Raw genomic sequence first — 43,213 nt, forward strand, 5'->3', positions numbered from 1 at the left:
GGGAGAGGCAACTGTGGGGCAGCGGTGATCGGGTGACCTCGCGGGAGACATCCTGGTTGACCTTGAATGCAGTCGCGTCGTCGCCCTGATGCCCGACCGCGCGGCGGAGACGCTGGCTGGTTGGCTGAAGCAGCACCATACGGTTGCCGTCATCGTCCGCAATCGGCTTGACGCTGACGGGGCCGGCCGGGGCGCCCCGGAGACTGGGCAGGTGGCCAGCCGCTTGCATCTGCCGAGCAACGGCAGCGACGGGAGGCACGTTGCGCCGAGGCCGTGCGCCTGCGCGATCAGCGCCATTCGCTCCAAGCTACCACCCGCGCGGGTAGCGTCGAGCGCACGGCACTGCGCGGCTGACTGCGTTCCAGGCACCCACCAACTTAGCGGCGCACGGCGGTCTGAGGTGATGTGGTGGAGGGCACTATTTCCCGATTCGTGGTGAAATGCGATGGGCGCACAAGACACCACATCACCGAGAACGCTATGATTCGCTCAATCTTCCGCAAGCCAACGGCGGGGGTAAGCGCTTGTTCGTGCCAGGGCCGTCGCATATCGCCGCTAATGGGACCATATGGGGAACATTTGTAGGGAAAGACCTGGGAAATAACTGGGAAGAAGCCCCTGCCGAATGCCTCCAAATTCACCCTTCGTTCGCCTTCGCTGCCCCGGAAATCTTGAGGTTTCCTGCGGAGTACCAGTCCGTTGACATCGTAGGGGTCACAGGTTCAATCCCTGTCGCGCCCACCATTCTTTCAGTGAAGCATGTCAAGGGCTTGGCCCTGCTTCACCGAGACCGTCGAAGAACATCGCCAGAAGCGCTCTCGCCCTCTCGTCACAGCAAGGCGATGACAGATGGCGGCCAGCGGTTTCAATCCTTGGCAGATCACGTTTCGGGGCGGGCGATCGCCGGCTGATGCCATCCGTTCGGAACCGGCGCCAGCCTGACGCTGTACGCCGACCCGGTCCGCCTCACAGATCCCCGTCCGGCGGGTGACGTTCCTGATCGCATGCCCGGCGCCCGGTTTTCGGCGTGGGCCGGCGGCGCGGGTCGATTGGCGTCCGGAAACACCGCACGGGAACAGGAACATCGGGCCGCCCGCCCTTCGTCTGCTGATGATCGAGGGCAGCCGTCCAACGCCCGGCGCCGACTCGATCCGGGCGGTGTCGTGCGCGGGATAGAGGCCGTAGGCGCGCCGCCCCCCGTCCGATGAACAGTCCCGCGACGGCGCGCCCTCACGAACGCCCGAGCGGGTGCTCCGGCGGCTCTCCGGGTTGCAGCAGGTGCATGCGCAGCCCGGTCTCGCCGCCGCCCAGGCCGTCCTTCAGCACCTGCTGCCCGTCGTAGTGCCCGCCGTTCTGGCGACGGAAGGGAATCGGGTCGGCGGTGAACAGGGTCTCCAGACGGGTGCGATACTGATCCGTGATCGCGTGCCACCGCTCCGGGGTGAGGCTGTCGGCCCGGTAGACGACGAACGGGTCGAGCACCGCCATGCCCGGATAGTAGAGCGTGCCGTGCTGAATGGGCCACAGCACGTCGAACAGCGATCCGTTCACCCCGCCGCGCGTGTACTGGGGTTCGCGCCCGCCGATGGTCGTCGACACCAGGGCGCGCCGGCCCAGCAGCGTGCCCTCGCCGAAGCGGTCGCCCCAGCGTTCGCCACCATGTTCGCCGACACCGTAGGCGAACCCGTAGGCGTACACCCGCTCGAACCAGCCCTTCATGATCGCCGGCATCGAGTACCACCACAGCGGGAATTGCAGGATGACCGCATCCGCCCACAGCAGCTTGTTCTGCTCGGCCGTGATCGCTGCCGGCTGGGTGCCGCCGGTGTAGGCGCTCGCGGATTCCCGCGGATAGTGCAGACGGTCGGGATTCTGCCGGACGGGGAAATCGTCGCCGTCGGCGGTGGCCTTCCAGCCCATGGCGTAGAGGTCCGACACCGCGACGCTGTGGCCGAGATCGGTCAGCGTCGCGACGGCGAAGTCCTTCAGCGAACCGTTCAGGGATTGCGGCTCCGGGTGGGCGTAGAGGATGAAGACGTTCACGGCATGGCCTCCTTCGGCGTGAATCGGGGTTCCCCTGACCCTGAGCCCGCTCCCTGCCATTCTTGAAATCGTAAATTATGCGTGCTGGTATCCATGCCATGGATAGGAATATCGATCTGAACCTGCTGGTGGCGCTGGATGCGGTGCTGGCGGAGCGCAATGTGACACGGGCGGCGCGGCGCCTGAACCTCAGCCAGCCGGCCCTGTCCGCCCAGTTGGCGCGGTTGCGCGACCTGTTCGGCGATCCGCTGCTGATCCCCGCGCAACGGGGAATGATCCCGACGCAGCGGGCCCTCGACCTGCAGGAGCCGCTTCGCCGGGCGCTGGAGGAGGTGCGCGGCGTGATCGCCGCGGGCGCACGGTTCGACCCCGCGGTGGCGGAGCTGACCGTGTCGATCGTGGCCAGCGACTACGTCCAGTACGCGGTCCTGATGCCGCTGTCCTTCACCCTGGCGCGCGAGGCTCCCGGACTGCGCCTGGCGTTCCGCACCATCGACGTGGCCCATCTGACGGCGCAGATGGAACGGGGCGAGGTCGATCTGGCGGTGATCACGCCGCAGGTCGCGCCGGAACGGCTGCGCCTGCGCCCCCTCTACGAGGAACGCTACGTGACGATCGCCCGGCGCGACCACCCGCGGATCGCCGGGACGCTGGACGCGGACACCTTCTGCGCCCTGGAACACGTCATCGTGTCGCCCGGCGGCGGCGGATTCAGCGGGCCGGCCGATGCGGCCCTGGCGGCGCACGGCCGGTCGCGGCGGGTCGCCATGTCGGTCCAGGGCTTCATGATGGTGCCGGAGATCGTCGCGCGGTCGGACATGATCGCGCTGGTGCCGGAGCGTCTCGTCCACGGCCGGGCCGAGCGCCTGCAGGTCTTCGAGCCGCCGGTCCCGGTGCCCGGTTTCACCATCGCCATGGTCTGGCACGACCGCACCACCGGCCACCCGGCGCAGCGCTGGCTGCGCGACCGGGTGATGGCGATCGGCAGAGGTGTCGCGGTCTCCCCCGCTGACGGGCCGGCCGGGATGGTCTAGACTGGCGACCATGCTGTCACAAAAAGCCAAGTACGCCCTGCGCGCCCTGCTCGCCCTCGCCGTCGCCGACGAGGGCGAATCGCTCCAGATCGCCGACATCGCCGAACGGCACCGCATCCCCAAACGCTTCCTCGAACAGATTCTGCTGGACCTGAAGCATCACGGCATCGTCGGCAGCCGGCGGGGCAAGTACGGCGGTTACGTGCTCATCCGGCCGGCGTCGGAGATCACCTTCGCGCAGGTGGTGCGGATCATCGACGGGCCCATCGCCCCCTTGCCCTGCCTCAGCCGCATGGCCTACCGGCGGTGCGACGACTGCGCCGACGAGGGGGCCTGCGCCATCCGGCGTGTCTACGCCGACATCCACGAGGCGACGCTGCGCATCCTGGAAGGGACCAGCCTGGCCGACGCGCTGGCGCCACAGGTCGCCGAGGCGGCCGGACTCCACAGCCGCCGCGCCTGAATAACCAACCGAAAGCGTAAAATCTGAACCGGATTCACGCCAATTCACAGGGCAAGGCAATTTTCCGCTTGCAATCACGACCAAGTTGATCGGGAATGGCGGGTATCGGGCCGGTCCGTCGGCCCCCGTCCGTGGAGTTCAACCATGACCCTGCGCACCCGTTCCCTTGCGGCCCTCCTGCTCGGTGCGGCGCTTGCCTGCGGCGCGCCGGCGGCGGCCCGGGCCGACGTCACCCTGCTGAACGTCTCCTACGATCCGACGCGCGAGCTGTACGTCGCCTTCAACCGCTCCTTCGCCGAGAAGTGGAAGGCCGAAACCGGCGAGACCGTGACGATCCGCCAGTCGCACGGTGGCTCGGGCAAGCAGGCGCGTTCGGTGATCGACGGCATCGACGCCGACGTGGTGACACTGGCCCTGGCCTACGACATCGACGAGATCGCCGCCTCGGGCCGGATGGCGAAGGACTGGCAGGCGGCGCGCCCGCACAACAGCGCCCCCTACACCTCTACCATCGTGTTCCTGGTCCGCAAGGGCAACCCGAAGCGGATCACCGACTGGGGGGATCTGGTGAAGCCGGACGTCCGGGTGATCACGCCCAACCCCAGGACCTCCGGCGGGGCACGCTGGAACTTCCTGGCCGCCTATGGCTACGCCCTCGACAAGGCCGGCGGCGACGAGGCGGCGGCGCGCGACTTCGTCACCCGGCTGTTCCGCAACGTGCCGGTGCTCGACACCGGGGCGCGCGGGTCGACCATCACCTTCGTGCAGCGGGGCATCGGCGACGTGCTGCTGGCCTGGGAGAACGAAGCCTTCCTCGCGGTGGAGGAGCTGGGGCCGGACAAGTTCGACATCGTCGTGCCCTCGGTCAGCATCCTGGCGGAACCGCCCGTCGCCATCGTCGATCAGGTCGTCGACAAGCGCGGCACCCGCCCGGTCGCCGAAGCCTACCTGAACCATCTCTACAGCCCCGAAGGGCAGGAACTGGCGGCCAGGCATTACTACCGGCCGCGGCTGGAGGCGGTGGCGCAGCGCCACGCCGACCGCTTTCCCAAGGTGACCCTGTTCACCATCGACGAGAAGTTCGGCGGCTGGACGAACGCGCAGACCCGCTTCTTCGGCGACGGCGGTGTCTTCGACCAGATCTACGCACCGGGACGGTGAGCCATGGCCGGCCTCCTCCTCCGGGCCGGTTCGTGGCGCAAGCCGAGCGTGCTGCCCGGTTTCGGGCTCGCGCTCGGCTTCACCGTGACGTACCTGTCCCTGATCGTCCTCATCCCCCTGGCGGCGCTGGTGGCCGGTGCGGCCGGGCTGGGGTGGGAGGGGTTCCTGGCGGTGGCGACGGGGCCGCGGGTCGTCGCCGCCTTCAAGGTCAGCTTCGGCACCGCCTTCGTCGCGGCCTGTCTCAACGCCGTGTTCGGGCTGGTCGTCGCCTGGGTCCTCGTGCGCTACGACTTTCCCGGCCGGCGCGTCGTCGACGCCCTGGTGGATCTGCCCTTCGCCCTGCCGACGGCGGTGGCCGGCATCGCCCTGACCGCCCTCTACGCCCCCAACGGCTGGATCGGCGCCCTGCTCGAACCCATGGGCATCACCGTGGCCTTCACGCCGCTGGGCATCATCGTGGCGCTGACCTTCGTCGGCCTGCCCTTCGTCGTGCGCACGGTGGAGCCGGTGTTGCAGGACCTGGAGGCGGAGCAGGAGGAGGCCGCGGCCGTGCTCGGCGCCGGCCGTACGCGGACCTTCCTCAGGGTGATCCTGCCGGCGATCCTGCCGGCCCTGCTGACCGGCTTCGCGCTGGCCTTCGCCCGGGCGGTGGGGGAGTACGGGTCGGTCATCTTCATCGCCGGCAACCTGCCGATGGTGTCGGAGATCGTGCCGCTGCTGATCGTCATCCGGCTGGAACAGTACGACTACGCCGGCGCCACGGCCATCGCCGCGCTGATGCTGGCGGCGTCGTTCGCCCTGCTTCTGGTCATCAACCTGCTGCAATCGTGGATGAGGTCCCGCCATGGCCATTGACGCGTTCGCGCCGGACACCGCTGCCGCGGCTCCCCGGGTGGCCCTGTCCGAGCCGCGGGTGGTCCGCCTGGTCCTGATCGCGGTGGCGCTGGGCTTCCTGGTGCTGTTCCTGGTGGTGCCGCTGGTGGTGGTCTTCTCCGAGGCGCTGGCCGGCGGCGTCGCCACCTATCTGGCGTCCCTGACCGAGCCGGACGCCCTGGCGGCCATCCGCCTGACCCTGCTCACCGCCGCGATCGCCGTGCCGCTCAACCTCGTCTTCGGGGTGGCGGCGGCGTGGTGCATCGCGCGCTTCGAGTTCGTCGGCAAGAGCGTCCTCACCACGCTGATCGACCTGCCGTTCTCGGTGTCGCCGGTGATCTCCGGCCTGGTGTACGTGCTGCTGTTCGGGCTGCACGGCTGGCTGGGGCCGTGGCTGCAGGCCCACGACGTGAAGATCATCTTCGCCGTTCCCGGCATCGTGCTGGCCACCATCTTCGTCACCTTCCCCTTCGTCGCCCGCGAACTGATCCCCCTGATGCAGGAGCAGGGCAGCGAGGAGGAGGAGGCGGCCATCGTCCTGGGCGCCTCGGGCTGGCAGACCTTCCGGCGGGTGACCCTGCCAAAGATCAAATGGGGCCTGCTGTACGGCGTCCTGCTGTGCAACGCCCGCGCCATGGGGGAGTTCGGTGCGGTGTCCGTGGTGTCCGGCCACATCCGGGGCGAGACGAACACCATGCCGCTGCACGTCGAGATTCTCTACAACGAGTACAACATGGTGGCCGCCTTCGCGGTCGCCTCGCTGCTGGCCCTTCTCGCCCTCGTCACCCTGGTCGCCAAGGCCCTGCTCGAATGGCGCTACGCCGACGAGCTGGCGGCGACGCGCCGTCACTGAAACCGGCGGCATCTGAAGGATGCCGCCGGTATCACCCTCTCGATCAATGCCAAGGCATTGATCTGCCGGGCTTTACGGTCGGCAACCGATGGAAGTGATCACTTGCCGACCGTATGATACCGCCGTACCGGAGACTCGCCATGCGCATCGACATCCACGCGATCACCAAACGGTTCGGGACCTACACCGCGCTCGACGGCGTCGACCTGCAGATCGGGGAGGGGGAGCTGGTCGCCCTCCTGGGCCCCTCCGGGTCGGGCAAGACGACCCTGCTGCGCATCATCGCCGGGCTGGAGACGGCCGATGCCGGCCGCATCCTGTTCGCCGGCGAGGACGCCCTGCGCCGCCACCCCCGCGACCGGCAGGTCGGCTTCGTGTTCCAGCACTACGCCCTGTTCCGCCACATGACGGTGTTCGACAACGTGGCGTTCGGGCTTCAGGTCCGGCCGCGGTCGCAGCGTCCGCCGAAGGCCGACATCGCCCGGCGGGTGCACGAGCTGCTGCGTCTGGTCCAGCTCGACTGGACCGCCGACCGCTATCCGTCGCAGCTTTCCGGCGGCCAGCGCCAGCGCATCGCGCTGGCCCGCGCGCTGGCCATCGAGCCGCGGGTGCTGCTGCTGGACGAGCCGTTCGGCGCCCTCGACGCCAGGGTGCGCAAGGACCTGCGGCGCTGGCTGCGCGATCTGCACGATTCCATGGGGATCACCAGCGTCTTCGTGACCCACGACCAGGAGGAGGCGCTGGAGCTGGCCGACCGGGTCGTGGTGATGAACCACGGCCGCATCGAACAGGTGGGCACGCCGGGCGCCGTGTACCGCGAGCCCGCCTCCGCCTTCGTCTACGACTTCCTGGGCGACGCCAACCGCATCGAGTGCCTGATCGACGGCGGGCAGGCTCGGCTGGCCGGGGGCGGGACGCCGCTGGGCGGGGTAACGGGCCACGCCGGTCCGGCGACGGTGTACGTGCGCCCCCACGACATCGACCTGCTGCCGGGCGGCGGCGAGGGGACGGCCGGCACCGTCCGGCGGGTCTACGAGGTCGGGCCGCTGGTGCGCGCCGAGGTGGACTGGAACGGCACCACCCTGGAGGTGGCGCTGCCCCCCGAGCGGCAGGAGACGCCGTTGCGGGCGGGGGACGCCGTGCGCGTCGTCGTCCACCGCGGCCTGGTCTTCCCGAAGGAGCGGCCGGCCGGGGCGGAGCCGCTGCACCTCGTCCCGTTCCGCGGCGGTGCCGTGGCCGGCGTCGGCCGCCGCGCCTGAGGGCGCGGGCGGGTGCGCGGCGATCCCGCTTGCCAGCGCCCGCCGTCCGTGCACCATCGGCACGGGGAAGGACCGGGAACGGGCGGGCGATGGGGTTCGATCAGGCGGTGCTGACCGCCATCCTCGCGGCGATGCTGGCGGCGTTCGCCGCGGGGCGGTGGCGCTACGACGTGGTGGCGGTGGCCGGGCTGATGGCCGCGGTCCTCGCCGGGCCGGTGCCGGCGGCGGTCGCCTTCAGCGGCTTTGCCAACCCCGCGGTGATCACCGTGGCGGCGGTCCTCGTCCTGTCGCGGGCGGCGACGCGCTCGGGCGCGTTCGACCGGCTGGCCGGCGGGCTGCTCGCCGGCACCCGGACGGTGCCGGTCCAGCTTGCCATTCTCTGCGGTCTCGGTGCCGTGGCGTCGGCGTTCATGAACAACATCGGCGCCATCTCCCTGTTCATCCCGGTGGCGCTCGGGCTGGCCCGCCGCCACGGCCGGTCACCGGGGCTGTATCTGATGCCCCTGTCCTACGCCACGCTGCTGGGCGGCATGATCTCGCTGATCGGCACGCCGGCCAACCTGCTGGTGTCGCAGGTCCGCGCCGACGCCACGGGCGCGCCCTTCGGCCTTCTCTCCTTCGCGGCGGTGGGGGTGCCGCTGGCGGCGCTGGGGGTCGCCTACCTCGCCCTGGTCGGCTGGCGCTGCCTGCCCGCGGCGCGCGACGGCGGGGGCGAGGAGGCGGCGGCGGTGATCGGCCCCTTCGACACCGAACTGGTCGTCACGCCCGCATCCCGACACGCCGGGCGGACGGTGGCCGACCTGGAGCGCGACGCCGGGGTGGAGGTCCACGCCATCGTGCGGGACGGGCGCCGGGTGTTCGCCCGTCTCGACCGCGAGGCGGTTCGGGAGGGCGACGTGCTGGCGGTGCGGGCGGCTGCGGACGCGCTGCGCCGCCTCGCCCGCGCGCCGGGGCTGGCCATCGCCGCCGGGCCCGGCAGCGGCGGCGCCCTGACGGAGGTGGTGGTGGCGCCGGATTCGCTCATGCAGGGGAGCTGCGCCCTGACCCTCGACCTGGAGGACCGCTGGGGTGTGACCCTGGTGGCCGCCGCCCGCCGGGGCCGGCGCAACGAGGGGCGGCTGGCCGAGGCGACCCTGTCGACCGGCGACGTCCTGCTGCTGCGCGGCGATCCCGCGGCGGCCGGCCGCGCCGCCGCCGACCTCGGCGGGCTGGTCCTGGCCGAGCGGGATCTGGCGCTGCCGCAGCCGCGTTCGGGCGTCGCCGCCGCCATCTTCGGCACCGCGGTCCTGGCGGCGGCCCTGGGGTTCGGGCGGCCGGAGATCGTGTTCATGGCCGGTGTCCTGGCGCTGGTGCTGATCGGCGGCGAGCGCCCGTCCGAGGTCTATCGCGGGGTCGAGTGGCCGGTGATCGTGCTGCTGGCGGCGATGATCCCCCTGGGCGAGGCGTTGCAGACCACCGGCACGGCCGGGCTGGCGGCCGGCAGCGTGCTGGCGGTGGCGGGCGGTGCCGGGCCGGCCGTCCTGCTGGTGCTGGTGCTCGCGGCCACCATGCTGCTGACGCCGGTGCTCAACAACCCGGCCACGGTCGCGGTGATGGCGCCGGTGGCCCTGGATCTGGCCGGCCGGCTCGGCGTGTCGGCGGACCCCTTCCTGGTCGCGGTCGCCATCGGCGCCTCGTGCGACTTCCTCACCCCCTTCGGGCACCACAACAACGCCCTGGTGATGGGCCCCGGCGGCTACCGGTTCGGCGACTTCGCCCGCGTCGGCGCGGGCCTGGAGGTGCTGGTCCTCGTCGCCGCCCCCGTCCTCATCCTCCTGGCCTGGCCGTGGTAGGGGAAGGGGGCCGGCGGCATCCCCGATCCGCTGACGCGGGCGCATCGGATGGAAATGGACGGACCAATGGCGGGGAGGCAGCACCGACGCTTCCCCCTTGCGGGTCAGGCCCGCCGTGATCCCGATGGACGCCGACGTCCGGCACGGCGCCGGCCCGGGCAGGGAAATCCCGCCGTCGGGCCGGGTTGACTTGGCGGCGGCTCCCCATACTATCGGCCGCCGGTGCGCAAATACGCGGGGGCGGGGCTGTGACGCACGGTGTCCAGGGGAACGCGGGGCGTTGCCGCCCCGCGGTGTGCCGGTGAGTGCGCACGCCGCCGCGCCGGAGCGCGCCGTCCGCGGCAGCGCCCGGGAGGTCTTCCGGGTGTTCCTCGGGCTGGGGCTGACGTCGTTCGGCGGACCGGTCGCCCATCTCGGCTACTTTCGCGACATGTTCGTGGTGCGCCGCCGCTGGCTGGGGGAGCACGCCTACGCCGATCTGGTGGCTCTGTGCCAGTTCCTGCCGGGGCCGGCTTCCAGCCAGGTGGGCATGGCCATCGGCCTGCAACGGGCGGGCTACGCCGGCCTGCTCGCCGCCTGGGTGGCCTTCACGCTGCCGTCGGCCCTGCTCCTGGTGGCCTTTGCCTACGGCGCCGGCGCGCTGGGGGCCGACGCCGGCACCGGCTGGATCCAGGGGCTGAAGGCCGCCGCCGTGGCCGTGGTGGCCCACGCGGTGCTGGGCATGGCCCGCACCCTGGCGGCGGACCGCGAGCGCGCCTCCATTGCCGTTCTCGGCATGATCGGAGCCATGCTGGTTCCCGGCGCGGCGGGGCAGGTGGGCGTCATCGTCCTGGGCGGCCTGGCCGGCCTGGCGGCGGTGCGACCGGCGGCCGTGGTCGGCGCGGCGGTCGGCGAGGCGGGGGAGGGCGGTGGTCTGTCGGTCCCCGTCCGGCGCCGCACCGGGCTGGTCTTCCTGGCGCTGTTCGCGGCGCTGCTGGCGGGGCTGCCCCTGCTCGCCGCGGCGACGGGCGACCCGGCTCTGTTGCTGGCCGACAGCTTCTACCGCGCGGGGGCGCTGGTGTTCGGCGGCGGGCATGTGGTGCTGCCGCTGCTCCAGGCGGAGGTGGTCGACACCGGGCTGGTCGGGCGGGAGGCGTTCCTGGCCGGCTACGGCGCAGCGCAGGCGGTGCCGGGACCCCTGTTCACCTTCGCCGCCTATCTCGGCGCGGTCACGCAGGCACCGCCCACCGGCATCGCCGGCGCCGTCATCGCGCTGGTGGCGATCTTCGTGCCCTCGGCCCTGCTGGTCATCGGAGGCGTGCCGTTCTGGAGCCGCCTGCGCACCGACCCGGCGGCCCGGCGCGCGCTGGCCGGGGTCAACGCCGCGGTGGTCGGGCTGCTGGCGGCGGCGCTGTATGACCCGGTGTTCACCGAAGGCATCACCTCGCACACCGCCATGGCCATCGCCGCGGCGGCCTTCGTGCTGCTGACGGCCTGGCGGACGCCGGCGTGGGCGGTGGTCATCGGCGCCGGCGCGGTCGGTTTCGCCTTCCTGTGACCGCCGGGCCCGGCGCTTTCTTCTTGTGTGCGGGCGCGAAAGGTTCTAAGGATCGTGGGACCTTTCGCCGCACCGGCGGCTTCTCGCTGCACGAGTCCAATGTAAAGATTTCCGCATCAGAATGTTGGCAGGGCTGAACTCCCTGTCCTGATCGTCGGATGCTTTTGACATTGCCGGCCGGTATTCGGCCGCAGCCGAGCGATTCGATTCCATTCCATGTCGTATACAGGCGCCGTCGCGGAACGCATTCGATCCGTTCCGACGCGATGAGATCCGTCGCCCCGGCGCAAGCACAGGATTCCCACACGCATGCGTCTGTCCGAACTCCGCAGGGAGTGGTTTCCCGACATTCCGCGCGATCTCCTGGCCGGAATGGTCGTGGCACTGGCGCTGATTCCCGAGGCCATCGCCTTTTCCATCATTGCCGGCGTCGACCCCAAGGTCGGGCTCTACGCCTCTTTCTGCATCGCGGTCGTCATCGCCTTCGCCGGCGGGCGGCCGGGCATGATCTCCGCCGCCACGGGGGCCATGGCACTGGTCATGGTCGATCTGGTGCGCGACCACGGCCTGCAATACCTGCTGGTGGCGACGCTGCTGACCGGCGTCTTCCAGATCGCGGCGGGTGTGCTGCGGCTGGGCGCCGTGATGACGTTCGTCTCGCGGTCCGTCATGACGGGGTTCGTCAACGCCCTGGCCATCCTGATCTTCATGGCCCAGTTGCCGGAGTTCGTCGGGGCGGGGTGGCAGATGTACGCCATGGTGGCGGCCGGGCTGGCGATCATCTACCTGCTGCCGCGGGTCACCACGGCGGTGCCGTCGCCGCTGGTGTGCATCGTGGTGCTGACGGCGGTGTCGATCGGGCTGGGGCTGGATCTGCGGACGGTCGGCGACATGGGGGAGCTGCCATCGACGCTGCCCGTGTTCCTGTTGCCCGATGTGCCGCTGACCCTGGACACGCTGTGGATCGTGTTGCCGACGTCCCTGACGCTGGCGGTGGTCGGGCTTCTGGAATCCCTGATGACGGCGCAGATCGTCGACGATCTCACCGACACCGACAGCGACAAGAACCGCGAATGCGCCGGCCAGGGGGTGGCCAACATCGTGTCCGGCCTGTTCGGCGGGATGGCCGGCTGCGCCATGATCGGCCAGTCGGTGATCAACGTGAAGTCGGGCGGCCGCGGCCGTCTTTCGACGCTGTTCGCCGGGTCGTTCCTCCTGTTCCTCATTCTGGTGCTGGACGCCTGGGTGAGCCGCATCCCCATGGCGGCCCTGGTCGCCGTGATGATCATGGTGTCCATCGGGACCTTTAGTTGGGCCTCGCTGCGCAATCTGCGCGACCATCCGAAAAGCTCCAGCATCGTCATGCTGGGCACGGTGGCCGTCGTCGTCGTCACCCATGATCTGGCGCAGGGCGTGCTGGTCGGCGTGCTGCTCAGCGCCCTGTTCTTCGCCCGCAAGGTGGCGCAGATCGTGCGCATCACCTCGCAGGCGTCGGCCGACGGGGCACAGCGGACCTACCGGGTGGCCGGACAGATCTTCTTCGCGTCCGCCGGCACCTTCGTCTCCGCCTTCGATTTCAGGGAGGCGCCGGACCGGGTGGAGATCGATCTGACGCGCGCCCACTTCTGGGACATCTCGGCCGTGGCGGCCCTGGACAAGGTGGTGCTGAAGTTCCGCCGCGAAGGCACCCGGGTCGACCTGATCGGGCTGAGCGAGGCCAACGCCACGCTGGTCGACAAGCTCGCCATCCATGACAAGCCGGGCGCCCTGGAGCGCCTGATGGGCCACTGAGGAAACCGTCACCATGGCCAAAGTTCTCGCCTGCACCGACGGCTCCGTCTACGCGGCCTCCGTCTACGATCACGCCGCCTGGGCCGCCGTCCGCCTATCGGCGGGTGTCCGGGTCCTGCACGCGCTGGACCATGCCCGCGACCGCGCCGCGGCCGCCGATCTGAGCGGCAGCATCGGCATTGACGCCCGGGAAGACCTGCTGGAGGAACTCACCCGCCTGGACGAGGCGCGGGGGCGGCTGGCCCGGCGTACGTCGAAGCTGATCCTTCAGGATGCCGGCAGCCGCCTGCTGTCGGCCGGTGTCACCGACGTCACCCTGACCCAGCGGCACGGCTCCCTCGTTGAAACGCTCGACGCCTTCGAGGATGGTGCCGAACTGATCGTGATCGGCAAGCGCGGCGAGGCGGCCGACTTCGCCACCCTGCACCTGGGCGCCAACATCGAACGGGTGATCCGTGCCAGCCGCCGGCCGGTGCTGGTGGCGTCGCGCGCCTTCCGCCCCGTCGAACGCTTTCTCATCGCCTTCGATGGCGGCCCCAGCGCCCGCAAGGCGGTGGAGTACGCGTCCCGCAAGCCGCTGCTGAAAGGGCTGGAGTGTCACCTGGTGATGGCCGGCCGGCCGGTTGCCGGCCATGAGGAGGTGCTGGCCGGGGCATGCGACACGCTGGAACGCAGCGGCCTGACGGTCTGCCCGGCCCTGCTGCCCGGGGAACCGGAGGAGGTCATCGCCGCGCAGGTGGCCGAACGCGACATCGGCCTGCTGGTGATGGGAGCGTACGGCCACTCCCGCATCCGCCAGCTCATCGTCGGCAGCACCACCACGACGATGATCCGCACCTGCCAGGTGCCCGTTCTGATGTTCCGCTAGATCGGATCGCGTTAAATCGGAACCGATTTGACGCGTGAATCCGATCGCTTACCAAAATGCCGGAGCAACATGCGTTTCACATAAAACGCATGTTGCTCCAGGCGGTTCACGCCCGGTGGTACGGGTGTCCCGCCAGGATCTGCTGGGCGCGGTAGAGCTGTTCGGCCAGCATGCCGCGCACCAGCATGTGCGGCCAGGTCATGGGGCCGAAGGACAGCAGCAGGTCGGCGCGGCGGCGCACCGCCTCGCCATGGCCGTCGGCGCCGCCGATCAGGAAGGCCACGTCACCCGCCGACCCGTCGCGCCAGCCGCCCAGGCGGCGGGCGAAAGCGGCGCTGTCCAGGGCGGCGCCGCGCTCATCCAGCGCCACCACGGTTGCCGTGGCGGGGATCGCGGCGAGCAACAGATCGGCCTCCCGCTGCTTCAGCTCGTCGGGGGGAAGGCGCTTCTTCACCTCCACCTCCTTCAGCGTCAGCGGCCAGCTCAGGCGGCCGGTGTACTCGGCGTACAGGTCACGCGCCGGTCCGCCCCGTGACCGCCCGACCGCGGCAAGCCACAGGCGCATGCAGCCGTCCTTCCCTGTCCCGTCTCGTCCTCAGGCCGCGCGGCGGCGGGCGGTCACGCCCACAGCCGCTGGGGCTCGACGGCCGGAGCCTCCAGGCCCCACATCTTCTCGATGTTGTAGAAGCTGCGGACCTCGGGGCGGAACAGGTGGACGATGACGTCGCCGGCGTCGATCAGCACCCAGTCGCACTGGGGCATCCCTTCGATCTCGACGTGGCGGATGCCGATGTCCCGGACCTTCTCGCGCAGGCGGTCGGCCATCGCGGCGATGTGGCGGGCGTTGCGGCCGGACGCCACGATCATGTAGTCGGCGATGCTGGTCTTGCCGGCGAGGTCGATGACCACGATGTGGTCGGCCTGGTCGTCGTCCAGGGACTTCTCGATCAGCGCCTTGAGTTCCTGCGGAACGGGCGCGGGCGGCACCGGAGCGGTGACCGTGTGAAGATGCGTGTTGATGGTTCTCACCTCTGTTACCGGGGTTCCGATCCGCGGGCCCGCGCCCGCCGGATCGCCGTCGCCGAGGCCGGGTGCAGCGGGTTTCTCAGGAACGCCCATGCTGGCGGCGCCAGGGCGGCCAGTTCCCGAACCCGATGTTCGGACACCCGACGACGGGCATAACGCCGGGCGGCCATACCCCCCAACGCACCAAGAGAATAAGTTGGTCGGCTGAAGACCGCAATGGGGACCATACGGAAGATTTTCGTCCAGCGCTGCCAGCGCGGAATCTGCCGCAGGTTGTCGGCGCCCATCAGCCAGACGAAGCGGGTGCGGGGGAACCGCCGCGTCAGCGCCGCCAGGGTATCGGCGGTGTAGCGGGTGCCCAGTTCGCCTTCCAGCAGCGTCGGCACGATGCGGGGATGGCGGGCGGCGGTGCTGGCTTCGGCCAGCCGCTGCGCCGCCGGGGCCATGCCGTCGGCGGGCTTCAGCGGGTTCTGCGGGCTGACCAGCCACCACACCCGGTCGAGCCGCAGCGCCTTCAGGGCGTAGACGCTGATGTGGCGGTGCCCGGCGTGGGCGGGGTTGAAGGACCCGCCCAGCAGGCCGATGCGCAGGCCGGCGTGCCGCGGCCCCGACCAACGGTTCACCGGCCGGTGGCGGGGCGCCGCCTCAGGGCCGGGTCTGCCCATCGCCGCGGACGACGTACTTGTAGCTGGTGAGCTGCTCCGCACCCACCGGGCCGCGGGCGTGGAACTTGTCGGTGGAGATGCCGATCTCCGCCCCCATGCCGAACTCGCCGCCGTCGGCGAACTGGGTGGAGGCGTTCCACAGCACGATGCCGCTGTCCACCCGTTGCAGGAAGCGCTCCGCCTCCGCCGCGTCCTCGGTGACGATGGCGTCGGTGTGGTGGGACCCGTGGCGGTTGACGTGGTCGATGGCGGCGTCCACCCCATCCACCACGCCGCAGGCGATGACGGCGTCGAGATACTCGGTGTCCCAGTCCTCCGGCGTCACGGGGGTGACGCGGGGATCGGCGGCCCGGGCGTCGGCGTCGCCGCGCACCGCGCAGCCCGCGTCCAGCAGATCCTTCACCAGGACCGGCAGAAGGGTGGCGGCGACGGCGCGGTCCACCAGCAGCGTTTCCGCCGCGCCGCAGATGGAGGTGCGGCGCATCTTGGCGTTCAGCACCACCTTGCGCGCCTTGTCCGGGTCGGCGCCGGCGGCGACGTAGACGTGGCAATTGCCGTCCAGGTGCTTGATGACGGGGATGCGGCTCTCGTCGGCGATGCGTTGGATCAGCGACTTGCCGCCGCGCGGCACGATGACGTCGATGTGCTCGCGCATGGTCAGCATGTGGCCCACCGCGGCGCGGTCGGTGGTGGGGACGAGCTGGACGCACGCCTCCGGCAGGCCGGCGGTGCGCAGCCCCTCGGCCAGGCATCCGGCGATGGCGCGCGAGGAATGGAAGCTCTCCGACCCGCCGCGCAGCACCGCGGCGTTGCCCGACTTCAGGCAGAGCCCGCCGGCGTCGGCGGTGACGTTGGGCCGGCTCTCGTAGATGATGCCGATGACCCCCAGGGGCACCCGCACCCGCTGGATGCGCAGCCCGTTGGGCCGCGTCCACTCCGCGATCACCGTGCCCACGGGGTCGGGCAGGTCGGCGATGTCCTCCAGCCCCCTGGCCATCGCCTCGATGCGGGCGGGGGTGAGGGTCAGGCGTTCCACCAGCGGCTCGGCCAGGCCGCGCCCGCGGGCGGCCGCGACGTCCCGGTCGTTGGCCGCCTGGATGTCGCCGGCGCGGGCGCGCAGGGCGGCGGCGGCGGCGCGCAGGGCCGCCACCTTCGCCGGTGCCGGCGTGTTGGCCAGCACCGCGGCGGCGGCGCGCGCGTTGCGGCCGATGGCCAGCATCTGATCGGCAAGGGCGGGGGCGGAGTCCTGAAGCGCAGACACGGGGGATCGTTCCTTGTTCACCGGCGGCGGAAAGGACGGACTGTAGCGAATTCCCCCCGGCAGGCAAAGCGCGCGTGTCCCGCGCGACCCGCGCCCCGGCCGCATGACCGAGTTCGGTCGTCGGATTTGTCGTTGGCGTACGGTCGATTGCTTCTCCAGTGTCTGTCCCGAACACCCGGAAAACGTGGGGAGAGGGAGAGATGAGCACGAAAAAGCGGCACCGTGCCTTCGTAGCGACGGCCTGTCTGGTTCTGGCCGGCTTTGCCGGAGGGGTCGGGGCCGGCGGGGCGGCGGCGGAGACCCCGCTGGAGCGGGGGAGGGTGCTGATGAACGGCATCGTCGCCTGCGGCAACTGCCACACGCCGCAGGGGCCGGGCGGCCCGGTGGCGGGCATGGAGCTGGCCGGGGGCGGCCCGGTGGAGACCGAGGTCTTCACCGCCTACGCCCCCAACCTGACGCCGGACCCGGACACCGGGCTCGGCCGCTGGAGCGACGCGGAGATCATCGCGGCGATCCGCGAGGGGCGGCGGCCCGACGGCTCGCTGATCGGCCCGCCCATGCCGATCCATTACTACCGCGGCATCTCCGACGAGGACGCGGCGGCCCTCGTCGCCTATCTGCGCGCCCTGGCACCCGTCCGGAACGCGGTGCCGAAGTCGGAGTACCGCATGCCCCTGCCGGCCTCGTGGGGGCCGCCGGTCGGCTCGGTGCCGCCGGTGCCGCGCACCGATCCCGTGGCCTACGGCGCCTACATGGCCGGCCCGCTCGGCCACTGTCTGGAGTGTCACACGCCCATGAAGCCCGGCGGCGTGCCCGACACCGACCGTATCGGCGCCGGCGGCATGGCCTTTCCCGGCCCGTGGGGCGTCTCGGTGGCGGCCAACATCACGCCGCACCCCAAGCACGGCATCGGGGCGTGGACCGACCGGCAGATCAAGGACGCCATCACCGGGGGCGTGCGCCCGGACGGCCGGCGCCTGCACCCGCCCATGGCCTACGCCTGGTACGCCACCATTCCGGAGCCCGACCTGGACGCCCTGGTCGCCTATCTGCGCACCCTGAAGCCGCTGGAGTGACGCCGCCGGAGTGATACGGCCGGAGTAAGCTCGGGCATCGGGAGCGGACTCCCCCGGGAGGCCGTGGCATGCTAGAACATACCGGGAACACACCCCCTGTCCCCGGAGGTTCGCCCATGCCCGGTCCGCTCCCGCCATCCGCTTCCGTGCCCGTGCCCACCCCCGCCCCGAAGGCGGCGGTGCTCGCCGGGTTGCGGGCGCGCATCCGGCGGCTGGAGGGGATCGGCGGGGCGGCGGACGGGCGGGTGCTGCCGTTCGGGGTGGCGGGGATCGACGACGCCCTGCCGGAGGGCGGCCTGCCCCCCGGCTGCCTGCACGAACTGATGGCCGGCGACGATCCCGGCGCCGGCACCGCCTTCGCGGCGGCCCTGCTGGCCCGCCTGGCGCGGGCCGGCAGCGGGCCGGCGGTGTGGATCGTGCGCGGGCGCGATCTGCACGCCCCCGGCCTGGCCGCCTACGGGCTGGGGCCGGAGCGGCTGATCGCCGTGCGGGTCCGCCGCGACGCCGAGGCCCTATGGGCCATGGAGGAGGCGTTGCGCTGCCGGGCCGTGTCGGCGGTGCTGGGCGAAGTCGGCCGCACCGACCTGACCGCCGGCCGGCGCCTGCAACTGGCGGCCGAGGCCGGCGGAGTGACCGGATTGCTGCTGCCCCGGGAGGAGCCGCGGGGGGCCGGGGCGGCGGTGACCCGCTGGCGCATCGCCGCCGTCCCCGGCGTTCCGCCCGCCGGCGAACCGGGGGTGGGGCCGGCGCGCTGGCGGGTGGAACTGCTGCGCTGCCGCGGCGGCCGGCCCGGCGCCTGGGTGGTGGAATGGCGCGACGGCGCCTTCGAAGCGGTGGATCCGGTGATCGGGGCGGAGCGGCCGCCGCAAGCCCTTGCCCGCAGCGCGTGAGCGTATCAACCGGGATAATCGGTCTGCCGGATGTCACGTTTGACACAGGATCTTCGCGTTACCTCCCTTGGCGGATGCCGAGTCTCTCGGGTATTCTCCCCACCCGTTCGGGACCCCCAGCCGATCGGATGCGCCGGGGCCGATGCGACCACCGACCGATTCGACGGAGTGCCTTGATGCGCCGCTTTCTATCCGCCCTGCTCGTGGTGCTGCTGGCCTGCGGGCCGGTTCTGCTGCACGCCGCCCCTGCGCACGCCCAGACGGTGACCGAGCCGGCGCCGCCGGCCGTCGCTCCGATGGTGCCGGAGACGGCGGCGGTGCCCCCTTCGGCCGATTACCTGCCGCTCGTCGTCGGGCTCGGCGCCATCGCCGGCGTGGTCGGCTTCAACCTCGTGGCGCTGGGCGTCGGGTCCATTCCGGGCGGGGCCGCCTATGCCGCGGGGATGATGGTGCCGGCCGAGATGTCGGTGGCCATGAGCCGCGTCTACGCCGTCAGCAGCGCCGTCGCCGGCGCCTGGATCGCCCACTATCTCTACAGCGCCGAGTGAGGACGACCACCATGCGCCGCACCCTTGCCCTGGCACTCGCCGCCTCGCTCGCCCTGGCGCCCGCCGCCGTCCACGCGCAGGACGCGGCACCGGCCGCCCCGGTGGCACCGCAGGCCGCCCCCGCCGTTCCCGACACCGTTCCCGAGGCTGCCGAGGCCGCGGCCGCCGGCTGGCCGGTCGACCGCCATCTCATGGCGCTCGGCGCCGGCGCCATCGTCGGCATCGTCGCCTTCAACGTGCTGACCGGCCCGCTCGGCACCGTGCCGCTGGCGGGCGGCGCCCTCGCCGCGGTGCCCTACGACGTGGCGCTCGGCAGCCGCATCCTCGCCACCCTGTCGGCCGGCGCCGGCGCGCTGGGCGCCACCTACGCCTACGACCAGTGGACCGGCCACGAGACCGATTACCGGTACTGGCTGACCCTGGGCGCCGGCGCCCTGGCCGGCGTCGCTGCCGGCAACCTGATGACCGCCGGCACCCTCGGCGCCCTGCCGTACTACGCCGGTGCCGGCGCCGCCTCGGCCGGCGGCGCCGTCGCCTCCTCCGCCACCCAGGCGTTCAGCCGCATCGCCGTCATCACCACGGGCGTCATGGGCGCCTGGGCCGCCGACTGGCTGTACGGTACGGAGTAGGGAGCCGGGTCCCGGTGCCGGGGGCGGAAGGACCGGGCATCGACCGGAACTGCAGCATTGCGTGTCACATCAACCGCTCTTGCCGGGCTTGATAAACGGTTCGGACACCGGGGCGAAAGCCCAGGCTGCGGGCAAGGGAACTGTCCACGTGCAGGTACCAGGGGTTTGAAAGAGGCTCGGCGCTCGATTTCATCCGGGCGCCGAGCATGCCTGAGAGTTCATAGATGGACACCGGCGCTTCGTCCGCGACGTTCACGATGCGCCGATCGAACGCACCGTCCAGCGCCAGCTTGACCGCCGTAGCGACGTCACGATGGTGAATCGTGCTCATTCGTTGCGCCGGATGCCAGGTGCTGACGTGCTTGGGAAGCGATTCGAGATGTCCGTCGCCGTCACCATATACAAACGGGAACCGGATGATGGACCAGTTCAAACCGCTTTCGCGCAGTTCCTTTTCTGCGGCCACCTTGCTCGCCGGATAGGCATGCCGGGGATCGACCGGGTCATCTTCGCGGCCCGGATGTGGATTGTCGTTGTTGTAGACATGGCTGGTGCTCGACATGATGAACCGCGCGTCGGGAGCATGAGCACTCGCGGCGGCAATCAGGTTGCGTGTCCCATCGCGGTTGCTCTTCCAGATGAGATCGGTGTCCTGCGTGCGAAACACCGCGGCCAGATGCACGATGGCTGAAACGCCGCGGACGGCGTTCGGGAGGGTCGAAGGGTCGAGAATGTCGCCGGTCGCTGCCTCTGCACCCTCAGGGCAGATTCTGCCCGCCCGGAGCAGGACACGGCAAGAAAAGCCGGCTTCCACCAACCGCGGAAGAAGTCGTTCGCCGACAAGCCCGGTGGCCCCGGTTATCAGCAGGGTCATCTGCTCAATCCTTTCGCAGCAGGTTTTGCAGTCGTTCGGTCGCCGATCGCAGGACGTGGATGGTCGTGGCCAGATCGGCCTCATCAATGCCGCCGAATGCAGTGTCGTGAATGAAAGAAAGATCAGGAAGTTTGCGCCACAGCGCCTCACCTGCGGCTGTCAGCGTCAGCAAACGCTGACGCTGATCGTCTCCGCTTGAGGTCTGCGCGACCAGGTCTTTGCGGACGAGAGTGGAGATGATGCCGCTTAAGGTTGCCCGTTCAAGGTCAAGTGTGCGTCCGAGGTCACGCTGAACCGTCGGGCCGTTGTTCGCGAGATGCCAGAGGACGTACCATTGCGTGGCTCCCAGATCGTAGGGCCGCAAGGTCGCATCCATGAGGGCGCGGCCCGCGAAGTAACACCGCTTCGTCCACGCTGCCACGGAAAGGTGCTCCGGGTTTGCCTGATCCCCCATGTGAAGGCCCCTTCAATTCGTTCGCTACCATACAATAATTGCAAGGTAGCGAACGAATGTCAAGGATGGGCAGGCCCGACCCGTGCCGTTGCGCGGCGAGCCCGGCCGGGGCGCCGTCACGTTCGGGCCTGCCAGTCGTAGCTTCTGATGTAATCGAGAAAGGCCCGCATGGCAGCGCTCGGGAGGCGGCGGCTGGAGTAATACAGGAACCAGTGCGGCAAAATCGGGCTCCAATCGGAGAGAAGCTCCACCAGCCGGCCGCTCAGGATATGGGGTTTGGCGTAATCATCGAGAACATGGGCAATTCCCCTGCCGGCCAGCGCCGCCTGCAGTTCATTATGCGCTGTGCTGACCGTCAGGCGCCCCGTGGGTGCGATTTCGATCTCTTCGTTGGCATCGGCAAATCGCCATGTGGCGAGGGTGCCGCCCGGAAACCTGCGCTTGACGCAGTCATGGCTTGCAAGATCCTGCGGCACCTGCGGTTTGCCCTGCCTCTCGATGTAGTCCGGTGAGGCGACGATCGCATACCGCAGCGCCGGTCCAAGCGGGAGCGCGATCATGTCCTGCGCCAGTTGCTTGCCGAATCTGACGCCGGCATCGAAACCCTGCTCGACGATGTCGATGACCGCCGCATCGCTGACGATTTCAATCTTCACCTGGCGATGGATATCCATGAAGTCGAAGACCAACGGGCAGAGAAGATGATCGACCGCGGGCGCCGGCGCATTGATCCGCAAGGTTCCGGACGGACTCTCCCTCAACTCGTCGACCTCCGCGATGGCGAGCCGGATCTCACTCAACGCAGGGGCGAGACGTTCGAGGAGGCGCTGTCCGGCCTCGGTCGGCGACACGCTCCGCGTCGTCCGATTGAGGAGTCGAATGCCGAGAGCCTCTTCCAGGGCGTTCATGGTTTGGCTCAGGGCCGACGAGGAAACCCCGCGCTCGAGCGCCGCGGCGCGGAAACCGCCGCAGCGGACGATGGACGCGAATACGTCGAGGCTGTCGAGGCGCACCGGGGTCATTGCGAAGTTTTTCTAATCGAGCTGATCATATTTGCGCAGCTTATCAGAGCAATGGCCCTCTGTCATGGTTGGCAACGCGAACCGTTGCGCTCTTCCCGCTTCCATTCACCGGTCGGATCCGGCCCCGGTCGGACTGACCGAAGCGCGAGGGTGCCCAGCCAGGAAGGGACGACCCATGAATGCCTTCACTCTCAACCGACGCGCCATCATGCTCACCGCCGTCGCGGGCGCATCGAGCGTGTTCGTTCCGGGTCCGGGCGGCTCGGGCCGTGCAATGGCGCAGACGGCGCCCTCGCCGAGCGGCAACGCCGGTCACTACCGCTTCCGCGTCGGCGCGATCGGAGCGACCGTCCTGAGCGACGGCGTCATCGGCGGCCCGCCTCGCGTCTATGCCAGCGACGCGCCCGAGGTGGAGCTTCAGGAGGCTCTGCGGCGAGCCTTCCTGCCGTCCGACCACATGACGCTCAACCTGAACACGCTTCTGATCGAGGCCGGCGGCCGGCGGATTCTCCTCGAGGCGGGCGCCGGCACCACGATGGGTCCGAACGGCGGCCGCATCTTTGAAAACCTGGCGGCGATCGGCCTCGGGCCCGCCGACATCGATGCGATCGTCGTCTCGCACACCCATCCCGATCATGTCGGCAACCTGAGAACCGCAGACGGCGGCAAGGCTTTTCCCCGTGCCCTGGTTTTCGCCCCGAAGGCGGACTGGGATTTCTTCGTCCGCACCGACCCGGATCTTTCCTACATGCCGGTGGCGGAGGATTTCCGCGTGCGCTTCGCCGCCGCCATCAAGAGCAGCCTCGAACCGGTCAGGAACGACGTCGAACTCTATGAAGCCGGCGCCGAGATCGTGCCCGGCCTCACGACGATCGCCGCCGCCGGACACACGCCGGGCATGGCGACCTTCCTCGTCCATTCCGGGGACGATCAATTGCTGCTGACCGCGGACCTTGCCTATCACCCGGTCGTCAACGTCGACCGGCCGTGGCTGCCCGGCCCGGACCGTGACAAGGATACGGCTCTCGCGTCGCGCCGGCGCATCTTCGACATGGCCGCCACCGATGGCATCCCGGTGCTCGGCTTCCATTTCCCCTTCCCCGGCCTCGGCCGGATGCTCAAGACCGACGGCGGCTACGCCTGGGTTCCCGCCAACTGGCAGTTCTGACAAAGGCTTCCGAGACGCAGGAGACATTTCATGGACCAGTCGAAGATCGATCGGCGCGGCTTTCTCGGAACCATGGGTGCGGCGGCGACCGGGTTGGCTCTGGCCGCCCCTGCCGTCGCCGTCGCGCAGACAACGGGTGCGACGTCCGCGGCCCCGGCCTCGGGTGCCGGTCCCGAGGTGCTCACCCGCATCGTGCCGCGCACCGGCGAACGGGTCACCATGCTCGGCCTCGGCACCTTCCTCACCTTCGACCTGAAGCCGGGGGATCCCCGCGCCGACCTCCGGCAGGTCTTCGAACGCTACGTCGCCGCGGGTGGCCGCGTCGTCGACACCTCGCCTCTCTACGGCTCGGCCGAGGTGAGCGTCGGCCAGTTCATGGGCGAGTTCGAAGGATCCGACGAGATGTTCCTCGCCAACAAGGTCTGGGCCACCGGAGAATATCTCGGTGATGAAAGCCACGCCGAGGAAAGCTTCCGGCAGTCGCGGCTGCGGACCTGGCGCAACACCATCAATCTCATGCAATGCCACAGCATCACCAACGCGCCGGTCATCGTCCCGCTGATGAAGGCGTGGAAGCGGGAAGGCCTCATCCGCCATGTCGGCGTGACCCATCACGAGTCGGCGGCGCAGGACCAGTTGCTGGCGATCGTCGAACGCGACGACGTCGATTTCATCCAGACCAACTACTCGATCTTCAACCGCGACGCCGAGCGCCGCCTGCTCCCGGCTGCAGCCGACAAGGGCGTCGGCGTGCTGATCAACCTGCCGCTCGAAAAGGCACGCCTGATGAAGGTGGTCGAGGGACGGTCGCTGCCGGATTTCGCGCAGGAATTCGGCGCGACGAGTTGGGCGCAGTTCTTCCTCAAATGGGTCATGGCGCATCCCGCCGTCACGAGCGTGCTGTGCGGCACTTCGAACCCCGACCATATGAGCGACAACGTCCGGGCGATGACCGGTCCGCTTCCCGACGCGCGCATGCGCGCCCGCATGGTCGCGCACATGGAGACGATCCCCGGCTTCGGCTCCATCGGCTCCATGCCCTGGTACCCCGACAAGGAGAACATGTATTTCGGTCTGATCCGGGAGGCACAGGCCAACGCCGCGCGGCGCCTGCGATGACCTCGCATACCGTCGGCAATTGATCACGTCCATCAATTGCCGCCGGTATCACAACCATTCGGAACGAGATACCGGTGAATTCAGGGCCGGGAGCGCGGTGGACCCGATCGGCGGGGCCACCGGGGAGGCGGAACCGGGAATGCGGAAGGACCGGAATCAGTCCGCCCCTTCCGCCGCCTGACCGCCCTCGATCAGCGCGCCGGCCCGTTCGACCAGGAAGCGGCGCAGGCTGGCCTGCACCGGCAGGGCCGGCGTGTGGCGGCGCTGCGCGACATACCAGGAGCGCATCAGGGGCAGCCCCTCCACCGCCGGCGTGCACAGCAGGCCGCCGCTCAGCTCCAGCGCAATGGTGTGGCGGGAGATCAGGGCCACGCCCATGCCGGCCATCACCGCCTGCTTGATCATCTCGTTGCTGCTGGACGTCATGGCGATGTCGGGGACGAAGCCGGCGGCGCGGAAGAACCGCTCCATCAGGGCGCGCGTGCCCGACCCGTCCTCGCGCACGATGAAGCGCTGGCCGGCCAGGGCCGCAAGCGGCAGCGGGCCCGGCGCGCCGGCCAGCGGGTTCGACGGGGCGGCGATGAGCACCGTGGGGTGGGGGGCGAAGGGGGCGGCGTCCACCTCCGCGCCGTCGGGCGGCGCACCCATCACGGCCAGGTCCACCTCGCCCCCGGTCAGCGCCTCCAGGATGCGGCGCCGGTTGCCGTCCTGCAGCGTGATGGTGACGGCGGGGTGGTCGGCCTGGAAGCGCCCCATCAGGTGCGGCACGATGTAGGTGGCCGTGCTCACCAGCCCCAGCGTGACGTGGCCGCTGCTCACCCCCTTGAGCGCCTGCATGCGCTGGTCGGCGGCGGTGAGCGTGTCCAGCACCATGCGGGCGCAGGGCAGCAGCTCGCGCCCGGCGTCGGTCAGCACCACCCGGCGCCCCACCCGCTCGAACAGGGGGAAGCCGCTCAACCCCTCGATCTGCCGGATCTGGAACGAGATGGCGGCGGGCGTCAGGTTCAGCCGCTCGGCGACGCGGGCGAAGGACAGGGTGCGGGCCGCTTCCACGAAGATCTGGAGTTGCCGGACGGTCGCGTAGCGCAGCGTCATCGTGCAGGGGTCCCTCGTCAGGAGCGGCGGAGCGTCGCGACCGGCTACGCTGCCGGACCGGACCGCCGGTTGCAAGACCGGGGGCGGGACGTTTCCGGCCTGCGGCGGGCCGTCCGGCCGATTCCCGTGTTGATCTTCCCGTGGACAGCAACGGCCAAGGGGGACCCGACCGCCATGACGCTTCAGGACAGCATCCTCGACCTCAGCCGGCAGGCCCGGATCGGGCCGCTGTCGCCGTGGCTCGCCCGCCGGTTCGAGGAGCAGGTCGCGCGCGGCCTGTTCCTGCCGGAGAGCGAGCTGGACACCGTCGGCACCCGTCTGGTCGCGGACCTGGCCGCCTACCGCGCGCAGGCGGGGGTGGGGACGGCGGTGCTGGGGATGTCCGGCGGTGTCGACAGCGCGCTGACCGCGGCGCTGCTGAAGCGGGCGGGCTGGCGGGTGGTCGGCTACACCCTGCCCATCGAGCAGGCCCCCGAGGAGACCGAGCGCGGCGTCGAAGCGTGCCGGGCGCTGGGGCTGGAGCACCTCCACCTCGACCTCTCCGACCAGTACCGCGCGCTGGTCGCCACGCTGGGCGGGCTGGACCCCGACCTGCCCGGGGCGGGCGATACCGCCCGGCGCATCCGGCGCGGCAACCTGCGCGCCCGGCTGCGGATGATCACCCTCTACGACCAGGCCCACCGCTTCGGCGGCGTGGTCGCCTCCACCGACAACCTGTCGGAGCTGGGGGCCGGCTTCTGGACCCTGCACGGAGACGTGGGCGACATCGCCCCGGTGCAGTCGCTGCTGAAATCGTGGGAGGTGCCGTGGATGGCCCGCGCCTATGGCGTGCCGGAACGGACGTGGCGGGCGACGCCCACCGACGGGCTGGGCATCGACGCGGGCGACGAGGCGCAGCTCGGCGCCAGCTATCTGGAATGGGACGTCATGGTGTTCGCCATCATGGACGCCGCCTTCCGCGACCCGGACCTGACCGCCGACGCGCTGCCGGAGCGGCTGGGGCTCCTCGGCGACGAGCGGGCTGCCCTGGTCCACCGCAACGTGATGACCCGCCTCGGCCGGACGTGGTTCAAGCGCGTCAACCCGATCCGGCTGGAGCATCCGATCGACGATCGGTTCACGGCGATCGACACCCTGGACGCCCGCTTCTTCCGCCCGGCCGTGCTGCACTCCGACGCGGGATGGTTCACGGTGCCCGCCGACGCCACAGCCCTGGCCTGCGCGCTGGTGGAGGCGTGCAAGGCGTCGGGCGACCGGGTGGTGACGGCGGAATCCTGCACCGCCGGCCTGATCGGGTCCACGCTGGCCGCCGTGCCCGAGAGTTCCGACGTGGTGGAGGGCGCCTTCGTCACCTACCGCACCGAATTGAAGACCGATGCCCTGGGCGTGCCGGCGGACCTTCTGGACCGCCTCACCCCCTACCATCCCGAGGTGGCGCAGCGGATGGCCGAGGGGGCGCTCGCCCGTGCGCCCGGTGCCACGCTGGCGCTGGCGGTCACCGGCGTCGGCGGCCCCGGGCCGCGGTGCGGCAAGCCGCCCGGCCTCGTCTACATCGCCGTCGCGCGCCGCGGCGCTGCGGTGCGGGTGGAGGAGCGGCGGTTCGAGGGCACACCGAAGGAGGTGCTGGCCGCCACCCTGCGCGCCGCGCTGGCCCTGGCGCTCGACCGGTTCGCGGGGTGATCCGCCGGCGATCGTTCGTGCCGCAATTGTTCCTGGCTCCCCGTTCGCCCACCGTATAAGAGGAATGCCGGTACGGTCGGCGTCGAGGGGAGGGGAGCGTGGCGCAAACTCGTCCGGTGGTGGCCCGCCGCCTGATCGCCGGCCTGCTCGGGCTGGCGGTGCTGACGGTGGCCGCCGTCGCGGTCGCCGTCTACGGCGCCGCGGAGTTCCGCCGCGGGTTCGATCACATCGCGCTCACCCGCACCGGGCATCTCGTCGCCTTCTCGAAGCTGGCGCAGCAGAGCCAGATCGTGGCGGCGAGCGCGCCGCGCCTGGTGGCCTCCGCCGACGGGTTCGAGCTGGAGCGGCAGGTCCGCAGCACCGGCGACCTGTTCGCCCTGCTGGACGAGGCGTTCGCCGAACTGGAGGCGTCGGGCGCCGATGCCGCGGCGGTGGCGGCGCTGGCCGGGTACCGCCCGCTGCTGGCCGAAAGCCTCGACCGGATCGCCGACCTGGTGGCGCAGCGGCACGCCGCGGAACAGGCCCTGCTGGACAGCGTCGTCCGGCTCGGCACCACCGCCCGCGACCTGCGGCGGGTCGAGGCGCTCACCGGGGCGGCCCTCACCGGGGCCGCCGGCGAGGGCGAGCTGGAGACCGCGGTGGCCCGGCTGGACAGCCTGCGGTCCTTCACCGCCACCGTCAATCTGGCCATCGACCGCATGCTGCCGGTGGCCGTGGTGCCCATCGCCGCCGCGCTCGCCCCCATGGAGGCCGACGTCCGCGTCCTTCTGGAGCAGGGCCGCGGCACCCTGCGCGAACTGCCGCCGGCCCACGCCCACAGCCTGCTGGCGGTGCTCGACACCGTCGCGGCCCTGGCGGAGGGGCCGGAGAGCGTGTTCGCCCTGCGCCACCGCCAGATCGACATCGCCGCGCGCACCCGCGGGCTGCTGGCGCAGAACGCCGTCGTGGCCGGGCGGTTCGTGGCGACCGTGTCGCGCACCTTCACCGACCTGCAGGGCGCCATCGCCGCGGAGCGGCGGGATTTCGGCGTGTTCATCGCGACCGCCTACCGCGGCCTGCTGGCCATCGGCGGCGTGGCGGTGCTGGCCGCCCTGCTGGTGGTGCTGTACGTGCGCGGCCGGGTGATCGGCCGGCTTCTGGAGTTGAAGCGGTGCATGACCGCCAATGCCGGCGGGGCCGCGGTCCCCGTGCCGGTCGAGGGCGATGACGAGATCGCCGACATGGGTCGCGCCTTCCGCCATTTCGTCGACGCCGTCGCCGCGCGCGAAGCGGCGCTGGCCGCCAAGTCGCGGGACCTGGAGGCGGCGCTGGCTTCGGTGGACGAAGGCACGCGCTACGCCCGGCGCATCCAGCGGTCCCTGCTGCCGCCGGCCGACGCCCACGGCGGGCTGCTGCGCGACGTGGCGGTGGTCTGGCAGCCGCTCGACGTGGTGGGCGGCGATTGCTACTGGATCGGCGCGGTGGACGGCCGCTGCGTGGTCGCCCTGATGGACTGCACCGGGCACGGGGTGCCGGGAGCGGTGATGACCGCCATCGCCTCCTCCGCCTTCACCCGCATCCTGCAGGACCACGGGCAGCACGACCCGGCCGTCATCCTGGAGCGCATGGACGCCATGGTGCGCGCCGCCCTGCGCCAGGACGCCGCGGACGACGATGCCGAGTCGTCGGACGACGGGCTGGACGCGGCGGTGTGCATCATCGACCCCGCCGCCGGCCGCCTGTCCTTCGCCGGCGCCAACCTGCCGCTGCTCTACCACGCCGACGGGGCGCTGCACCTGATCCGGGGCACGCGGGCCAGCCTCGGCTACCGCCGGGGAGCGCGGGCCGGCGCGCACTTCGTACGGCACGATCTGCCCCTGCGGCCGGATCTGCGGGTTTATCTCCACACCGACGGCGTGACCGATCACGTCGGCGGTCCCAAGCGCCTGCTGTTCGGCCGGCGCCGCCTGCAGGAGGTTCTGGAAGGTGCCGCCGGTCTGTCCATGGCGGCGGTGGCGTCCCGGCTGCTCGACACCCTCGACACCTACCGCGGCGGCGAGCCGCGGCGCGACGACGTGACCTTCATCGCCTTCGCCCCGACCGCCGCCGGGGCTCCGGTGGAAGCGGCCGCGGAGCGCGCGGAGGCGGAGCCCGCGGGCTGACGCCGACGGCCATTCCGCGCCCGAACGCGAAAGGGAATTGACACGCGCGGGTTGCCATCTTGCGCACCGCGACATACGGATATATGAATGGCGGGGCTCCGGCCTGCGCCTTCGGACAACAACGGCTGTGTGTATTCATGCCAGCACCGGTGATCGCCGTCGTCGAAGACGAACCTCTGCTGCGCCGTGATCTGGTCGAGTATCTGCGCGACTGCGGGTTCGACGCCGTCGGTGCGAAGAACGGCCGCGAATTGGGCGATCTCCTGGCGACCCGGACGGTGCGGGTGGTGCTGCTTGACGTCAATCTGCCGGGCGACGACGGATTCGCGCTTGCGGCGCGGTTGCGCGACCACCCCGCGATCGGCGTCATCATGGTCACCGCGCGCAGCTCCACCATCGACCGCGTGGTGGGGCTGGAGATCGGGGCCGACGCCTATCTGGTGAAGCCGGTGGAGATGCGCGAGGTGGAGGCGCAGGTGAAGTCGCTGCTGCGCCGGCTCGACGGTATTCCCGCCGCCGCTCCCGCCGCCGCGGACTCCGCCCCCGCCGACGAGCCGCGCTGGACCCTCGACGCCACGGAATGGACGCTGACCAGCCCCGGCGGCGTCACCATGTCGCTGACCAGCACCGAGATGAAGCTGATGAGCCTGCTGGCCGAACTGGCCCGCCAGCCGGCGACCCGCGACCAGATCTCCATGGCCGTCCACAGCCGCCGCTGGAACCCCGAGGACCGCTCCATCGACACGGTCGTCGGCCGCCTGCGCCACAAGATGGAGTCGGCGCTGGGCGACTCGACGCCGCTGAAATCGGTGCACGGAGTCGGCTACGTCTTCTCCGCCACGGTCCGCGTGGTGTGATCGCCGCCGCCGGCCTCAGCCCGCGGCTCCGTCCTCGTGCGGCATGGGGGCGCGGGCGGGAAAGCGCAGCGTGAAGGCGGTGCCCCGGCCGGGCTCGCTGGCCGCCGTGATGGTGCCGCCCAGCGGGCCGACCACCAGGTTGTGGACGATGTGCAGGCCGAGCCCGCTGCCGCCCTCGCCGCGCCGGGTGGTGAAGAACGGCTCGAACACGTGGGGCAGATCGTCGGGGGCGATGCCGGCGCCGTCGTCGGCGAAGACCAGCTCCACCGGGTCGTCGCCGGTGACCCGGATGGTCATGGTGCCGGGCCGGCCGTCGCGGTAGGCGTGCTGGAGAGCGTTGAGCACCAGATTGGTCAGGATCTGCGACACCGCGCCGGGAAAGCCGTCCAGCTCCGGTTCGGGCGGGCAGTCCACCGTCACCGTGTGGTTGCCCTGGCGCAGTTCGGGCTGCAGGCTCAGCAGCACCTCGCGGATGTAGGGACCCAGCTTGAAGACGCGCCGTTCGGAACTGGCGCGGTCCACCGCCACCTGCTTGAAGCTGTGGATCAGCGCCGCCGCCCGCTCGCAGTTGGCCAGGATGAGGGCGGTGGTGTCGGTGGCCGTGGCGAGATAGCGGGTGAAGTCGCTGCGCCCCAGCGCGCCGCGGTCGACCGTGTCGCGCAGCCGCTGCGTGGCATCGGCGAGGTGGGAGGCGCAGGAGACGGCGATGCCCACGGGCGTGTTGATCTCGTGCGCCACGCCCGCCACCAGCGCGCCCAGCGAGGCCAGCCGTTCGGACCGCACGATGATGTCCTGCGCCTCGCGCAGGTGCACCAGCGCCGTTTCCGCCTCGTTGCGGCGGCGCTCCAGCTCCTCGTTGGCGGCGGCGAGCTGGGCTTGCAAGCGGTCGCTGACCCGCACCAGCCGGCGCTGGTCACGATAGGAGCGCCGGAAGGCGTCGATCAGCGCGCCGAGATCCTCGCAGCACTCCGGGGCGACGTCGGCCAGCCGCTCCCGCAGCCGGTCGGCGTGCTCGATTACCTGTTCCTCGGCGGCGAACAGGTTGAAGCTCATGCCGCGTCGTCCCGTCCCGATCCGGCCGCGTCCAACCGTTCGGCGACCGTGAACTCCACATGGTCGAGGTCCTCGGAGAAATCCTCGGCGAACTCGCGCATGGCGTCGTCGTCCTCGTCGCAGCGCCAGATCACGCGGACCGGCCGACCGCCGGCGGCGGCGGTCTCCAGCGCCTGGAACATGTTCATCAGCGCCTTGGCGCTGGAGCTGTTGAAGTACACCAGTTCCACGTCCAGGCGCACCGGCACGTCCGAGGCGGCCAGCCATTCGCGCAGCGCCGTCAGCACCGGACCGAAGAACGAGGCGGAATCGTCGGGATAGGACTCCCCCGCCAGCCTCAGCACGCCCGCCGGGAAATCGAAGTCGACCAGCGGGGTCCGCCGCGTCGCGTCTATGCGCAGAGCGTCCATGACGATCTCAGATCCGCACTTTCAGGCAGAAGAAGCTCTTCCCGTCGTCCAGCGGCGCGAAGTCGTATTCGATGGGGGCGCTGGCGCGCCGGGCGATCTCGATCAGCCCGATGGTGGCGCCGCGGCTGCCCTCGTCCGGCGCCTCGCGGAGCTGTTCGCGGTAATAGGCCTTGATCGCGTCCTTGTCCAAACCCTGCAGGAAGTCCAGCCGTTCCTTCAGGACCGGCACGTCGTCGCTGCGCAGGGTGTTGGCACAGACGATGAAGAAGGTCTTATCCTCCATCCCGATGGTGACCATGCCCGCGCTCAGCTCGATGGAGCGGCCGTCGCCGGCGGTGATCTTCTCCGCGGAGTAGCGGATGATGTTCTGCATCTGCTCGACGAAGACCGAGAAGACCCGGCGCACCGTGGGGCCGTCGGCCTCCTCCAGCGTCATCTTCTCGCGCAGCGCCTCGCCGAGGGAATAGAGGATGCCTTCGGACACGTAGCCGCTGAAGGAGAAGATGATCCCCTTGGCGTCGAGGTCCTGTTTGAAGGCGGCATACCGTTGGGCCAGCATGGAGGAACGTCCGCTCGAACCGTGTTGGACCGCGCCGCCGGCGGGCGGCGGCGGGTATGGGATGATCCCGGCCCCGACTATCTCATCATCGGCGCGCCGCGGCCACAGGGAAGTCCCCGGCGGCGGTCAGCCGGCGTCGCCGGCGGCGGGCAGCCGCACCCGGAACGTGCATCCCGCGCCGTCGGCGCTCTCGACCTCCACCGTGCCGCCGTGCAACTCCACGATCTGCTTCACCGTGTGCAGGCCGATGCCGGTGCCGATGACGCCCGCGGTGTTGCTGCCCCGGAAGAAGCGGTCGAAGACGCGGGGGATCTCGGCCGCGGGAATGCCGCAGCCGTGGTCGCGCACCGCCACCACCACCCGGTCGCCGTCACGGCCGGCGCGCACCGCGATCCGCGGATCGCCGGCGGCGTACTTCACCGCGTTGCCGAGGATGTTGGCGAACACCAGCTCCAGCAGGTGGGCGTCGGCGTCCACCGGCAGCGGGTCGCCCTCCGTATCCAGCGTGAAGGCGTGGTCGGGGCAGGCGATGCGCTGGTGCTCCACCATGGCGTGCAGCAGTCGGGCCAGGTCGACCCGGCGGCGGTCGATCGTCAGGGACCCCGATTGCAGCCGCTCGTCCGTCAGGTAGGTTTCGATCAGGCCGGTCAGCCGCTGGACGCCGGTGCGCACCACGGCCAGCCGGTCCAGCAGGTCCGGAGCGGCCTCCCGGGCCCGGCGCGCCATCATCTGGGCCGAGCTGTCGATGACGGCCAGGGGCGTGCGGAACTCGTGACTGACCATGGCGACGAACTGCTGCTGACGCCGGCGCGCCTCCATCTCGCGGGCCAGCGCCGTTTCCGCGCGATCCCTGGCGGCGGCCAGGGCGAGGCGGCCGGCCTCCAGCTCGGCGGTGCGCTCGGCGACGCGGTGTTCCAGCGTTCGGTTGAGCGCCAGCAGATCCTCGTACAGGCAGGCCTGGTCGAAGCCCGCGGCAATGCGCTCGCCGAACAGTCGCAGCAGCCGGTGGTCGTCCTCGCCATAGGGCTGCGGCCGCTCCAGGAGGAAGACGGTGGTCCCGTGCTCCAGCGTGCGGAAGGCCAGGATGCAGCGGTCGTGCCCGTACACGCCGCCGTCGCCGGAGAAGGCGCCGGCGACGGCGGCGGCGGCATCGGCGGACAGGACGTCGCCGACCGGCCGGCCGATCGCCCCGGCGAAGCGGCCGGAGCCGGCCACCACCGTCGCGCGGGAGCCGCCCGGACCCGGCGTTTCGCGGCAGGCCAGCACCGCCCCGTCCGTCTGCCCGACCACGCCGGGCAGACGATCGACCATCCCCTCGATCAGGGTGCGCATGGACCGGGTGGCGAACAGCGGCGCGGCGGCGTCGAGGATGCGCTGCAATCCCTCCCGGTGGCGTTCGATGGTGACGATGTCGCGCCACGCCCGCAGCGCGCCGACCAGGGCGGTGAACAGCTTCTGCGCCGTCAGCTCGCTCTTGGCCTTGTAGTCGTTGATGTCGTAGCCGACGACCACGTCGCGCTCGGGGGCCTGGCCGGGCTGTCCGGTGCGCAGGATGATCCGCAGCCGGCGGTTGCCCAGATCCTCGCGGATGCGGCGGACGAGGCGCAGCCCGGCGTCGCTGGTCTCCATCACCACGTCGAGCAGCAGCACCGGGATGTCCGGCCGGCGGATCAGAAGCTCTTCCGCCTGCGCCGCGCTCAGCGCGCTGACCACGTCGAACGGGCGCCCCTCGAATTCGAAGTCGCGCAGCAGCACGCGGGTCATCGCGTGGACCTGCGGGTCGTCGTCGACCACCAGGACGGTCCAGGGAGCCGCCTCCGCCCGCCCGGCCGGCTCCTCCTCCGCCTCTTCGGGTCCGAACAATGGATCGTCGAGCACCATACCCCGCCGGATCGTCACGCTGAAGACGTCAATCGAGCAAACCATCCGCGACCGGCGCCGTCAAACGACGATTAGGAACCATCCGAACAGCCGTGCCGCCGCGGCCGGCGTGCCCGCGACGAAATGCTCGGCATTCGTCGCAAAATGTTGCAAAAGGTCGCGTCCTGTCCATACTCCTGCGCAAAGATGTCTGACGCACCGCAGCGCGGCGCCGTAGACTTCTCCCGTCGGATCGGGCCGGCGGGACGGCGCCCGCCCCGGATCGGTGACGGGAGTTCGACATGGACATGCGGCACGGCGCCTTCGCTGAACCTTATGAGACGGTCCGCGTCTTCATCGGTCGTCTGGACCGGGCGACGATGCTGCGCCTCTACGACCACTACACCGACCGGCCGCCGGCGGACGGGGCGCTGGCCGGCCGTCTCGGCGATATCGTCCTGGACGTGCTGAACGGCCCGCGGCGTGCCCATGCGCAACGCCTGTGGATGCGGTGGCTGGAGCCGGCCATGGTGCGCGACGACGCGGCGTTGGCCGCCGACCGCCTGCCGGCGGGGCGCATCCATGCGGTCGACGCCGGCGCATGGTGGCAGGCGCTGGCGCCGCGGATGGGCGAGGATGTGGCCGTGGCGCAGGAAGTGATCGCCGGGCACGCGCGATTCGCGCCCATCGAGCGGGTGCTGGCGTCCGACGAGGCGCTGCGCTGGGCGGAGCGTCTGCGCCTGCGGTCGCTGGCGGAACTGGAGGTGCTGTCCGGCGACCCCGCCGGGACGGAGCGCCTTCTCGACGTGGTCGGCGCGGTGCGCCGCCACCTCGCCACCGGCCGACCGATGGGCCGGTGCCGTCCCGACCGCGGCGATCTCCGGCGTCTCGCCGACCTGCTGCACCACGGCGCGGGCGGGAACGGCGGGTCCGCCACCTGAGGTCCGGCCATGTCACCCCTGGAGATGTTCGCGACGGGATTGGCGGTCATCAGCGCCGCGGCGCTGGGAGTGTCGCTGATCCTGACCACCGTGCGCACGGCGTCGCAGGCGCGCCGGCTCAGCGCGCTTCGCCAGGTCGTGCAGGCCCGCACCGACGAGATCGAGGCGATGCGGCGCCGCATCGCGGGCGTCGAGCGTCTGACCCGGACCCGGCAGGGCGAGTGCGGGGAACTGGAAACCCGGCGCGTGCGCACGGACGCCGCCACCCGCGCCGCCGCCGCCGACAAGATCGAACTGGTTCATGAACTGGGAGCGGTGCACCCCGGATACGAACGCTACCGGTGCGACCTGCGCACCGCCCCCGACTTCGCGCGCGTGGAAACCCGCCGCCTGGTCTTCGCCCGGGAGATCTGGGAGCGCCGCAACGTCGCCATCGTGCGGGCGCCCGACGCGGAGTCGGCGATGATCACGCTGAACCGGGTGTTCCCGCCGGCATCGGGCGTGCTTGCGGGCAGCCTTCGGCCCGACCCGGAGGCGGTGGCCGGCGGTCCCCGCAGCGGGGCGGATGAGGCTGCGGCCCGGCCATGATCGCCCTCCTCATCTACGCCGCCGTCCTGCTGCTCGGTATCGCGGTGCTGGTGAACCGGCGCGGGGAGCGGCGGCTGGATGCGCTGGGGCGCGACATCCGGCACGAGGAGCGCGCGCTGCACGACCTGGACCGGCACATCCGGGAGGTGCGGCGGCAGGGGGCGGAGGCCGACGAGGCCCTGCGCCTGGCCGAGGTGCGGATCGCCCAGGCGCAGCGGGATCTGGAGGCGGCCGAACGCCGGCTGGCCGAAACCCGCCGGGGACCGATGGAGTGCTATTACGTCTTCGACCGGCTGGAACCGCGGCCGGGCCGCATCTGGGCGGTGCGCATCTCCCGGTCCGTCGAGGACGCGCACGGCCCCGAAACCCGCCCCGAAACCCGGCGCGCGGCAGCCGGGGGCTGGCCGCGCACTTATCTGCTGGTCGCCGGCTCCCGCAAGGAGGCCCTCGACCGCGCCTCCCTGCGGTTCTCGCGGGCCGCCGGCTGCGCGGTCGAGGACGCCGTTCCCTCTCCTTTGTTCCATCGCTCCGACGGGCGTTCCGACGGTGAGGCCGCGTCCGCATCCGCACCGCCGCGGGCCGCCGTGCCGCCGCGGGCGCCGGCGACCCGGGCTTCGCGTCCGGAACACGTCCGCACCGTCCCGCACTGATTCACGGCCGGAACAGGCGCAGGCCGGCATCCGCGGGGTCCAGGGCCGCGCGTTTGCCGCGCAGCCGGGCCAGCTTGGCCTCGGCCCTGGCGATCTTGCGGTCGAGCGTGCAGCGGCGGTTGATCGCCGCCTTCGCGTCGTCATCCAGGCGCTTCCAGGTGCGCACCTCGGGTCGGCTGCGCAGGCAGCCGCGGCAGAGGCCGGCGGCGTCGAATCTGCAGACGCCGGTGCAGGGATTGCCGGTATCGTGCTTGGCCATGGTCCGGATCACGGTTGCGGGCGGGAAAGGGCGTGGGCTGATGGTGCGCCCGGCAAGCCCAGCGCGCCAAGGGCGCGGGTGAAGGTGGAGGCGCCGGCGCTGCGCAGCGGCAGGAAAGGCTTTTGCAGGCGGCGGCACATCCCCTTCACCCGCAGGCAGGCATCGTGGCTGATGCAGTCGATGGGGCAGACCACCACGTCGGCCCTCTCCACCAGACCTTCCAGGCAGCGGGTGGCCTGTTCCATCCCGCCGTCGTGATGGAGCAGGGAGCCGTTGCGCGCCTCCACCGCGGCGCGCAGGTGGGGCATCAGGGCCGGACGGCCGCCGACGTAGAGGATGGAGCGGCCGTCCAGGTCGGCCGGACCGTCGTCGGCGCGGCTGGCCGTCGCGACCGGAGCCGGCGCGTCCAGCAGGCGGCGCAACCGCTCCACCTCCGCCTCCGCCTGGCGGGCGCGGGCCCGTTCGGCGGCGACCCGGCGGCGCAGGGCGACCGCCTCGCGCTCGGCACGGGCGGCACGGCGCGGCGCGGGGGAAGCCGGGCGGCGGTCCGGCGCGGGGCGGTGGTCGGCCAGCGCCGCTTCCAGCCGCCGGATGCGCTCGTCCTTCTCCGCCAGGGCGGCGGCCAACCGTTCCGTGGCGGCGCGTTCGCTGCGCACCAGGCGGGCCTCCAGCTCGGCGCAGCGGCGTTCGGCCTCCTGCACGCTGCGCAGGCGCTGCCGGGTTTCGCCGCCCATCAGATGCGACATCATGTGCACGTCGCCGTAGGCGCGCTGGCGCACCGCCTCGGGGGCGGCGGTCAGGGTCATCACCGCCCACAGGGCGCCGGCGACGTTGCCCGACGCCACCGCCTCGTCCCAGCGCGCGGTCCAGCCCGCCGGGTCCGTCTCGCCGGCGAATCGGCGGACGGTTCCGCCGAACTTCTCGTCCAGCATCTTCTGCATCAGCTTGCCGGCCGGCCCCGGCTCCGCCGCCGCCTGCACGAAGTGGTGATGGATGTCGTAGGCGCGGGCGTCGGCGGCGACCCGCAGGTCCAGCTTGCGGCTCAGCTTCGCCATGTCGTCCCCGGTGAAGCAGGTGCCGACGATGGTGCAATGAAAACAGTGCGGAATCAGCCAGAGCGGCAGGCGGTCGCGGCGGGCGACCAGGGCCTTGCCGGCCGGCGTGTCCTTGGCGGTCTTCGCACAGCGTTCGCACATGGCGGGCGCACTCCCGTTCTCGCCATTGGCCTTGGTGACTGCATTCGATAATGCAAATCATTCGCAAGATCAAGAGGCTTTGCCGTCCCGCCCGCAGGGGGTGCCACTTTCGATTGACAGAAAGTGGTTTCCAGCCGTGACTTGACCGCTCGGATTGCGCAAGGACCGGCCATGACCTTTCTCCCGCGGGACCCCCTGTTCGCTGCCCAGTGGCACCTGTTCAACACCGGCCAGCTTACCGGCGGCGATCTCACCGACGCTTATGACATCCGCGTGACCCGGGTGTGGCCCGAGTACACGGGACGGGGGGTCCTGGTGGCGATCCAGGACAGCGGCGTCGACCCGACCCACCCCGACCTGGCAGCCAACTACCGGCCGGAGCTGTCGTGGAACGTGCTGGCCGGTAGCCGTGACGCGGCGGCGGCCGACGAACCCCACGGGACCAGCGTCGCCGGGCTGATCGCGTCGCCGCTCAACGGGGTCGGCGGGGTCGGCGTCGCCTACGATTCGACGTTCTTCATGCTGTCCGACGACACCGCGCGCTCGCCCCGCCAGGCGATCGACAGTGTGGAGCCCTTCGCCCTTGCCGCTGCACGGGTGCTGGAAGGCGGTGCCGACGTCTACAACAACAGTTGGGGGCCCATGTTCGCCCCCTTCGACCAGGCGGCGCGCCAGCAGGACTGGTGGGACATCGGCTACCGGCTGGCGGCCGAAGGGCGCGGCGGGCTCGGCACCGTCACCCTGTTCGCCGGCGGCAACGACCGCGGTCCCGGCGACCCCGGCGCCTTCAACACCAACCAGGACGGTGCCAACGGGTCCCCCTGGATGATCCAGATCGGCGCGGCGGGACACACCGGCCGCTACGCCGACTACAGCACGCCCGGCGCCAGCCTGCTGGTGGCCGGTCCGACGGGGGCGACCCGCGGCGGGTCGGTGGTCACCACCGACATCGTGGGCCGCGCCGGCTACGACGACGGTGACTACACCGACACCTTCGGCGGCACCTCGGCGGCGGCGCCCATCTCCGCCGGCGTGGTGGCGCTGATGCTGCAGGCCAACCCGCTGCTCGGCTACCGCGACGTCCAGGAGATCCTGGCCTACTCCGCCCGCTGGATCGATTCGGGCAACGGGGCAAGCTGGGCGACCAACGGCGCGCGCGACTGGAACGGCGGTGGCCACATGGTCAGCCACGACTACGGATTCGGCGGCATCGACGCCCACGGGGCCGTGCGGCTCGCCGAAACCTGGACCCGGCAGAGCACCATCGCCAACCTGCAGCAGGTGCAGGGCGCGGTGCAGACCCCCTCCGCCGCGCTGTCCCCCGGCGGTGCGCTGGAGGTGACGGCGGTCTTCGCCCAGCCCCTGCGGATCGAGCAGGTGCAGGTGCACCTGCGGCTGAGCCAAACCGACCTGAGCGACCTGACGATCACCCTGATCTCCCCGCGGGGGACCGAAAGCGTGCTGACCAACCGGGCGCCGGACGTCAATGTGGCCGGCGCCCCGCTTCCCGCCGGCGCCCTGTCGTCGCTGGAGTGGACGTTCAACACCACGCTCAACTGGGGGGAGGATGCCGCCGGCCTGTGGCGGCTGCGCATTGCCAGCGCCGACGCGACGACCGGCGGCCTTCTCGGCGGCTGGTCCATCAACGCCATGGGCGGGAGCGCCGGCGCCGGCACCACCCATGTCTACACCGACGATTACGCCCGTCTGGCGGCGGCCGATCCGGCGCGCGCGGTGCTGACCGACGCTGCCGGGCCGGCCACGGTGAACGCCGCCGCGGTCACCGGCGACACACTGATCGACCTGACGCCCGGTGCGGCCGGGTCGATCGGCGGTGCCGCCTTCACGGTGGGTGCGGGCACCACCGTGGCGACCGTCTACGCCGGTGACGGCAACGACACGCTGGTCGGCACGGGCACCGCGGAGACGCTGCACGGCGGCCGGGGCACCGACCTGCTGGTCGGCAACGGCGGCGGCGACGTTCTGTCCGGCTGGCAGGGGAACGACGTGCTGTACGGAAACGGCGGTGCCGACGTGCTGTACGGCAACACCGGCGCCGACACCCTGTTCGGCGGGCAGGGGGACGACACCCTGTTCGGCGGCCGGGACGATGACGCCCTGTACGGCGGCCTCGGCAACGACGTGCTGTACGGCAACTGGGGCGACGACGTGCTGGACGGCGGCGGCGGCGCCGACACGCTGGACGGCGGCATGGGGTTCGACACCCTGTACGGCGGCGCCGGCAACGACCTGCTTCTGGGCGACTTCGGCCGCGATGTGCTGTACGGCGGCACGGGGGACGACACGCTGTCCGGCGGCACCGGCAGCGACGTGCTGGCGGGCGGGCAGGGGAACGACCTGCTGGACGGCGGCGCCGACCGCGACACGCTCTACGGCGGTCTCGGCGACGACACGCTGATCGGCGGGGCGGGCGACGACCACCTCCACGCCGGTGCCGGCGGCGCCGACGTCTTCATCTTCGGCCATGGCAGCGGCGTCGACCGCGTGTACGAGTTCGAGGTGGGGATCGACCTCCTGCGCATCACCGCAGGGGTCAACGGCACCGGCATCACCGACGCCGCCACCCTGCTGGAGACCCGGCTGACGGCGAGCGAGGACGGCTACGCCCTGATCGACCTCGGCGACACCGGCGTGCCGGCGGTCGGTCGGGTGGAGTTCAACCGGATCGAGCTGGTCGGCATCGCGCCGGACCAGCTCACCGCCGCGTCCATTGCGATGGTGTGATCCGCGAGGTTTCCGGCCGGGGGGCGTTGGGTTTTCCGGGGCATCCGAATGCCCCACAATGGCCGATCCATCGTTCCACCATGCCGGAGACCCCATGCCACACCCTGTCACGCTCCGCCGCGCCGGTGCCGCACCGGTCGCGGCGCTGCTCCTGGCGCTGGCCGCGGGCGCCGCGCCCGGCCTGCGGGCCGAGGAGGCCGGGGCGCCGCCGGCCGACACGGCGTCGTCGGCCCGGCCGGCACCGTTCGACCCGCAGCGCACGCTGACCCGCCACACCCTGGCGCTGGCCGACGGCGACCTCGCCTATACGGCCGTGGCCGAATTCCTGCCGCTCCACGACCCCGCCCGGGATGCCCCCGCGGCGCGCGTCTTCACCACCACCTATACCCTCGACGGACCGGACCGGGGGACCGATCGCCCGGTCGCCTTCGTCTTCAACGGTGGGCCGGGAGCGGCGTCGGCTTATCTGCACATGGGAGCGCTCGGCCCGCGCATCGTGCGCTTTGCCGACGACGGCACGCTGGTGCGTCCGCCGGCGCCCGTGGACGACAACCCCCACACCTGGCTGCGCTTCACCGATCTGGTCTTCATCGATCCGGTGGGGACGGGCTTCTCCCGCGGCCTCGGGCGCGACGACGGGGCCGAGTCCCGCTACTGGAACATCGACGCGGACGTCGAAAGCCTGACCGAGATCGTGCGCCTGTGGCTGGCCCGCCACGGACGATGGCAGTCGCCCAAGCTGTTGGTGGGGGAAAGTTACGGCGGGTTCCGCATCGCCCGGCTGGCCCGCTCCCTGTTCGAGGGGCCGGGGATCGCCGTCAACGGGCTGGTCATGGTCTCGCCGGTCGTGGATTTCGGCAGCATCGGCGACGACGAGGCAGACCTGTTGGGTTGGGCCCTGCGCCTGCCGTCCATGGCGGCCAGCGCCGCCGCCCACGGCCGGACCGCCGGCACCCCGGCGGAGGCGGCGGCCCGGGCCGAAGCCTTCGCGCTCGGCGACTACGTCTCCGGGCTGGCCGGTCTCGACCTCGGCGAGCCCGAGCGGTCCGCGTCCCTGTTCCGGGCGACGGCGGATCTCATCGGGCTGCCGGCCGAGCTGGTGGAGCGGCGCCGCGCCATGGTGCCCATCGGCGTCTTCGCCCGCGAGATCCTGCGGTCGCAGGGGCGGGTGGTGAGCATCTACGACGGCACCTTCGTCGGCCCCGATCCCGATCCGGCGTCGCCGCGGATCGCCCTGGACCCTTTCCTCACCGGCACCGTGCCCACCTACTCCACCGCCTTCACCGGCTACATCCAGCGGGAGCTTGAGCTGCGCACCGACGTGCCGTTCCGGCTGCTGAGCCGCGAGGTGAGCCGGCGCTGGGAATGGCCGCGGCGCAGCGTGCCGAGCGCGCTCGACGACCTGCAAAGCGTGCTGGCCCTGACGCCGGGCCTGCGGGTGATGATGGCGCACGGGCGGACCGACCTGATCACCCCCTACATGGCGTCGCGCTGGGTGGCGGCCCGCCTGGAGCTGCCGCCGGGCGAACGGGACCGCGTGACGGTGCCCGTCTACGACGGCGGCCACATGATGTACACGCTGCCCGACAGCCGCCGCCGCCTGTTCGAGGACGCCCGCGCCATGGTCGAGGCGGCGCTGCGCTGAGCTGAGCGCCCCGGGGCGGGGCGGACCCCGGAAAACGGCGACGGGCGCTCCACAGGGGAGCGCCCGAGCCGGCCGGAGGAGGATGGAGGCAGATACCCCGTGCCGGTTTAGAACAGCCGCAGGATCGACTGCTGCGACTGGTTGGCCAGCGACAGGGCGATGGTGCCGAGCTGCTGGCGGGTCTGCAACATCAGCAGGCTGGCGCCTTCCTCGTTCTGGTCGGCCAGCGTCAGCTTGTTCGCACCTTCCACCAGCACGTCGCTGAACTCCTTGGTGAAGCTCTCGCGGGTGGTGATGACGTTCAGGTTCGTCGACAGCGTCTGCGAGGCCGAGCGCAGGTGCGCCTTGGCGTAGTCGATGCTGGCCACCGCCTTGTCGATGTCGGCGCGGTCCGTCCAGTCGTTCTGCGCGTAGTCGAGACGCAGGCCCTGGCCGTTGGACGTCAGGTTCTGGCTGAGCACCGTGATCGAGTTGGTGTTGCGCTCGTTCAACTGCACCGTCAGGTCGTTCGAGCTGTTCGCGTCGGTCACCTGCACCGTCGTCAGGTTGGCCGCCGAGTTGGCCGAGGCCGCCTGCTTGATCGTCTTCTCGTCGACGTTCAGGCGCACCGTGCCGGTGTCGAACGCGAAGGCGTTCTCGCCGTCCGACAGCTTGCCCTCGCCGCGCGCGCTCATGCCGTCGCGGGTGATCTGCTGACCCGACAGGCTGGTGGCGGTGATCTGGATGTCGACCTTCTTCTCGATGCTCGAGATGCCGTTGCCGCCGTTGGCCGCCTGCTCCAGCAGCTTGCGGTCCACGGTGAACGACACCACGGTGCCCGAGGCGAAGCTCTCCGAGATCTTCTTCGTCAGGGCGTTGGTGGCCGAGGCGCTGACCGTCATCTCGCGGGCCACGCCGGCCGTCGTCGCACCGGTCAGCGTCAGGGTGCCGCTGCCGCCCACCGTGACGTTGGCCACGTCGAAGCTGGTGCCCGACAGACGCCCGCCGCCCTGCAGGGCGTTGTTGATGGAGTCGCGCAGCGCCGTGGCGACGTTGGAGGTCGCGGTCTGGCCGACCGCCACGTCCGACGAGGTGGCGGTGTAGGAGAA

The 43,213-nt window shown here is 71.1% G+C and carries 40 protein-coding genes; 24 read left to right on the plus strand and 16 right to left on the minus strand.

What is annotated here, in order from left to right; all coding sequences use genetic code 11:
- Positions 1-1,230: 1,230 nt before the first annotated feature.
- Positions 1,231-2,043, minus strand: a complete 813-nt coding sequence (locus tag G472_RS0112425) for an NAD(P)H-dependent oxidoreductase (protein WP_029008657.1) — start codon at positions 2,041-2,043, stop codon at positions 1,231-1,233.
- 98 nt (positions 2,044-2,141) lie between these two features.
- Between G472_RS0112425 and G472_RS0112430 the strand changes: the two genes are divergently transcribed.
- The 10 genes from G472_RS0112430 (at position 2,142) to G472_RS0112475 (ending at position 13,714) form a co-directional block, all read left to right on the plus strand.
- Positions 2,142-3,077, plus strand: coding sequence for a LysR family transcriptional regulator (locus G472_RS0112430; RefSeq protein ID WP_029008658.1), 936 nt, complete (start codon positions 2,142-2,144; stop codon positions 3,075-3,077).
- Between the two features lie 10 nt (positions 3,078-3,087).
- Positions 3,088-3,540 carry an RrF2 family transcriptional regulator gene (locus G472_RS0112435; protein ID WP_029008659.1) on the plus strand — a complete coding sequence of 151 codons (453 nt, stop codon included), beginning with the start codon at positions 3,088-3,090 and terminating at the stop codon, positions 3,538-3,540.
- 144 nt (positions 3,541-3,684) lie between these two features.
- Positions 3,685-4,701 carry a sulfate ABC transporter substrate-binding protein gene (locus G472_RS0112440; protein ID WP_029008660.1) on the plus strand — a complete coding sequence of 339 codons (1,017 nt, stop codon included), beginning with the start codon at positions 3,685-3,687 and terminating at the stop codon, positions 4,699-4,701.
- A gap of 3 nt (positions 4,702-4,704) precedes the next feature.
- The gene (cysT, locus tag G472_RS0112445; RefSeq protein ID WP_029008661.1) at positions 4,705-5,556 is read left to right on the plus strand and encodes a sulfate ABC transporter permease subunit CysT; all 852 of its coding nucleotides are present in this window, start codon (positions 4,705-4,707) and stop codon (positions 5,554-5,556) included.
- A complete protein-coding gene (gene cysW, locus G472_RS0112450; protein ID WP_029008662.1) occupies positions 5,546-6,427 on the plus strand; it encodes a sulfate ABC transporter permease subunit CysW in 882 nt (293 codons plus the stop codon). The genes cysT and cysW overlap by 11 nt, the downstream gene beginning before the upstream one ends.
- A gap of 140 nt (positions 6,428-6,567) precedes the next feature.
- On the plus strand, positions 6,568-7,686 hold the full coding sequence (locus G472_RS32830) for a sulfate/molybdate ABC transporter ATP-binding protein (protein WP_051340734.1): 1,119 nt from the start codon (positions 6,568-6,570) through the stop codon (positions 7,684-7,686).
- An 89-nt stretch (positions 7,687-7,775) separates the two neighbouring features.
- A complete protein-coding gene (locus tag G472_RS0112460; protein ID WP_029008663.1) occupies positions 7,776-9,518 on the plus strand; it encodes an SLC13 family permease in 1,743 nt (580 codons plus the stop codon).
- 301 nt (positions 9,519-9,819) lie between these two features.
- On the plus strand, positions 9,820-11,055 hold the full coding sequence (chrA, locus tag G472_RS0112465) for a chromate efflux transporter (RefSeq protein WP_029008664.1): 1,236 nt from the start codon (positions 9,820-9,822) through the stop codon (positions 11,053-11,055).
- 309 nt (positions 11,056-11,364) lie between these two features.
- The gene (locus tag G472_RS0112470; RefSeq protein WP_029008665.1) at positions 11,365-12,846 is read left to right on the plus strand and encodes a SulP family inorganic anion transporter; all 1,482 of its coding nucleotides are present in this window, start codon (positions 11,365-11,367) and stop codon (positions 12,844-12,846) included.
- A 13-nt stretch (positions 12,847-12,859) separates the two neighbouring features.
- Positions 12,860-13,714, plus strand: a complete 855-nt coding sequence (locus G472_RS0112475) for a universal stress protein (protein ID WP_029008666.1) — start codon at positions 12,860-12,862, stop codon at positions 13,712-13,714.
- A 106-nt stretch (positions 13,715-13,820) separates the two neighbouring features.
- Here the strand turns inward: G472_RS0112475 and rlmH are convergent, their stop codons facing one another.
- From rlmH to G472_RS0112495, 4 genes are read right to left on the minus strand one after another with little or no spacing between them, the layout of a single operon-like run.
- Positions 13,821-14,279 carry a 23S rRNA (pseudouridine(1915)-N(3))-methyltransferase RlmH gene (rlmH, locus tag G472_RS0112480; RefSeq protein ID WP_029008667.1) on the minus strand — a complete coding sequence of 153 codons (459 nt, stop codon included), beginning with the start codon at positions 14,277-14,279 and terminating at the stop codon, positions 13,821-13,823.
- 53 nt (positions 14,280-14,332) lie between these two features.
- On the minus strand, positions 14,333-14,743 hold the full coding sequence (gene rsfS, locus G472_RS32835) for a ribosome silencing factor (protein WP_342667945.1): 411 nt from the start codon (positions 14,741-14,743) through the stop codon (positions 14,333-14,335).
- Positions 14,744-14,748: 5 nt separating this feature from the next.
- Positions 14,749-15,405, minus strand: coding sequence for a nicotinate-nucleotide adenylyltransferase (locus tag G472_RS0112490; RefSeq protein WP_051340735.1), 657 nt, complete (start codon positions 15,403-15,405; stop codon positions 14,749-14,751).
- Positions 15,386-16,624 (minus strand): glutamate-5-semialdehyde dehydrogenase, encoded by a 1,239-nt coding sequence (locus tag G472_RS0112495; protein ID WP_051340736.1) that lies wholly within the window; start codon positions 16,622-16,624, stop codon positions 15,386-15,388. The genes G472_RS0112490 and G472_RS0112495 overlap by 20 nt, the downstream gene beginning before the upstream one ends.
- A 242-nt stretch (positions 16,625-16,866) precedes the next feature.
- On the opposite strand from G472_RS0112495, the gene G472_RS40135 reads away from it, so the two are divergent.
- The 4 genes from G472_RS40135 to G472_RS0112515 all read left to right on the plus strand — a co-directional run bounded on the left by G472_RS40135 (position 16,867) and on the right by G472_RS0112515 (position 19,809).
- A complete protein-coding gene (locus G472_RS40135) occupies positions 16,867-17,742 on the plus strand; it encodes a c-type cytochrome (RefSeq protein ID WP_084536606.1) in 876 nt (291 codons plus the stop codon).
- Positions 17,743-17,858: 116 nt separating this feature from the next.
- On the plus strand, positions 17,859-18,632 hold the full coding sequence (locus G472_RS32840) for an ImuA family protein (protein ID WP_051340737.1): 774 nt from the start codon (positions 17,859-17,861) through the stop codon (positions 18,630-18,632).
- 176 nt (positions 18,633-18,808) lie between these two features.
- Complete coding sequence (locus G472_RS0112510) at positions 18,809-19,180, plus strand: hypothetical protein (protein WP_029008672.1); 372 nt, start codon at positions 18,809-18,811, stop codon at positions 19,178-19,180.
- Between the two features lie 11 nt (positions 19,181-19,191).
- Positions 19,192-19,809, plus strand: a complete 618-nt coding sequence (locus G472_RS0112515) for a hypothetical protein (protein WP_029008673.1) — start codon at positions 19,192-19,194, stop codon at positions 19,807-19,809.
- 64 nt (positions 19,810-19,873) lie between these two features.
- Here the strand turns inward: G472_RS0112515 and G472_RS0112520 are convergent, their stop codons facing one another.
- The 3 genes from G472_RS0112520 to G472_RS0112530 all read right to left on the minus strand — a co-directional run bounded on the left by G472_RS0112520 (position 19,874) and on the right by G472_RS0112530 (position 22,159).
- Complete coding sequence (locus tag G472_RS0112520; protein WP_029008674.1) at positions 19,874-20,683, minus strand: NAD-dependent epimerase/dehydratase family protein; 810 nt, start codon at positions 20,681-20,683, stop codon at positions 19,874-19,876.
- 4 nt (positions 20,684-20,687) lie between these two features.
- Positions 20,688-21,104 carry a MarR family winged helix-turn-helix transcriptional regulator gene (locus tag G472_RS0112525; protein ID WP_245593469.1) on the minus strand — a complete coding sequence of 139 codons (417 nt, stop codon included), beginning with the start codon at positions 21,102-21,104 and terminating at the stop codon, positions 20,688-20,690.
- A gap of 149 nt (positions 21,105-21,253) precedes the next feature.
- Positions 21,254-22,159 carry a LysR family transcriptional regulator gene (locus G472_RS0112530; protein ID WP_029008676.1) on the minus strand — a complete coding sequence of 302 codons (906 nt, stop codon included), beginning with the start codon at positions 22,157-22,159 and terminating at the stop codon, positions 21,254-21,256.
- Between the two features lie 175 nt (positions 22,160-22,334).
- On the opposite strand from G472_RS0112530, the gene G472_RS0112535 reads away from it, so the two are divergent.
- Positions 22,335-23,327 (plus strand): MBL fold metallo-hydrolase, encoded by a 993-nt coding sequence (locus G472_RS0112535; protein WP_029008677.1) that lies wholly within the window; start codon positions 22,335-22,337, stop codon positions 23,325-23,327.
- A gap of 30 nt (positions 23,328-23,357) precedes the next feature.
- Complete coding sequence (locus G472_RS0112540; protein ID WP_029008678.1) at positions 23,358-24,446, plus strand: aldo/keto reductase; 1,089 nt, start codon at positions 23,358-23,360, stop codon at positions 24,444-24,446.
- A 156-nt stretch (positions 24,447-24,602) separates the two neighbouring features.
- Here G472_RS0112540 and G472_RS0112545 read toward each other — a convergent pair whose 3' ends face one another.
- The gene (locus G472_RS0112545) at positions 24,603-25,541 is read right to left on the minus strand and encodes a LysR family transcriptional regulator (protein WP_051340738.1); all 939 of its coding nucleotides are present in this window, start codon (positions 25,539-25,541) and stop codon (positions 24,603-24,605) included.
- Between the two features lie 174 nt (positions 25,542-25,715).
- On the opposite strand from G472_RS0112545, the gene nadE reads away from it, so the two are divergent.
- The 3 genes from nadE (at position 25,716) to G472_RS0112560 (ending at position 30,219) form a co-directional block, all read left to right on the plus strand.
- On the plus strand, positions 25,716-27,221 hold the full coding sequence (gene nadE / locus G472_RS40140) for an NAD(+) synthase (RefSeq protein WP_029008680.1): 1,506 nt from the start codon (positions 25,716-25,718) through the stop codon (positions 27,219-27,221).
- 98 nt (positions 27,222-27,319) lie between these two features.
- Positions 27,320-29,362, plus strand: coding sequence for a SpoIIE family protein phosphatase (locus tag G472_RS37095; protein WP_156927098.1), 2,043 nt, complete (start codon positions 27,320-27,322; stop codon positions 29,360-29,362).
- Between the two features lie 137 nt (positions 29,363-29,499).
- Positions 29,500-30,219 carry a response regulator transcription factor gene (locus G472_RS0112560; RefSeq protein WP_029008681.1) on the plus strand — a complete coding sequence of 240 codons (720 nt, stop codon included), beginning with the start codon at positions 29,500-29,502 and terminating at the stop codon, positions 30,217-30,219.
- Positions 30,220-30,234: 15 nt separating this feature from the next.
- Here the strand turns inward: G472_RS0112560 and G472_RS0112565 are convergent, their stop codons facing one another.
- From G472_RS0112565 to G472_RS0112580, 4 genes are all read right to left on the minus strand, one after another.
- Positions 30,235-31,272 (minus strand): sensor histidine kinase, encoded by a 1,038-nt coding sequence (locus tag G472_RS0112565; protein ID WP_029008682.1) that lies wholly within the window; start codon positions 31,270-31,272, stop codon positions 30,235-30,237.
- Entirely contained in the window at positions 31,269-31,682 is a 414-nt protein-coding gene (locus tag G472_RS0112570; RefSeq protein ID WP_035692149.1) for a DUF1987 domain-containing protein, read from the minus strand. The genes G472_RS0112565 and G472_RS0112570 overlap by 4 nt, the downstream gene beginning before the upstream one ends.
- Positions 31,683-31,689: 7 nt before the next feature.
- Entirely contained in the window at positions 31,690-32,241 is a 552-nt protein-coding gene (locus G472_RS0112575; RefSeq protein ID WP_029008684.1) for a SiaB family protein kinase, read from the minus strand.
- Between the two features lie 126 nt (positions 32,242-32,367).
- Complete coding sequence (locus tag G472_RS0112580; RefSeq protein WP_051340740.1) at positions 32,368-34,167, minus strand: hybrid sensor histidine kinase/response regulator; 1,800 nt, start codon at positions 34,165-34,167, stop codon at positions 32,368-32,370.
- A gap of 236 nt (positions 34,168-34,403) precedes the next feature.
- Between G472_RS0112580 and G472_RS0112585 the strand changes: the two genes are divergently transcribed.
- Genes G472_RS0112585 through G472_RS0112595 form a run of 3 tightly spaced genes read left to right on the plus strand, consistent with a single transcriptional unit; the run spans position 34,404 to position 36,280 of the window.
- Positions 34,404-35,042 (plus strand): hypothetical protein, encoded by a 639-nt coding sequence (locus tag G472_RS0112585; RefSeq protein ID WP_029008686.1) that lies wholly within the window; start codon positions 34,404-34,406, stop codon positions 35,040-35,042.
- Positions 35,043-35,051: 9 nt separating this feature from the next.
- Positions 35,052-35,630 carry a hypothetical protein gene (locus G472_RS37100; RefSeq protein ID WP_051340741.1) on the plus strand — a complete coding sequence of 193 codons (579 nt, stop codon included), beginning with the start codon at positions 35,052-35,054 and terminating at the stop codon, positions 35,628-35,630.
- Complete coding sequence (locus G472_RS0112595) at positions 35,627-36,280, plus strand: hypothetical protein (protein WP_029008687.1); 654 nt, start codon at positions 35,627-35,629, stop codon at positions 36,278-36,280. The genes G472_RS37100 and G472_RS0112595 overlap by 4 nt, the downstream gene beginning before the upstream one ends.
- A 1-nt stretch (position 36,281) precedes the next feature.
- On the opposite strand, the gene G472_RS0112600 is transcribed toward G472_RS0112595, so the two are convergent.
- Both G472_RS0112600 and G472_RS40145 read right to left on the minus strand, forming a co-directional pair.
- Positions 36,282-36,539, minus strand: a complete 258-nt coding sequence (locus tag G472_RS0112600; protein WP_035692152.1) for a DUF1289 domain-containing protein — start codon at positions 36,537-36,539, stop codon at positions 36,282-36,284.
- Between the two features lie 8 nt (positions 36,540-36,547).
- Positions 36,548-37,735 (minus strand): DUF2325 domain-containing protein, encoded by a 1,188-nt coding sequence (locus G472_RS40145; protein WP_029008689.1) that lies wholly within the window; start codon positions 37,733-37,735, stop codon positions 36,548-36,550.
- A gap of 171 nt (positions 37,736-37,906) precedes the next feature.
- On the opposite strand from G472_RS40145, the gene G472_RS0112610 reads away from it, so the two are divergent.
- A complete protein-coding gene (locus tag G472_RS0112610; RefSeq protein ID WP_029008690.1) occupies positions 37,907-40,480 on the plus strand; it encodes a S8 family serine peptidase in 2,574 nt (857 codons plus the stop codon).
- Between the two features lie 94 nt (positions 40,481-40,574).
- The gene (locus G472_RS0112615; RefSeq protein WP_051340742.1) at positions 40,575-42,125 is read left to right on the plus strand and encodes a S10 family peptidase; all 1,551 of its coding nucleotides are present in this window, start codon (positions 40,575-40,577) and stop codon (positions 42,123-42,125) included.
- Between the two features lie 107 nt (positions 42,126-42,232).
- Here G472_RS0112615 and G472_RS39470 read toward each other — a convergent pair.
- The coding region (locus tag G472_RS39470) for a flagellin (protein ID WP_029008692.1) at positions 42,233-43,213 on the minus strand (981 nt) is incomplete at its 5' end.

Source organism: Azospirillum halopraeferens DSM 3675, assembly GCF_000429625.1.
Lineage (GTDB): Bacteria > Pseudomonadota > Alphaproteobacteria > Azospirillales > Azospirillaceae > Azospirillum > Azospirillum halopraeferens.

Excerpts from the sequence above, each read along its gene's own strand:
- G472_RS0112575 (WP_029008684.1), bottom strand. The coding sequence starts at position 32,241 with ATGCTGGCCCAACGGTATGCCGCCTTCAAACAGGACCTCGACGCCAAG.
- G472_RS0112475 (WP_029008666.1), top strand. The coding sequence starts at position 12,860 with ATGGCCAAAGTTCTCGCCTGCACCGACGGCTCCGTCTACGCGGCCTCC.
- G472_RS0112515 (WP_029008673.1), top strand. The coding sequence starts at position 19,192 with ATGCGCCGCACCCTTGCCCTGGCACTCGCCGCCTCGCTCGCCCTGGCG.
- nadE (WP_029008680.1), top strand. The coding sequence starts at position 25,716 with ATGACGCTTCAGGACAGCATCCTCGACCTCAGCCGGCAGGCCCGGATC.
- cysT (WP_029008661.1), top strand. The coding sequence starts at position 4,705 with ATGGCCGGCCTCCTCCTCCGGGCCGGTTCGTGGCGCAAGCCGAGCGTG.
- G472_RS0112560 (WP_029008681.1), top strand. The coding sequence starts at position 29,500 with ATGCCAGCACCGGTGATCGCCGTCGTCGAAGACGAACCTCTGCTGCGC.
- G472_RS0112615 (WP_051340742.1), top strand. The coding sequence starts at position 40,575 with ATGCCACACCCTGTCACGCTCCGCCGCGCCGGTGCCGCACCGGTCGCG.
- G472_RS0112610 (WP_029008690.1), top strand. The coding sequence starts at position 37,907 with ATGACCTTTCTCCCGCGGGACCCCCTGTTCGCTGCCCAGTGGCACCTG.
- G472_RS40135 (WP_084536606.1), top strand. The coding sequence starts at position 16,867 with ATGAGCACGAAAAAGCGGCACCGTGCCTTCGTAGCGACGGCCTGTCTG.
- rlmH (WP_029008667.1), bottom strand. The coding sequence starts at position 14,279 with ATGCGCCTGTGGCTTGCCGCGGTCGGGCGGTCACGGGGCGGACCGGCG.
- G472_RS0112530 (WP_029008676.1), bottom strand. The coding sequence starts at position 22,159 with ATGACCCCGGTGCGCCTCGACAGCCTCGACGTATTCGCGTCCATCGTC.
- cysW (WP_029008662.1), top strand. The coding sequence starts at position 5,546 with ATGGCCATTGACGCGTTCGCGCCGGACACCGCTGCCGCGGCTCCCCGG.
- G472_RS0112470 (WP_029008665.1), top strand. The coding sequence starts at position 11,365 with ATGCGTCTGTCCGAACTCCGCAGGGAGTGGTTTCCCGACATTCCGCGC.
- G472_RS0112535 (WP_029008677.1), top strand. The coding sequence starts at position 22,335 with ATGAATGCCTTCACTCTCAACCGACGCGCCATCATGCTCACCGCCGTC.
- G472_RS0112570 (WP_035692149.1), bottom strand. The coding sequence starts at position 31,682 with ATGGACGCTCTGCGCATAGACGCGACGCGGCGGACCCCGCTGGTCGAC.
- G472_RS0112540 (WP_029008678.1), top strand. The coding sequence starts at position 23,358 with ATGGACCAGTCGAAGATCGATCGGCGCGGCTTTCTCGGAACCATGGGT.
- G472_RS0112595 (WP_029008687.1), top strand. The coding sequence starts at position 35,627 with ATGATCGCCCTCCTCATCTACGCCGCCGTCCTGCTGCTCGGTATCGCG.
- G472_RS0112510 (WP_029008672.1), top strand. The coding sequence starts at position 18,809 with ATGCGCCGCTTTCTATCCGCCCTGCTCGTGGTGCTGCTGGCCTGCGGG.
- G472_RS0112495 (WP_051340736.1), bottom strand. The coding sequence starts at position 16,624 with ATGCTGGCCATCGGCCGCAACGCGCGCGCCGCCGCCGCGGTGCTGGCC.
- G472_RS0112585 (WP_029008686.1), top strand. The coding sequence starts at position 34,404 with ATGGACATGCGGCACGGCGCCTTCGCTGAACCTTATGAGACGGTCCGC.
- G472_RS0112430 (WP_029008658.1), top strand. The coding sequence starts at position 2,142 with ATGGATAGGAATATCGATCTGAACCTGCTGGTGGCGCTGGATGCGGTG.
- G472_RS0112545 (WP_051340738.1), bottom strand. The coding sequence starts at position 25,541 with ATGACGCTGCGCTACGCGACCGTCCGGCAACTCCAGATCTTCGTGGAA.
- G472_RS37100 (WP_051340741.1), top strand. The coding sequence starts at position 35,052 with ATGTCACCCCTGGAGATGTTCGCGACGGGATTGGCGGTCATCAGCGCC.
- G472_RS0112490 (WP_051340735.1), bottom strand. The coding sequence starts at position 15,405 with ATGGGCAGACCCGGCCCTGAGGCGGCGCCCCGCCACCGGCCGGTGAAC.
- G472_RS0112460 (WP_029008663.1), top strand. The coding sequence starts at position 7,776 with ATGGGGTTCGATCAGGCGGTGCTGACCGCCATCCTCGCGGCGATGCTG.
- G472_RS32830 (WP_051340734.1), top strand. The coding sequence starts at position 6,568 with ATGCGCATCGACATCCACGCGATCACCAAACGGTTCGGGACCTACACC.
- G472_RS0112520 (WP_029008674.1), bottom strand. The coding sequence starts at position 20,683 with ATGACCCTGCTGATAACCGGGGCCACCGGGCTTGTCGGCGAACGACTT.
- G472_RS32840 (WP_051340737.1), top strand. The coding sequence starts at position 17,859 with ATGCCCGGTCCGCTCCCGCCATCCGCTTCCGTGCCCGTGCCCACCCCC.
- G472_RS0112600 (WP_035692152.1), bottom strand. The coding sequence starts at position 36,539 with ATGGCCAAGCACGATACCGGCAATCCCTGCACCGGCGTCTGCAGATTC.
- G472_RS0112565 (WP_029008682.1), bottom strand. The coding sequence starts at position 31,272 with ATGAGCTTCAACCTGTTCGCCGCCGAGGAACAGGTAATCGAGCACGCC.
- G472_RS40145 (WP_029008689.1), bottom strand. The coding sequence starts at position 37,735 with ATGTGCGAACGCTGTGCGAAGACCGCCAAGGACACGCCGGCCGGCAAG.
- G472_RS0112435 (WP_029008659.1), top strand. The coding sequence starts at position 3,088 with ATGCTGTCACAAAAAGCCAAGTACGCCCTGCGCGCCCTGCTCGCCCTC.
- G472_RS0112440 (WP_029008660.1), top strand. The coding sequence starts at position 3,685 with ATGACCCTGCGCACCCGTTCCCTTGCGGCCCTCCTGCTCGGTGCGGCG.
- G472_RS0112580 (WP_051340740.1), bottom strand. The coding sequence starts at position 34,167 with ATGGTTTGCTCGATTGACGTCTTCAGCGTGACGATCCGGCGGGGTATG.